54 protein-coding genes (1 of these 54 cut by a window edge) are annotated in these 56,509 nt (G+C 60.2%); 14 read left to right on the forward strand and 40 right to left on the reverse strand.

Translation table 11 applies throughout. The annotated features are described in order from the left end of the window. Positions 1-682 carry the 5' portion of a methionine--tRNA ligase gene (metG, locus tag BUA15_RS01740; protein ID WP_072714229.1) on the reverse strand. It extends 1,418 nt beyond the left edge of the window, so 682 of the gene's 2,100 nt are visible here — the first part of the coding sequence; its start codon is at positions 680-682; its stop codon lies off the left edge, out of view. Between the two features lie 144 nt (positions 683-826). On the opposite strand from metG, the gene hisB reads away from it, so the two are divergent. The 6 genes from hisB to BUA15_RS01770 are packed head-to-tail and all read left to right on the forward strand — an operon-like array spanning position 827 to position 4,867. Further along, positions 827-1,435, forward strand: coding sequence for an imidazoleglycerol-phosphate dehydratase HisB (hisB, locus tag BUA15_RS01745; protein WP_072714230.1), 609 nt, complete (start codon positions 827-829; stop codon positions 1,433-1,435). Continuing rightward, positions 1,432-2,277, forward strand: coding sequence for a pyrroline-5-carboxylate reductase (gene proC, locus BUA15_RS01750; RefSeq protein WP_072714231.1), 846 nt, complete (start codon positions 1,432-1,434; stop codon positions 2,275-2,277). The genes hisB and proC overlap by 4 nt, the downstream gene beginning before the upstream one ends. A 9-nt stretch (positions 2,278-2,286) precedes the next feature. After that, positions 2,287-2,913: an imidazole glycerol phosphate synthase subunit HisH gene (hisH, locus tag BUA15_RS01755; protein ID WP_072714232.1), complete on the forward strand. Its 627-nt coding sequence runs from the start codon at positions 2,287-2,289 to the stop codon at positions 2,911-2,913. Positions 2,914-2,954: 41 nt separating this feature from the next. Next, positions 2,955-3,755 carry a 1-(5-phosphoribosyl)-5-[(5-phosphoribosylamino)methylideneamino]imidazole-4-carboxamide isomerase gene (gene hisA / locus BUA15_RS01760; protein WP_072714233.1) on the forward strand — a complete coding sequence of 267 codons (801 nt, stop codon included), beginning with the start codon at positions 2,955-2,957 and terminating at the stop codon, positions 3,753-3,755. Positions 3,756-3,762: 7 nt separating this feature from the next. Then, positions 3,763-4,554, forward strand: coding sequence for an imidazole glycerol phosphate synthase subunit HisF (gene hisF / locus BUA15_RS01765; protein ID WP_072714234.1), 792 nt, complete (start codon positions 3,763-3,765; stop codon positions 4,552-4,554). After that, positions 4,541-4,867 carry a hypothetical protein gene (locus tag BUA15_RS01770; RefSeq protein ID WP_072714235.1) on the forward strand — a complete coding sequence of 109 codons (327 nt, stop codon included), beginning with the start codon at positions 4,541-4,543 and terminating at the stop codon, positions 4,865-4,867. The genes hisF and BUA15_RS01770 overlap by 14 nt, the downstream gene beginning before the upstream one ends. On the opposite strand, the gene BUA15_RS01775 is transcribed toward BUA15_RS01770, so the two are convergent. Continuing rightward, complete coding sequence (locus BUA15_RS01775; protein ID WP_072714236.1) at positions 4,813-5,307, reverse strand: putative molybdenum carrier protein; 495 nt, start codon at positions 5,305-5,307, stop codon at positions 4,813-4,815. The two genes, BUA15_RS01770 and BUA15_RS01775, sit on opposite strands and share 55 nt — an antisense overlap. Between BUA15_RS01775 and thpR the strand changes: the two genes are divergently transcribed. The 4 genes from thpR (at position 5,306) to BUA15_RS01795 (ending at position 7,959) form a co-directional block, all read left to right on the forward strand. Continuing rightward, positions 5,306-5,845, forward strand: coding sequence for an RNA 2',3'-cyclic phosphodiesterase (gene thpR, locus BUA15_RS01780; protein WP_072714237.1), 540 nt, complete (start codon positions 5,306-5,308; stop codon positions 5,843-5,845). The two genes, BUA15_RS01775 and thpR, sit on opposite strands and share 2 nt — an antisense overlap. Before the next feature lie 76 nt (positions 5,846-5,921). Continuing rightward, on the forward strand, positions 5,922-6,476 hold the full coding sequence (locus BUA15_RS01785; protein WP_245771879.1) for a LolA family protein: 555 nt from the start codon (positions 5,922-5,924) through the stop codon (positions 6,474-6,476). Between the two features lie 3 nt (positions 6,477-6,479). Then, complete coding sequence (locus tag BUA15_RS01790; protein WP_072714239.1) at positions 6,480-7,550, forward strand: lysylphosphatidylglycerol synthase transmembrane domain-containing protein; 1,071 nt, start codon at positions 6,480-6,482, stop codon at positions 7,548-7,550. Between the two features lie 154 nt (positions 7,551-7,704). After that, positions 7,705-7,959 (forward strand): hypothetical protein, encoded by a 255-nt coding sequence (locus BUA15_RS01795; protein WP_072714240.1) that lies wholly within the window; start codon positions 7,705-7,707, stop codon positions 7,957-7,959. Here the strand turns inward: BUA15_RS01795 and rlmB are convergent. The 6 genes from rlmB to BUA15_RS01825 form a co-directional block, all read right to left on the reverse strand. Continuing rightward, the gene (rlmB, locus tag BUA15_RS01800) at positions 7,953-8,711 is read right to left on the reverse strand and encodes a 23S rRNA (guanosine(2251)-2'-O)-methyltransferase RlmB (protein ID WP_072714241.1); all 759 of its coding nucleotides are present in this window, start codon (positions 8,709-8,711) and stop codon (positions 7,953-7,955) included. The genes BUA15_RS01795 and rlmB overlap by 7 nt on opposite strands. 2 nt (positions 8,712-8,713) lie before the next feature. Next, positions 8,714-10,105 (reverse strand): pyridoxal phosphate-dependent decarboxylase family protein, encoded by a 1,392-nt coding sequence (locus BUA15_RS01805; RefSeq protein WP_072714242.1) that lies wholly within the window; start codon positions 10,103-10,105, stop codon positions 8,714-8,716. Between the two features lie 18 nt (positions 10,106-10,123). Beyond that, a complete protein-coding gene (locus BUA15_RS01810; RefSeq protein WP_072714243.1) occupies positions 10,124-10,609 on the reverse strand; it encodes a DUF3592 domain-containing protein in 486 nt (161 codons plus the stop codon). 96 nt (positions 10,610-10,705) lie between these two features. Then, positions 10,706-11,206, reverse strand: a complete 501-nt coding sequence (locus tag BUA15_RS01815; protein WP_072714244.1) for an HNH endonuclease — start codon at positions 11,204-11,206, stop codon at positions 10,706-10,708. A gap of 265 nt (positions 11,207-11,471) precedes the next feature. Next, positions 11,472-11,744 (reverse strand): PqqD family protein, encoded by a 273-nt coding sequence (locus BUA15_RS01820; protein WP_072714245.1) that lies wholly within the window; start codon positions 11,742-11,744, stop codon positions 11,472-11,474. A 572-nt stretch (positions 11,745-12,316) separates the two neighbouring features. Next, complete coding sequence (locus BUA15_RS01825; protein ID WP_072714246.1) at positions 12,317-12,850, reverse strand: lasso peptide biosynthesis B2 protein; 534 nt, start codon at positions 12,848-12,850, stop codon at positions 12,317-12,319. Positions 12,851-13,923: 1,073 nt separating this feature from the next. Here BUA15_RS01825 and BUA15_RS01830 point away from each other — a divergent pair. Beyond that, on the forward strand, positions 13,924-14,877 hold the full coding sequence (locus BUA15_RS01830; RefSeq protein WP_072714247.1) for an L-threonylcarbamoyladenylate synthase: 954 nt from the start codon (positions 13,924-13,926) through the stop codon (positions 14,875-14,877). On the opposite strand, the gene tpiA is transcribed toward BUA15_RS01830, so the two are convergent. From tpiA to BUA15_RS01910, 16 genes are all read right to left on the reverse strand, one after another. Beyond that, positions 14,874-15,629, reverse strand: a complete 756-nt coding sequence (tpiA, locus tag BUA15_RS01835; protein WP_072714248.1) for a triose-phosphate isomerase — start codon at positions 15,627-15,629, stop codon at positions 14,874-14,876. The two genes, BUA15_RS01830 and tpiA, sit on opposite strands and share 4 nt — an antisense overlap. Before the next feature lie 18 nt (positions 15,630-15,647). After that, positions 15,648-17,018 (reverse strand): TlpA family protein disulfide reductase, encoded by a 1,371-nt coding sequence (locus tag BUA15_RS01840; RefSeq protein WP_072714249.1) that lies wholly within the window; start codon positions 17,016-17,018, stop codon positions 15,648-15,650. Between the two features lie 13 nt (positions 17,019-17,031). Continuing rightward, positions 17,032-18,546, reverse strand: coding sequence for an Asp-tRNA(Asn)/Glu-tRNA(Gln) amidotransferase subunit GatB (gene gatB, locus BUA15_RS01845; RefSeq protein WP_072714250.1), 1,515 nt, complete (start codon positions 18,544-18,546; stop codon positions 17,032-17,034). 130 nt (positions 18,547-18,676) lie between these two features. Then, complete coding sequence (gene bcp / locus BUA15_RS01850) at positions 18,677-19,156, reverse strand: thioredoxin-dependent thiol peroxidase (RefSeq protein ID WP_245771881.1); 480 nt, start codon at positions 19,154-19,156, stop codon at positions 18,677-18,679. 14 nt (positions 19,157-19,170) lie between these two features. Next, positions 19,171-21,147 (reverse strand): alpha-ketoacid dehydrogenase subunit alpha/beta, encoded by a 1,977-nt coding sequence (locus BUA15_RS01855; protein WP_072714252.1) that lies wholly within the window; start codon positions 21,145-21,147, stop codon positions 19,171-19,173. A 99-nt stretch (positions 21,148-21,246) separates the two neighbouring features. Beyond that, a complete protein-coding gene (locus tag BUA15_RS01860) occupies positions 21,247-22,608 on the reverse strand; it encodes a methyl-accepting chemotaxis protein (protein WP_072714253.1) in 1,362 nt (453 codons plus the stop codon). Between the two features lie 6 nt (positions 22,609-22,614). Continuing rightward, positions 22,615-22,989 carry a response regulator gene (locus BUA15_RS01865; protein WP_072714254.1) on the reverse strand — a complete coding sequence of 125 codons (375 nt, stop codon included), beginning with the start codon at positions 22,987-22,989 and terminating at the stop codon, positions 22,615-22,617. Between the two features lie 18 nt (positions 22,990-23,007). Continuing rightward, positions 23,008-23,244: a hypothetical protein gene (locus BUA15_RS01870; protein WP_072714255.1), complete on the reverse strand. Its 237-nt coding sequence runs from the start codon at positions 23,242-23,244 to the stop codon at positions 23,008-23,010. Continuing rightward, positions 23,196-25,586, reverse strand: coding sequence for a chemotaxis protein CheA (locus tag BUA15_RS01875; RefSeq protein ID WP_072714256.1), 2,391 nt, complete (start codon positions 25,584-25,586; stop codon positions 23,196-23,198). Before BUA15_RS01875 ends, BUA15_RS01870 begins: the two co-directional genes overlap by 49 nt. After that, positions 25,583-25,957 (reverse strand): response regulator, encoded by a 375-nt coding sequence (locus tag BUA15_RS01880; RefSeq protein ID WP_072714257.1) that lies wholly within the window; start codon positions 25,955-25,957, stop codon positions 25,583-25,585. The genes BUA15_RS01875 and BUA15_RS01880 overlap by 4 nt, the downstream gene beginning before the upstream one ends. Beyond that, positions 25,932-26,801, reverse strand: a complete 870-nt coding sequence (locus BUA15_RS01885; RefSeq protein WP_072714258.1) for a CheR family methyltransferase — start codon at positions 26,799-26,801, stop codon at positions 25,932-25,934. The genes BUA15_RS01880 and BUA15_RS01885 overlap by 26 nt, the downstream gene beginning before the upstream one ends. A 3-nt stretch (positions 26,802-26,804) precedes the next feature. Continuing rightward, positions 26,805-27,425: a HEAT repeat domain-containing protein gene (locus BUA15_RS01890; protein WP_072714259.1), complete on the reverse strand. Its 621-nt coding sequence runs from the start codon at positions 27,423-27,425 to the stop codon at positions 26,805-26,807. Then, a complete protein-coding gene (gene cheB, locus BUA15_RS01895) occupies positions 27,373-28,509 on the reverse strand; it encodes a chemotaxis-specific protein-glutamate methyltransferase CheB (RefSeq protein ID WP_072714260.1) in 1,137 nt (378 codons plus the stop codon). Before cheB ends, BUA15_RS01890 begins: the two co-directional genes overlap by 53 nt. After that, a complete protein-coding gene (locus BUA15_RS01900; RefSeq protein WP_084660493.1) occupies positions 28,506-29,624 on the reverse strand; it encodes a chemotaxis protein CheW in 1,119 nt (372 codons plus the stop codon). The genes cheB and BUA15_RS01900 overlap by 4 nt, the downstream gene beginning before the upstream one ends. Further along, positions 29,542-31,449: a methyl-accepting chemotaxis protein gene (locus BUA15_RS01905; protein WP_072714262.1), complete on the reverse strand. Its 1,908-nt coding sequence runs from the start codon at positions 31,447-31,449 to the stop codon at positions 29,542-29,544. The genes BUA15_RS01900 and BUA15_RS01905 overlap by 83 nt, the downstream gene beginning before the upstream one ends. A gap of 169 nt (positions 31,450-31,618) precedes the next feature. Then, a complete protein-coding gene (locus tag BUA15_RS01910; RefSeq protein WP_072714263.1) occupies positions 31,619-33,052 on the reverse strand; it encodes a sugar transferase in 1,434 nt (477 codons plus the stop codon). Positions 33,053-33,200: 148 nt separating this feature from the next. On the opposite strand from BUA15_RS01910, the gene BUA15_RS01915 reads away from it, so the two are divergent. Next, on the forward strand, positions 33,201-34,172 hold the full coding sequence (locus BUA15_RS01915) for a radical SAM protein (RefSeq protein ID WP_072714264.1): 972 nt from the start codon (positions 33,201-33,203) through the stop codon (positions 34,170-34,172). Positions 34,173-34,233: 61 nt separating this feature from the next. Here the strand turns inward: BUA15_RS01915 and BUA15_RS01920 are convergent, their stop codons facing one another. From BUA15_RS01920 to BUA15_RS01940, 5 genes are all read right to left on the reverse strand, one after another. Beyond that, entirely contained in the window at positions 34,234-35,565 is a 1,332-nt protein-coding gene (locus BUA15_RS01920; protein WP_072714265.1) for an acetamidase/formamidase family protein, read from the reverse strand. Positions 35,566-35,596: 31 nt separating this feature from the next. Next, on the reverse strand, positions 35,597-35,863 hold the full coding sequence (locus tag BUA15_RS01925; RefSeq protein ID WP_072714266.1) for a MoaD/ThiS family protein: 267 nt from the start codon (positions 35,861-35,863) through the stop codon (positions 35,597-35,599). A gap of 142 nt (positions 35,864-36,005) precedes the next feature. Further along, a complete protein-coding gene (locus tag BUA15_RS01930) occupies positions 36,006-36,755 on the reverse strand; it encodes a TonB family protein (RefSeq protein WP_072714267.1) in 750 nt (249 codons plus the stop codon). Between the two features lie 6 nt (positions 36,756-36,761). After that, the gene (mtnA, locus tag BUA15_RS01935) at positions 36,762-37,823 is read right to left on the reverse strand and encodes an S-methyl-5-thioribose-1-phosphate isomerase (RefSeq protein WP_072714268.1); all 1,062 of its coding nucleotides are present in this window, start codon (positions 37,821-37,823) and stop codon (positions 36,762-36,764) included. A gap of 39 nt (positions 37,824-37,862) precedes the next feature. Then, on the reverse strand, positions 37,863-39,152 hold the full coding sequence (locus BUA15_RS01940) for a PorV/PorQ family protein (RefSeq protein ID WP_245771882.1): 1,290 nt from the start codon (positions 39,150-39,152) through the stop codon (positions 37,863-37,865). On the opposite strand from BUA15_RS01940, the gene BUA15_RS01945 reads away from it, so the two are divergent. Together BUA15_RS01945 and BUA15_RS01950 are read left to right on the forward strand one after the other, a co-directional pair. After that, complete coding sequence (locus BUA15_RS01945) at positions 39,130-40,338, forward strand: class I SAM-dependent rRNA methyltransferase (protein WP_072714269.1); 1,209 nt, start codon at positions 39,130-39,132, stop codon at positions 40,336-40,338. The two genes, BUA15_RS01940 and BUA15_RS01945, sit on opposite strands and share 23 nt — an antisense overlap. A gap of 455 nt (positions 40,339-40,793) precedes the next feature. After that, positions 40,794-42,080 carry an HAF repeat-containing protein gene (locus tag BUA15_RS01950; RefSeq protein ID WP_072714270.1) on the forward strand — a complete coding sequence of 429 codons (1,287 nt, stop codon included), beginning with the start codon at positions 40,794-40,796 and terminating at the stop codon, positions 42,078-42,080. A gap of 221 nt (positions 42,081-42,301) precedes the next feature. Here BUA15_RS01950 and BUA15_RS01955 read toward each other — a convergent pair whose 3' ends face one another. The 11 genes from BUA15_RS01955 to BUA15_RS02005 all read right to left on the reverse strand — a co-directional run bounded on the left by BUA15_RS01955 (position 42,302) and on the right by BUA15_RS02005 (position 56,499). Beyond that, positions 42,302-43,807, reverse strand: coding sequence for an NADH-quinone oxidoreductase subunit N (locus tag BUA15_RS01955; protein WP_072714271.1), 1,506 nt, complete (start codon positions 43,805-43,807; stop codon positions 42,302-42,304). Between the two features lie 21 nt (positions 43,808-43,828). Then, positions 43,829-44,128, reverse strand: coding sequence for a 4a-hydroxytetrahydrobiopterin dehydratase (locus BUA15_RS01960; protein WP_072714272.1), 300 nt, complete (start codon positions 44,126-44,128; stop codon positions 43,829-43,831). 9 nt (positions 44,129-44,137) lie between these two features. After that, a complete protein-coding gene (locus tag BUA15_RS01965) occupies positions 44,138-45,712 on the reverse strand; it encodes a sodium:proton antiporter (RefSeq protein WP_072714273.1) in 1,575 nt (524 codons plus the stop codon). Positions 45,713-45,723: 11 nt separating this feature from the next. Continuing rightward, entirely contained in the window at positions 45,724-47,340 is a 1,617-nt protein-coding gene (locus BUA15_RS01970) for a complex I subunit 4 family protein (RefSeq protein WP_072714274.1), read from the reverse strand. A gap of 32 nt (positions 47,341-47,372) precedes the next feature. Beyond that, the gene (gene nuoL / locus BUA15_RS01975) at positions 47,373-49,361 is read right to left on the reverse strand and encodes an NADH-quinone oxidoreductase subunit L (protein ID WP_072714275.1); all 1,989 of its coding nucleotides are present in this window, start codon (positions 49,359-49,361) and stop codon (positions 47,373-47,375) included. A 37-nt stretch (positions 49,362-49,398) separates the two neighbouring features. Next, on the reverse strand, positions 49,399-49,704 hold the full coding sequence (nuoK, locus tag BUA15_RS01980) for an NADH-quinone oxidoreductase subunit NuoK (RefSeq protein WP_072714276.1): 306 nt from the start codon (positions 49,702-49,704) through the stop codon (positions 49,399-49,401). Positions 49,705-49,728: 24 nt separating this feature from the next. Continuing rightward, a complete protein-coding gene (locus BUA15_RS01985; RefSeq protein WP_072714277.1) occupies positions 49,729-50,241 on the reverse strand; it encodes an NADH-quinone oxidoreductase subunit J family protein in 513 nt (170 codons plus the stop codon). A gap of 103 nt (positions 50,242-50,344) precedes the next feature. Beyond that, entirely contained in the window at positions 50,345-51,982 is a 1,638-nt protein-coding gene (locus tag BUA15_RS01990; protein ID WP_072714278.1) for a Ppx/GppA phosphatase family protein, read from the reverse strand. 288 nt (positions 51,983-52,270) lie between these two features. Continuing rightward, on the reverse strand, positions 52,271-53,359 hold the full coding sequence (locus BUA15_RS01995; protein WP_072714279.1) for a hypothetical protein: 1,089 nt from the start codon (positions 53,357-53,359) through the stop codon (positions 52,271-52,273). Between the two features lie 70 nt (positions 53,360-53,429). After that, positions 53,430-55,124 (reverse strand): DEDD exonuclease domain-containing protein, encoded by a 1,695-nt coding sequence (locus BUA15_RS02000; protein ID WP_084660495.1) that lies wholly within the window; start codon positions 55,122-55,124, stop codon positions 53,430-53,432. Between the two features lie 4 nt (positions 55,125-55,128). Then, positions 55,129-56,499, reverse strand: a complete 1,371-nt coding sequence (locus BUA15_RS02005; RefSeq protein WP_072714280.1) for an alkaline phosphatase — start codon at positions 56,497-56,499, stop codon at positions 55,129-55,131. Positions 56,500-56,509: the final 10 nt, after the last annotated feature.

Here is a 56,509-nt window from a genome sequence, read left to right on the forward strand (position 1 = left end):
GCTGGAGCCAGCTCCGCACCTGGCCCAGCACGTTAGGTTTCCACTCCGGATGCGTGGCAATCCAGGCTTCCAGCTTAGGTTGAAAATCACCCAGGGGAAGATACCAGTGCGTCGTCTCTCGAAGCTCCGGCGTTGCGCTGGAAAGCACGCTGCGTGGCTGGATGAGATCGGTTGGACTGAGCGACGAGCCGCAGCGTTCGCACTGGTCGCCATACGCATCTTCATAGCCGCAGACGGGGCAGGTGCCGCGTACAAACCGGTCGGCCAGGAAGAGCCCGGCTTCAGGATCGTAGAGATGCTTTTCTGTTTTCAACTTGAACACGCCCTTTTCGTCCAGGCGTCGGAAAAAGTCCTGGCTGGTCTCAAAGTGCACCGATGAGGTGGTCCGCCCGTAATAGTCAAAGCTCATTCCGAAGCGCTCAAAACTATCGCGAATCATGGGGTGGTAGCGATCCACGATAGCTTGCGGCGTAGTTCCTTCTTCGAGCGCGCGCATCAGGATCGCCACGCCCAGTTCATCGGACCCGCAGATGAACAGTACATCACGGCCTTTGAGGCGCTGATAGCGGCAGTAGAGGTCGGCTGGCAGATAGGCCCCTGCCAGATGCCCGATATGGATAGGGCCGTTTGCGTACGGTAGCGCCGCGGTTACCAGAATGCGGTCAAATCGCGTGTCGTCCATACGAAGTTTCGTTTTTTAAGAAAAACGCTGAATTCTGGAATATACAGTAGCGTATCGCTTCAAACTTTAAGAAATTTGCGGAGCGCGCACGCGTAGGCGTGCAAGCAGCGCGTAGCGAAACGCCCCAATTAGCCTTTCGGTTCGATGGCTTCCACGCCCGCTTTTACGCCCCGCACGGCCTCCCGTCGCCGCCTTACAGGCGAAACCCAGGTTGAAGTCTCCCTCACACTCGACGGTACGGGCCGCGCCGACTGCCAGACTGGCGTTGGTTTTCTGGATCACATGCTAACGTTGTGGGCGCACCACGGTGGCTTTGACCTGACCGTCCGCTGCCAGGGAGATCTGCACGTAGATGAACATCACTCTGTTGAAGACGTGGCCATCACGCTGGGCCAGACGTTTGCAGAAGCGCTGGAAGATAAAGCGTACATCGCCCGTTACGGGTACGCCTATGTTCCAATGGATGACGCGTTGGCCCGGGCCGTCGTGGACCTTTCCGGCCGCTTTTATTTTGTGTTTATCGCCGACTTCGATCGGCCCACGGTCGGTGATCTGGCAACGGAGTTGGTCTCCCATTTCTGGTATGCATTTGCTGAGCAGGTGCGGTGTAACCTCCACATTCAGGTGTTCTACGGTCAGAACACGCATCATAAGATTGAAGCCATCTTCAAAGCGGTTGCCCGCGCGTTGCGCGAAGCCGTGCAGCGCGACAGACGGTTTGGTCCCGTACGTTCAACCAAAGGCGTCCTATGAGTACGGTTCCTCCGTTGGCCCATCAGACCATCGCCATCATTGGCGCCGGCAACATTGGACGTGCCCTGATAGGCGGACTGCTGCGCGGCCACGAACTGGCCCCTGAGCAAATTCGGGCTACGCGACGCAATCCCGCTGCCCTGGAAGCCCTGCAGGAAGAGTTTCCAGGCATTCAGACCACGACCAACAACCTGCTGGCCGTGCGCGACGCTTCGCTGGTGGTGCTCGCCGTCAAACCCCAGAACATCCGGGAAGTAGTCGATGAGATTCGGGCTCAGGTGCAGCCTGACGTGCTGATTCTCTCTGTACTGGCCGGGGTAACAACGGCTACGCTGGAACGGCTGTTTGGAAGGCCGTTGCCGATGGTGCGGGCTATGCCTAACACGCCAGCCCTGGTCGATGAAGGGGCTACTGCGCTGGCTGCCGGCACCCATGCCCGCCCGGAACACCTGGCGTTGTGCCGCCAGATCTTCGAAGCAGTCGGCGCCGTTGAGGTCGTGCCCGAATACCTGATGGATGCCGTTACGGGGTTGTCGGGAAGTGGTCCGGCCTATGTATTCATGTTTATTGAGGCGCTGACCGATGCCGGCGTTAAACAGGGACTGCCCCGACCGGTGGCTTTCCGACTGGCCGCCCAGACCGTCTACGGCGCCGCCAAACTTGTGCTGGAAACGGGGCGCCATCCTGCTATCCTACGCGACGAGGTCACAACGCCGGGTGGGACGGCCATTGCAGCCGTGGCGGAACTTGAAGCGCATGGCCTGCGCACCATGTTGATTAACGCGGTCGCTACCGCGACCCGCCGTTCTCAGGAGCTCAGCCAGCTTAACGACCACGGCTAAACCAAAGGCATGGTTACGCTCATTGACTACGGAATCGGGAACCTACGCTCGCTGGAAAAAGCCTTTCAGGCCGTGGGCGCTGAGGTGCAACGCACCGATCAGCCCGACGCCCTGCAGCGAGCCAGACGCCTAGTGCTGCCTGGCGTAGGCGCCTTTGGAGCCTGCATGGCTGAGCTGCATCGCCGCCGGCTGATCGCCCCCATCCGCGAAGCTGTCCGCCGGGGCATTCCGCTTCTGGGCGTGTGCGCCGGCCTGCAACTACTTTTCGAGGAAAGCGAGGAGCACGGCCGGCACGAAGGATTGGGTCTGCTGCCGGGACGCGTTGTTCGCTTTCCGGAGGCCACCTCAGACGGCCAGCGTCTGAAGGTTCCCCACATGGGGTGGAATACCATCACTCCCCACCGTCCCTCCCCCCTCCTCAACGGCATTCCGGCAGGGACGTACTTTTACTTCGTGCACTCTTACTACGCCGTAGCCGCCGACCCTAACGATGTGCTGGCTACCTCCTGCTACGGAGGCGTGTCGTTTCCAGCCATTGTCGGACGCGGCCGGGTCTTTGGCGTGCAGTTTCACCCGGAAAAAAGTCAACAACGTGGGCTGCGAATCCTGAAAAATTTTCTGGATCTATCTGCTTGAACAGGCTTTAGAAGCTATAGAACCGTCGGCGTGCGAAAACAATGCTCCTGGTCATTCCGGCCATCGACATCCGCGGCGGGCGTTGCGTGCGGCTCTATCAAGGCGCGTACGAGCGGGAGACGGTCTACTTTGACGATCCGGTCAAAATGGCCTGTCTGTGGCGGGTGCAGAACGCCCGGGTGCTTCACGTCGTAGACCTGGATGCAGCGAGGGGCCAGGGTCATAACCGGGAAGTCATTGGCGCCATCTGTCGCACCCTCGACATTCCAATCCAGGTCGGCGGCGGCATCCGAACGTTAGAAGACATCGAAAGTCTGCTCCAGCAGGGCGTCTATCGGGTGGTGCTGGGCACCGTAGCCGTCCGCGAACCGGACCTGGTCTCTGAAGCGATTGCGCGCTACGGTTGCAGCCGCGTAGTAGTAGGTATAGACGCCCGAGATGGAGAGGTGCGGGTGCAGGGCTGGACAGAAGGCACAGGCGTGGATGCTGTCGCGCTGGCGCTTGACATGGAGCAACGGGGCGTGCGGCGCTTCGTCTACACCGACATCAGCCGCGACGGCACCCTGGAAGGCCCCAACGTCGATATGTACCGCACGCTGGGCATGCACCTGAAAAAGGCGCGCATCACGGCTTCGGGTGGCGTAGGCGGCTATCGCGACCTGATGCGGCTGCAGGAACTGGCGCCGTACCGGGTCGATTCGGTAATCATTGGACGAGCCCTCTACGAAAATCGATTCCCCTGCCAGCAGTTCTGGTGCTGGCATGATAAGGAAAACGTAGACCTGACGCGCTTTTCGACAGCTCCCTTGAGACGTAAAATCAAATTACCAACGGCGAAGTAGTCTCCCCATGCCGCTGGCCCGCCGCATTATTCCCTGCTTGGACGTTGACCGCGGTCGCGTGGTCAAAGGGGTAAACTTTGTGGATCTGGTCGATGCCGGCGATCCGGTCGAGCAGGCGCGCTTCTATGACCAGGCCGGTGCCGATGAACTGGTATTTCTGGACATTACGGCCACCCACGAAGGCCGCGCTATTATGCATGAGGTGGTGCGCCGCACGGCCGATCAGGTATTCATTCCATTGACAGTGGGTGGCGGGCTCCGCACGCTCGAAGACATGCGGGCCATGCTCCAGGCCGGAGCTGACAAGGTGTCGATTAACTCTGCCGCTATTCGCTCACCTGAACTGATCACCGCCGGTGCGGAGGCCTTTGGAAGCCAATGCATTGTAGTTGCCATCGACGCCCGACGCGTTTCGGACGATCCACCCCGCTGGGAAGTGTACACCCATGGCGGCCGGCGTCCCACGGGTATTGATGCCGTGGCATGGGCCCAGGAGGCCGAAGCGCGCGGTGCGGGGGAGCTGTTGGTTACCTCCATGGATCGGGATGGGACTCGGGACGGCTACGATCTGGAATTGCTGCGCGCCATCAGCACGCACGTCTCTATTCCGGTGATTGCCTCTGGCGGAGCTGGCACGCTGGAACACCTGCGTCAGGCTTTCGTCGAAGGCCAGGCTGATGCGGTGCTGGCCGCTTCGATCTTTCATTTTCGCCTGTACACGATTCAAGAAGCCAAAGTGTACCTGCATCGCGCAGGCATCCCCGTACGTCTGACTGAACCAGTTGATGCGGTCACCTGAAATTCGCCAGACCGTTCGCTTGCTGCGAGGGGCAGCCCTGCTTTTTGGCCTTCTGGGCCTGAGCATTGCGCTCTGGCTGGCCGACAAGGCCATACGCTATCCTCATATCCTGGCCCGTCAGGGCAGCGCCGCGGCTCCCCTCTGGATTCCCATGCTGCTGTTCGTGTTGGTCTGTATAGGGGCCAGCATTTTCCTGTTTTTACGGGCAGCCCGCCGGGTAGCGCAAGGGGAAGATCTCTACGCCCGGCGCCACCGTCGTCATCCATCCGAACGCGCTGCCAGCACGCGAAACAGTGCGGTTAGCACGTCATAGGCCCGGTGATAAATGCCTGGCGCCTGGCTTTCTCGCGGACCGGCCACGTTAAGCACGCGAATGTTCTGAGCCTTAAGCCACTGGGCGATTTCCTGAGCCAGCGCATCGGCCGGTCGATCCAGGGCCAGCACCAGACAGGGTTTGCGCAGGCGCCGCGCTGCCTTTTCCGTTTGCGCCGTACCGCCACGCAGCGGGCCGCCCAAATGCAGAATGAGCGTGCCGTCACTGTCGCGCACGTTCCAGGTCGTGCGAACCAGAGGATCGGCTGAGGGTGTCTCCTGCAGGGGATAGCTTTCAGGAATCGTGCCGTCCTCAGCCCAGCGGCCTTTAGGACACCAGCCGCCGATGGGAACCCCGGCCGCCCGCGCAGCGTCGAGCGCCGCACGATCCACACCGGTCTGCCCACCGGAAACAACACGTTTAAGCTTTCCGCCTTCCATGTTGCGATTGTTTATTGCACTGGATTTGCCGGCAGCGCATAAACATCAACTCTATGACCTACGCGAACCTTCCTGGAAGGCGCGCTGGGTCACGCCAGAACAGTTTCATCTGACGCTGCGTTTTCTGGGTTCCGTTGAAGCTTCTCTCCTGCCGGAGCTGACCCATTCGCTGGCTACAATTAAAGCCCCTGCTTTTGAGCTGGCGCCTCGCGGACTGATTGCGCTGCCCTCGCCCGCGCGTCCCCGTGTGCTGGCTGCTGCCGTTGAGTTACATCCAGCGCTGCAGGCGCTGCAGGCCGAAATCGAACGCCGCGTGGTTGCACTGGGCTTTGCACCTGAGGCGCGGCCGTTTCGCCCGCACATCACGCTGGCTCGCCTGAAGCAGGTCCCGGCCACCGCAGTGCGCGCCTTTTTGCAGCAACACCGTGATTTTTCACTGCCGCCGTTTTCCGTTCAGGCTTTCCATCTGTACCAGAGCCATTTACATCCCGATGGAGCTCGCTATGAAATGCTCTACCATTTTCCGCTGCAAGGCTAACATACTTGGAGTGCTCGGAATCTGGAGTTGCCTTCAGACAACCGCGGTTCTGGCGCAAGATGCTGCCCGGCAGCTCATGGAGCAGCTACGCGCGCGGTATCAGCAGGTTGAGACGCTTCAGGCCTCGTTTGTGCAGATTATGCAGACGCCCTATGCCGACGCTCCCGACACGCTTCGCGGCATGTTATGGTTGCAGGGCAACCGGTACCGCGTTGAAACCCCTTATCAGACGGTGGTTACGGACGGTCGCACCACCTGGGTCTACCTGCATGACACGCGCCAGGTCTTAATCAACGACTATATACCTGACGAAACCGGCTTTTCCCTCAACGAATTTTTGCTCACTTACCCTGACCGCTACGAAGTAAGCGCCGGAGAGACCATACGCCAGGCAGGGGAAACCTATCATCGACTGCGTCTGCGTCCCCGACAGCCCGATGCTCTGTTTCAAGAAGTGGTGCTCTGGATACGCGACCGCGACTTTCTGGTCACGCGTGTGGACGTACGCGACGTGAACGATACGCACATGACGTTTGTGCTGTCCGATCTGGTGTTGAATCCTTCCCTTTCAACGGACATGTTCACGTTTCGCCTGCCGGAAGGTGTCGAAGTGGTGGACTTACGTCAGTAATTCATGGCCCGATCCAGAACGCTTCGGACGCTGTTGTTTCGCCTGGGCAGCCTAGCCCTGGGCCTTGCCTTGCTGTACCTGGCGCTGCGCGGCGTCGAACTACGGGAGGTCTGGCAAGATCTGCAGCGCGCTGATTATCGATGGCTGGCTCCCCTTGTTGTGCTGACGCTGCTGAGCCATATTCTTCGCGCCTGGCGCTGGCGACTGCTCCTGGACGTCCTTCCAGACTCTCCTCGACGGCAACGACTCACGGTAGGCCGCGCCTTCCAGGCGCTTATGATCGGCTACATGGTCAACTACGCCGCGCCACGCCTGGGCGAACTGGCCCGCGCAGCCAGCTTAAGCCGTACCAGTGGACTTCGTTTGAGCAGCGTCTTGGGAACCGTCGTAGCAGAGCGTCTGCTGGACTTGCTTGTGCTGGCTCTTGCGCTGCTTAGCGTGCTGGCGCTGTTGCTGGATCGGTGGATTGAGCTTCACCAGCTACTGGTAGTACCCTTGCTGCAGGGGGACTGGCTGCAGGGAATTGGACTGAGCGTATTGCTTGTCTTGTTGCTAGCTGGAGCGGTCGTTTACGTGGGACGCCGCAGTCGCCTGCTTCAGCGTCTTGCCCGCCCTCTGCGTTCACCGCTTCAAGCATTCAAGCATGGACTTTTCACCATACATCGAACGCACCATCCGGTCGCTCTCTTCAGCAGCACGTTGCTCATGTGGATCTGCTACTGGGGGATGGCCTACTTGCCGCTGGTTATGTTGCACCTGGAGACTGCCTATGGTCTGGGGTGGACGGAAGCCTGGATTTTGCTGGTTCTGGGCGCTGTCGGCGTAGCCCTTCCCGCCCCTGGCGGATTAGGGTCCTATCACTACATCACGGTACTGGTCATGACGCGCCTTTTTGCAGTCCCTCAGGAGGCAGCAGCTACCTACGCAGTGCTCACCCATGCGGCCCAGATGGTGCTTTACACTGCGACCGGCTTTGTCTGCCTGATGCTGCAAGGCGGGCACTGGCATTCTCCGGATGATCCTGATTTAGAAGCGCTTCCAGGCTCGCTGCGTCCCCCTGCCGCGTCTCCCTGAACAACAGCTCAGGGACGCTTCTTTTCCACTTGTTCAGGAAAATCAACCATTCAGCCAGTTGCTTCTGCAAAACCAGCTTCCTTCATGTACACTTTTTACGGTTGCACAGCCATACGTGCCCGGGTTCTTTTGTAACCATTCAGCAGCCGGACCTATGGAAGCCCTGGTGAAGCAACACAATCCGCTCTCTGATCTGATCAGCGACGAGGTGTATCAGGTGCTGGTCGAGCACAACCTGTTGGACGCAAAAAGCGTCCGCAACTATCAAATTCGCAAACGATTCCGTCAACTGCGGGCTCAAAACGTACCTGCTTACGACGCCATCGAGCGCATCCAGGAAGAGTATCCCCAGTTGCAATTCGATACGATTCGGAAGATCGTCTATCGGAGCAACGGCTCGCGTCACTGACGGGAACGGGTGGCTGCAAACAAAAGAATGCCGGCAGCCACCGAAACGTTGAGTGACGCCACGGGGCCGCGTAGCGGTATCGAAACAAGCAAATCGCACGCCTGCACAACGCGCGGACGCAATCCACGTCCTTCGTTGCCCAGCACAAGTACAAGTGGCCGGTGCCAGTCCATTTCCCATACCGACACGCTGCCGGTCGGACTGGCACCGGCCACCCAGAATCCGTGCGTTTTGAGCGTCTCCAGGGCCCGCGCCAGATTGGTGACGCGGGCAATGGGCACGCGCAGTGCAGCTCCGGCGCTGGCCTTCAAGGCCACTGTGTTGAGCGGAGCCATGTGGTGGCGAGGCACCAGCACGCCGGCTACGCCAGCGGCCACCGCTGTCCGCAGGATCGCTCCATAGTTGTGCGGATCTTCAATCTGATCCAGCGCCACTAAAAGCGGCTGTCGCTCCTGCACAGCAGCAGGAGAAGGGGCCACTTCGCGCAATAGATCCTCCAACGTCCGGTAAGCTACCGGCGCCACAAAAGCCACAACGCCCTGGTGGGTTGCGCCCGAGGCAAGGCGATCTAAGCGCGCTTTAGGAACTATCTGGACCGGAATCCCCTGTGCCCGGGCTGCCCGACGAATGGCTTCAATTGCCGATCCCCCTGCGCCCTCCTGAACGAAGACCTTCTCTACCCGCGTATCATTCTGTTCCAGGGCTTCCCGCACAGGGTTACGTCCTACCAGGCGATCCACCAGAGCGCTCATGGTCAGGCAGGCATTTGGATGCGACGCGCCAGCCGTAGCAACCGCTCATGCAAACGAGAGACGTACGTTTCGTGCTCAGGCTTCATCAGTACGCTTCGAAGCACCCGTACTTCCGGACGGTCCGGTTGCAGCGCCGGCCATTGGCAGCGTAGCACGTCCGTGCGCAGGCGTAACACGCTGAGAAACACGGGATCCTCAGGGTCTTCCATCGCCTCCTGAAACAGGCGCTGGCTGGCGGCATCTACGGCTGAAGCTTTTGGCGACTCGGGCACCGGATAGAACGTCAGGATATCCAGCTCAGGTGGCTGCACGGGTCGCAACATCTCAGAGTCGCGCATGAGCTGCGCCCATTGTCGCGCTGCCCGCAGACAGGCTGTAAGAACAGGTCCCAGCCCTCGATCCGCCTCAAGAGGCAGCACCTGAAGCGTGAGCCAGAGCGCTCCCGCGGCAGCACCAGCCCGAGAACACTCCAAACTGATTTCACCCAGATGCAATGCGTCGGACGTGAAATACGTGTAGGGAGAGTCGTGTTGATAAAAGCGGCCTACCGACGGATCTCGGAAGAGAATAGCCCCACACCCGTACGGTTGCAAGCCATGTTTGTGGGGATCTATGGCCACGGAGTCGCAGTGCGCAATCGCTTTTAGATGGCGTCGGGTTTCTGGAGCCAGTTCCGGCGCTTCAGCATGCGCCAGCAACGTAAAGAAGCCTCCATACGCAGCGTCTACATGCACCCGGCAACCGTACTGTCGGCAGAGAGGAAGCACATCGGCAATCGGATCGACTACGCCGCGTCCGGTTGTGCCCGCCGTCACCACGACGGTTCCGATACGTCCTGTGCGAAGCGCTTCCTCCAGGGCCTGCACCTCCAGGCGCCCTTCTGGATCCGTGGGCACCTCAACAGCCTCCAACTGCAGAACGCTGCTCATCCGGCTGTGCGTGTAGTGGGCCTCCCGCGAGAACGCCACCCCACGATCGGGATGCAGGCAACGCGCCACCCACAGGGCTTCCAGGTTGGCCATGGTGCCTCCACCGGTCAGATGCCCGAGCGTAGTCTCCGGCAGACGCAGCATAGCCGCCAGCGTCCGCACCACCTCCTTTTCCATTTCACCTGTAGGCGGCCCGCCATCCAGCGCATGATTATTGGGATTGATTAGCTGAGCGGCCAGGTAGCCAATCACTGCCACCGGGTGAGGCGGTTTAAGCATTTGCCCGGCATAGCGTGGGTGGAAGAAGGGATAATTACCCCGCAGGCGTTCCAGGTAACGGTTCAGGGCTACTTCCAGAGCATGCGGTGCTACCTGACCCGCTGGATGCGCCTCAAACGGTCCCCACGAGGCCTCCCATTCTCGGATGGCCGCAACGACCCGTTCAAGCCAGGGTGTCAGTTCCATGGTTTTCGTGGTGCGAGTTTAAGCTTCCGGCGCCCGAAATGCCGGATCGCCCTGCCGCCGAAGCAACCGGTTCCACCACGCCACTCCAATAGCCAACAACACGCCCCCTACCAGACTCATGCCCGCCTGAATTAGGGCCATACGCCACTGCGCCCGGACCAGCTCTACAATAACGACCTCCTGCGGACTCTCCGGCCGAACCCGCACCGCTACCGAATCACGCCCGCGCAGCAGGGGAGCCAGTGTATGCGGCAGGCTCAACTGCTTTCGCTCCAGCACCTGTCCATCCGGCAGCCGAATACGAAGATCTACGTAGTCGTAGGTAACGTCCACCCGCTGCGAGATCTCCAATGCCGTAATCTCAGCAACGGCTGGAATGCCTTCCTGCCAGGTGCGGTGCAACCAGTAAGCCGCCCAGCCCAGATATAGTGCCAGTGCAAACAGCAGCCCCGGAGCTAGCCAGAGCAGCCGGGCAATCCACAGGGAAAGCGACGTTCTCTTCAAGACCGTTCGGTTTTGTTTGCATGACCGGGTGTGCTTCCCCAAACGTCCCAATCGCCCGCTGGTTTTAGGGCTTACGGATTCTTCGAAGGCCTGCCATCAAGCCATGAACAGATACGGCTTCCAGGCTTCGTCAATGGTACCCACAAATTCCCGTATAAACATGATATGGCTGGGCCGAAACGGCCGGCCCCGCAGCTTCATGCCTGCCTCTTCGGGCGTGCGATTCCCCTTACGGTTATTGCATCGGGTGCAGGCGGTTACCAGGTTCTCCCACGTGTCGCGTCCGCCCCGCGAGCGCGGAATGATGTGGTCAACCGTCAGGTTCTCTCGACTGCCACAGTACTGGCAACGATAGCGATCCCGGCGCAGAATATTCTTTCGGTTCAGCATGATGTGCTTATAAGGCACCCGCACGTACCATTTAAGACGCACGACACTCGGCCAGGGTAGCTGAAGGCTAGGAGAGCGCACAAACCGACCCGGCCGTGCCGCTACTACCTCGGCCTTACGCATCAGTACCAGTATAACAGCACGCTCTACACTGCAAACGGTCAGCGCGCTGTAATCCTGGTTTAAGACCAGTACCTGCCCTTTCATGACACCCACCAGCGGGCTGAAGTGCACCGAACTACCTGCACGGTGTGCCCGCAGGCGCGTGCCGGGAGCCGTCCTGCTATGTGCGTGTGGCGGTACGGGAAGGCTGCTGGGAAGTTACAATAACGGTACACACACCCCGGGCACCCCGGGATTTAGCTAAAATTTACAACAAAAACGCTTCTTTACAAAGCGCAATAACACGCTCCTGGGCACAATAAAAGCGATGTGCTCTAACACGTTTTCCCGTGCGTTTCGTTCCCTCTGCTCACTCCCGGCAGTGCACCAGGCCTTCCTGTTGCAATGCGTCCAGAAATGCCCGAACCTGCCGCTCTGCTTCTTCCCGCGTTACCTCGTAATGGGCCAGCAACGCTTCTACCAACTCGTCAATGGTCTGTCGCCCCTGATCTAATTGCTCCCAGATAAAAACACCGGTGGCGTTAAGTGTGTAGTACGACTTCGTTTCCAGGTGCAGTAGCACCCCTTCGCCTTCATCGAACCGCGTAAAGTTCACGCGTGGATCTGGCTCGTAGCGTGCCATTTTTACGGTCCGTTCTGGTGAACCGATTCCTGCTAATTCAAGCGCGTGGTTACGGCCAAACAACTGATCCGAACCGCAGAACTGACTAAGCAGGGTGCCTCACCCTCACCTACAGGATAGGTCGACACCTGCCAAGCCAACCGCCATCCTGCGTGCAGCAAATGCCGTTCCGCTGGCATTGCTCATACCGGACTCGCGTCCAATCCGGTTCCTGCATCATCCAGACTCTTAGCGCGCCTATCTTGTGAAAGCCTGCCAGCGAAGTGCCGCATCCCAACAGCGCAACACAACCAGTCCCGCCCCCCATCACACGCCATGGTTACCTGAGGCTGACGGTAATCTGACCAGGCAATTACTACACGCCCTTTCGAACCTGGACGTTTTCACCGCGCTTCATTTTAAAATCAGATGCGCGCTTCACCCGGCGCATACCTGAAACGCCCTCCACACACCGGGTTGCAAGCCATCTCGCGATTCTGGACCGCTCCAGGCCCTTTGCACAAACGCATCAGTTTCCAGCAACAGGCTTATTGCTGTCCCTTCCTGGGATCGGATGAAGTGCACCGACGGGTTCATTTACCAGATGGATGCGTATAGGTAATGGCAAATTGCTGTCTTGGATTAACTGCTTCGGCTATAGGCTGATTGTTCCATTCCACCCAGGCATGTCCCCGTAACTGGCCATTTTCCCGGGCAACGCCAAAGCGAATGCAAACCGGTACCCCGGCCCTTCGATAGAAGTGGTACAGTAGCAGCGCCTGCTTCATGCAAAAGTCGCGTCCATAGAGTCGTCGCAAAACGGCCAGCGTGAGCCGCTCCGCGCGCTTGAGTTCCTTTTCCTGAAGCGGCGCGTCACCCGGTTTCGGTTCAAACCGCTCCAGCAGAGCCGGCAACGGCAGTCGCCGCTGATTCCACTCGACCCGGACGATCAGTCGAAAGATCTGCCAGAGCCATTTCAGATCTCCCCGTTGCCATCTGCGCCAGACGCGATGCCGCCAGCTCAGTCGAAGCAGCCGTCGAAGCGAAGGTGGCTGCACCATGTCAGGCGTGGCGGGTGCCTGGCGAACACGTCCCTGATCCTGCAATTTGCACCAATGGGTCAGCATACTTTGCTCAGGCTTGAATGCTTCGCAGCAAACGCGTTGTGTAAAAAACGGAGTAAACAGCAGGTAGCCCAGATGCGCAACCGGATGCTTTCGGCGCTGCCTGTGAAACGCAACGCGATGCCGGAAAGCTTGCCGAACGACCGGTCGGTCCCCCTCTTTCCAGGCGCCCTGGTCTATTTACCGCCCGGTTTCGTGCTACCGGGCGCAGCATTGCAGATGCAAGCGGAATGCCCGGTCCTTTCCACCCGTCTGCATGCATGGCCAGCGATGAGCCCGTGTCCCCCCACATCCCCAGTTCATCTGCTGGAAAGCATGTAGCAGTCCGGCCACGTCTCCTACCCACTTCAGGCGTTGCCATTGGGAGCTGGCACGATGCCCACACACGCCAGGCGCCAAGGCTGCAGGCGAAGGCGCCTGTCCCCTGACCTGTCAACAATCCTTCTGGTCCTAACGGCCGAGCCAGACGCCAGGGTGTTATCTCGGTGGGCAAGTTACCCATCGGTAAGCGGTCTCTGTGCACGTTAATGCTGCATGCCGGCTTCCTCCTTAATACGACGCACCTTCCCCGAGATCCTGGCGGCCCGTCCAAAATCAGCCGCTGCTCCCAGTCGATCCGTAGCACAGGTCAAACGCAATGCAGGATTTCCACAGCCTGACTTCTTTTGTAAAAAGGCATGTCGCCTTTTCAAACGTCGGTTGCCGTTGCTGCGCGGCCTGCACTTGAATCTCAGCGTGGAGAGCAGCCGCCAGCTCACAGGACCGCAGCATCTCGCGCAGCCGTTCGGGAACCTTTACGAAGGATGCTGCGCTTCAGCGCCCGTGCCACAACGGTCCTTCCCAACCGCCTGGGAGGCTACCTGAATCGGGCCTGTCAGACCGGTGGGAGTGGGCACTGGGCCATCCTACCTGTAAACGCGTAGCCAGGCCTGCAGGTAACCCGGCAAGCCTCATGGGCTACGGATCTGCCCCGCTAACCGGGATCGTATCCGGACCATACGTATGTCATAAAGAAACGATCACAAATTTTCCTGCTATCTGCTTTTGGCGCAAGCCAACCCCGACGATTGACGCGTATGTCTTTCCACAATACCGTGCTTACGCAAGATGTCCGTCAGGCAGCCGCATGGATTCGGCAGGGGGAACTGGTAGCTTTTCCCACCGAGACGGTTTATGGACTGGGAGCCGACGCTTTTAATCCGACCGCTGTCCGCAAAATCTTCGCGGCCAAAGAGCGACCGCGCGACAATCCGCTTATCGTACACATTGCGCATATACACCAGCTCGACCGGCTGGTCATTGACGTGCCCGAAACAGCCCAACGGTTTATGGAGCGCTTTTTCCCCGGACCGTTAACGCTTGTTCTCCCCCGTCATCCAGCGGTGCCTGATGAGGTAACGGCAGGTCTGCCTACCGTGGGGGTCCGCATGCCCCGGCATCCGGTCGCCCGGGCTTTTCTGGAGGCCTGCGGCACGCCGGTGGCGGCTCCTTCTGCGAACCGATCCGGACGCCCCAGTCCAACCCGATGGGAAGCAGTCTATGCCGATTTGAACGGCCGCATTGCCTGCATTCTTCAAGGCGACCGCAGTGATATGGGCCTCGAATCGACTGTCGTGGACTGCACTGGCCCAGAACCGGTCGTACTCCGCGCCGGCGCGGTATCCCTGGAAGCGCTCCGTGACGTTGTGCCAGAAACGCGCCTGGTAGCCCGCAATGAGTCTCTTAAAGCACGCAGCCCGGGCACGCGCTATCGCCACTATGCCCCCCAGGCTCGCGTGGTGCTGGTTGATCATCCAGACGAAGCATTGCCTGATCCCCGCCATGCCTACATTGGCCTGAGCCCCCCTGCCCACCCCGAAGCTTTCGGGGCCTGCTGCATCTGTCCAGATGTCCCTACCTATGCGTACGAGCTGTTTGACTTTTTCCGACGCTGCGACGCGCAGGGCTGCACGCACATCTATGCGCAACGCGTTCCCCGCACCGGACTGGGACTGGCGCTCATGGATCGACTCGAACGTGCGGCTGCCTAACCTTTTCGACAGGCAGCCTGCACAATGGCGGCGAAATCAGCTGCCTTCAGGCTGGCCCCTCCGATGAGGCCTCCATCGACATCCGGCTGCGCGAACAGATCGGCTGCATTGCTCGGCTTGACGCTCCCGCCATACAGAATATGCAATGCGCGGCCTACCTCCTCACCGTACTGCTTCACCAGCAGATGCCGAATCAGGGCGTGCATCTCCTGCGCCTGCGCGGGCGTAGCAGTGTGGCCCGTCCCGATCGCCCAGACGGGCTCGTAAGCGATCACCAGGGCCTCTGCTGAAGGGAGCGCTACCCCATCAAGTGCTGCGCTTACCTGACGCTCCACAACCGTCGCCGCTTTTCCGGCCTGTCGTTCTTCGAGCGTTTCTCCCACACAGACGATAGGGATCAAGCCGTACTGGAGCGCTCGTTTGATTTTGCGGTTTACCGCTGCATCCGTCTCGCCGAAATACTGCCGCCGCTCTGAATGTCCCAGAATCACGTAGCGACAGCCCACGGCCTTAAGCATTGGCGCCGACACTTCGCCGGTATAGGCGCCTGCAACCTCCTCATGCATATGCTGCGCGCCCAGATGGATTGGCGTATGTTCAACGATCTGTCGGACCACTTCTAAATTCACAAATGGCGGGCACACAGCTACCTGTACCGGACCGGGATCCCCTACTTCCGCGACAACTGCTTGCGCCAGTTGAATCGCTTCCTCCCGGTTGGTGTGCATCTTCCAGTTGCCAGCTACCAGCATCGTCTTCTGTGGAGTTTTTCAGGAAGGAGAAGATTCGCGTGCTCTGGCTGCCAGGCGAACCAGCATCTGCTGCAAGCGCGCCAGCGCGCCGGCCCCCTCGAAACGTCCCAGAATCCGTCCATCTGGATCAATCAGCCAGCGCACCGGAAGCGCGCTGACGTTGTAGCGCACGGCAAGCGGGTTTTGCAACCCACCTGGTAAAATGACCGCCTGGCCAGCCTGCACAAAACGTTCGAAGAAGGCTTCGTTAACCGTCGTATCAGGCTGCACCGAGAGTGCCAGCACGTTCAGCGGTAATGTGCGATAGGTTTCTGCCAGGGCGTTGCGATACGCCAGCTCGTTCAGATAGGTTGGATCCTCCGGCCAGAAAAATTCCAGCAGGACATAGCTACCTCGCAGGTCATCCAGCGTGAGGGTGCGCCCTGCTGTGGTCGTAACCACGAAAAAGGGCGCTTCCATGCCGGGCCGCAGATGGTCGAGTTCGTAGCGCATGCGCTTGGCCCAGCGCAGCCAGGTGCTATCGGTGGTCATACGTGCCAGCTCATCAAGCGCTGCCCGGGCTGCTTCGTCCTGCAAGCTATCCATGTAGGCCTGGATCAACTCGGCCTGCACGGCTACCTGCAGCGCCGGATCTTGCAAGCGCTGCCGGACTGCCCGCAGCCAGTCAGCCGCAGCCTGCTGGCCCTTCCAACGGGCTATAGCCTGCCGGACAGCTCGCACCGCTTCCAGGTAGCGCGGATTGTCCGGTGACAGGCGGTCGAAGCGAGCCAGCGCCAGCGAGTCGTTCCAGCCCGTCAGCAGTCGAACAGCCTCGGCGGCGGCCCACTGCGCCCCCAGCGTGTTGGGATAGGTCTGCTCTACGCTCTGCAGAAGTACAAGGGTGCGTTCAACGATACGCGCCAGCGCCGCCGAGTCAGGGGCCGTTTGCAACTGACGCAGCAGATCCTGGTTGTGTTGCGTAATGGCATTTTGATAGGCGAGCCAGGCAGCGTTTTCGCGCGAGCGCACCAGCAGACGCCGCCCTTCCAGAGGAAACGTGGCGCGGAGCGTAGCGGAATCACCATCGGCTACCACCAGCACCGTACTGGCCAGCGCTACGCCGCGCCGACTGATGCGCAGGGGGTAGAGTCCGGCCGCCGGCGCCCGGATGGTCATCGTGAAATAGCCTGTGCTGTCCGTAATGGCCAGCCCCAAGGTGTCAGGCGCGCCGGCCACCTGTCGATAGACCAGTACCTCGAAGTCGCGATAGTCCGGGATGGAATCTATCTCGGGCCGCACCGTTAGCCGTCCCTGGAGTACGCTCTGCACAGCCGGTTCTGGCGTGCGCGTGCGACAACCCACCAGCAGCGCCAGGCCAAAGGCTGTCAGGAAGGCTAGGCGGTACTTCATTGCGTGGTCCTGCTTACTTCGTCTCCTGTCCGGCTGCGCGCGCCGCTTCTAACCGTTCCTCCAGCAACCGCCGCACCAGCTTGGGGTCCGGGGCTCCTTCAAAGCGACGCATGACCTGCCCGATAAAAAAGCCCAGCAGCCCGGTTTTACCATTTAGATAGGTCTGCACTTTGTCCGGATGTTCGGCCAGCACGGCCTCTACCACCGGAATCAGCGCATTTTCGTCAGATACCTGCAGCAGGTTGTGGGCTTCCGCAATAGCTTCGGGGGAACGCTGGTCTGTTAGCATCGCATTAAAGATTTCCTGGGCGCCGGTTGAGCTAACCCGATCCTCCAGGCGAAGGCGTACCAGTTTGGCCAGACGTTCCGGCTCAATAGGAAATGCCTGCATGTCAATGGAGCGCTCATTAAGCACCCGGAGCACTTCGGTCATCACAAAGTTGGAGACAGCCTTAGCCTGCACTTTCCGATCCCCGTCTGGCATCAGACGCGCCAGAGCTTGCAGCGTGGCCTCATAGTAATCGGCTACACCGCGCTCTTCGGTCAGCACCCCTGCGTCGTAGGCCGGCAATCCCAGCTCCTCTATGAAACGCCGCCGGCGCACCTCGGGCATTTCCGGCATCTGGCTCCGAATGCGCTCCAGCATGTCGGCCGTCACCACGACGGGTACCAGGTCAGGATCCGGAAAATAGCGGTAGTCGTGCGCTTCTTCTTTGGAGCGCATGGGCCGCGTTTCCTGTCGCACGGCATCCCAGAGGCGCGTTTCCTGCACCACTTCGCCTCCCTGCTCCAGAATGGCGATCTGGCGCCGGATTTCGTATTCAAGCGCCCGCTCGACGTTGCGGAATGAGTTCAGGTTTTTGATTTCCGTCTTGGTTCCCAGCCGAGCTTCCCCGCGGCGACGCACCGACACGTTCGCATCGCAGCGCAGAGACCCCTCCTCCATGTTGCCATCAGAGATGCCGAGGTAGCGCACGATCTGACGAATCTTTTGCATGTAAAGCGCGGCTTCACGCGGCGAGCGAATATCGGGCGCCGACACAATCTCAATGAGCGGCACGCCACAGCGGTTGAAGTCCAGCAGGGTGTGGTAGGGATCCTGATCGTGCAACGACTTGCCCGCGTCCTCCTCCATGTGAATGCGAATAATGCCGATGCGTTTGCGCACAGGCTCCTGCCCATCTCCTTCGGGCTCCAGTTCAATTTCTATCCATCCATCGTAGCAGATGGGAGTCTCGTACTGCGAGATCTGATAGCCCTTGGGCAGGTCTGGATAGAAATAGTGCTTGCGGGCGAAGATAGAGCGCTCGGCAATCTTGCAGTGCGTCGCCAGCCCCATGCGAATGGTGTATTCAACGACCTGCTGATTTAGCACAGGCAACGTGCCCGGATGGCCCAGGCTAATGGGATCGACGTTGGTGTTGGGGGGATCGCCGAACTGGGTAGACTCCGGGCTAAATGCCTTGGAGGCCGTCAGGAGCTGGCAGTGCACTTCCAGACCAATAACCGCTTCGTAATCGTGCCGCATGGTTTTCAAGGGCTCCGGTCTGAATCGGTGTCGAAACGATCAAGCCGTTGCGCAAGATCCTCGTAAGTTACGTTACAAAGGAGCGGATGTGCTCCCTTCATGGATCTTTTGGGTCGCGGGATATAAGCTCCTACGCCAGGCCAAATTCTTTCAACACCTCGTCAGCGTGCTGGTCAACTCTGGGGCGGCGAATGACCCGACGGATCATACCATTTTCATCAATCAGAAACGTAGTGCGCCGTATTCCCAGAAATTTGCGTCCGTAGAGCGTTCGCTCGCCCCAGACGCCGTAGGCCTGGCAGATTCTGGCTTCCGGATCGGCAATTAGCGGAAACGGCAGGCTATATTTTTCGGCAAAGCGTCGATGACTTTCCACATCATCAGCCGATACGCCCAGTACAGCAATGCCCGCTTGCTGCAGTTGGACATACCCATCGCGCAGGCTACAGGCCTGCTTCGTACAGCCTGGCGTGTCGTCTTTTGGGTAGAAATACAGGGCAACCTTTTTGCCCCGAAAGTCGCGCAGTCGAATGGTACGTCCGTGTTGATCGACTCCCTCAAAATCCGGGGCTTCCTGGCCCACCTCGGGCATCGCCGACGTTGCGCTCATGGTGGTTCGTATTTTTAAAAGTGCAGTAACCGTTCCAGAGCCGGCCGCAGGCGCGGCCGGGCCGAAAAGATACGTTCTTCAAGTGGACGGGCGAAAGGTACCGGCAAATCCTCAGCCGCCACCCGCACTGGAGGCGCATCGAGCAGCTTGAACCCCAGCTCGGCAATCTCCGCGGCAATTTCGGCACCGAATCCAGCGGTTCGGGTGGCTTCGTGCAGCACGAGCAGCCGATTGGTTTTCTGCACGGAGGCCAGTACCGTTTCCCGGTCCCACGGAATAAGCGTTCGCAGGTCGATCACTTCCAGCGACACGCCCTGCTCGGCCCACCAGGCTGCCTCTTCCAGAGCCCAGTGCACGCCTACGCCGTAGGTAACGATCGTAGCATCTGTCCCGACCCGCGCAACGCGCGCTTTGCCCAGGGGCACGTGGTAAACGCCCTCCGGTACCGGTCCACGCACCGAACGATAGAGCAGCTTGTGTTCAAAAAACAGGACGGGATTGGGCTCTTCAATGGCCGTCAGCAACAGTCCCTTAGCGTCTTCTGGCGTGGCCGGAACGACTACCTTCAGGCCGGGCACGTGGCAGAACCAGGCCTCTTTGGATTGCGAATGGAACGGTCCGGCTCCCAGTCCCCCGCCAAAGGGGGCCCGGATCGTCACGTTCACCGGCTGCCCCCACCGGTAGTGCGTCGTAGCCAGGTTGTTTACGATCTGGTTAAAGGCGCAGGAGATGAAGTCCGCGTACTGTATTTCTACGACCGGCTTGAAGCCTTCGATCGCCAGTCCCAGTGCTGCGCCGACCGCTCCACTTTCGATGATAGGCGTGTTGCGCACCCGTTCTTTGCCGAAACGCTCCACGAATCCCTGGGTTACCTTGAAGACGCCCCCGTACTCAGCAATGTCCTGGCCCATGAGCAGCACCCGTTCATCCCGTTCCATGGCCAGGCGAAGGGCTTCGGAGATGGCATCCACAAAGCGCAGCTCTCGTTGCGTAGCAGGCACCGGTGCATCAGCAGCCACAAATGCAGGGGCAAACAGGTCGGCCCGTTCTGCTTCCGGCGTGCTTTCAACTTCTGGCTGGGCCAGTGCGTACTCAGTAGCAGCCTGCACTTCGCTTTCCAGCTCAGAGCGAATAGCTGCCCGTTCTGCCTCCGACAGGATACCTTCTCGTTCCAGATACGCTTCGAAGCGGTCGATGGGATCTTTTTTCCGCCAGTGCTCAAACAGCTTCTTCGGTACATACTTTGTCCCGGAGGCCTCCTCGTGGCCCCGCATGCGGAAGGTTTTCATTTCCAGTAGCGTAGGCCCTTCTCCGGCACGAGCCCGCTCGGCGGCCCGACGCACCGCCTCGACTACCGCCAGCACGTCGTTGCCGTCCACCACTTCGCCCGGCATTCCATAGCCGACGGCAGCGTCGGCCACATCCTCTACCGGGATTGCTTCATGGGCAGGCGTTGACAGTCCATAGCCATTGTTTTCTACCACAAAGATGACTGGCAGCTTCCAGACTGCTGCCAGATTCAGCGCCTCATGGAAGTCCCCTTCCCGCGTGCCCCCTTCGCCCGAAAAAGCCAGCACGACGAAATCTTCGCGTTTCAGGCGGGCTGCGAGTCCAAGCCCACAGGCTACGGGCAACATGGCCGCCATATGCGAAATCATACCAATGATGCGGCGCTCCGGCAGTCCGAAGTGGAAGGTGCGGTCCCGGCCTTTCGTAAAGCCGCCAGCGCGCCCCATGAGCTGGCAGAAAAGCGGTCGCAGCGGCACGCCCCGGGTGGTCCACACTCCCAGATTGCGATGCATCGGCAGGATGTAATCCTGCTTTTCCAGCGCCCAGGTACATCCTACGGCAATAGCCTCCTGGCCGTAGCCGCTGAACCACTTGGAAAGACGCCCCTGGCGAATCAGCCGGAGCATGCGTTCTTCAATGACGCGGGGTAGCAAGAGGGCGCGGTAAAGCGCTTTGAGCTCCAGCGCCGTAGTCGTTTCCATCGGTTCCGTTGGTTCTCCTTCCACGCGATAAAGATACAGCGCCGCCCGTGGTTCTGGAAGCGCTTGTATCGGCTTTCACCTGGAGCTCAAAAGATGAGCTTAGAGGAACAGCTCAATGCGGGTCGTGCCTTCGCCATCTTCTTTCTGGCGCCCCATCGTGGCCTGATGAACCGCCCGCTGGCCGGCCGAAACGTAGCGCTGATAGAGTTCTTCCGGGTCAAGAATCTCCGGCGGCGGCTGGTCGGGGTGTTGTTGATAGTGCACGGCTGCTTCCAGAAAATCGGCCAGCTTCTCCAGGGCTTCTTTGACCAGATCAATTTTCTGCCGCAGCACATCTTGAAATTGAATGCGTCCCAGCAGATCGGCCAGCGAGCGGCTCAGCATTTCGTCGTTGAGCTGACTCACCTGGGACACCGTGTCGGAGGTCACTTCTACAATTTGCTCCAGGCATCCATTTAGCGCGGTGTTCAACGACCGCATCTGGCTGAGTTGATCGTGCTCCCGTTGCAGTTGGGCTTCGATCTGTTCGATTTCCTCCTGGATGCGCTCGCTAACCACCTGAATCTGACGCCCCATGCGCTCAGCCAGTGCGGTCGCCTGCGCGGCCAGTTGCCGCACGGCGTCGGCTACGACCGCGAATCCTTTGCCTTCTTCGCCCAGACGGGCAGCTTCAATGGCAGCATTCAGAGCCAGCAGGTTGGTTCGCCGCGCAATATCGGCCATTTCATCGACCAGCGGATCTAACTGCTCCACTTCAGAAGCCATGCTATGAATGCGCTGCAGGCTTTGCTCAATCCGCATCTGGTGCTGATCCACGAAGTCGTTCATCTGCTGGCCAGCCGCCCGGATCGAGTCGGCCTGGTGCGTGTTGTTCTGGACCATGCGCTCCATCGAGTCAGCCAGCTTCTGGACCTGGGCAATCTGGAGCTGCGCCGCCTCATGCAGGCGCTGCAACTCGGAAACGATCTCCAGAGCGGCCTGCTCGGTCTCCTGCTGCACATGGCCCAACTGGTCTTCCAGCAACTGCAAATAGGGCTGCAGACGCTTCCAGCTCTGCATCCAGAATTGCTGAAGTGCCACCTGTGGGTCGTTGTCTGAGGTTCTGGAGGCTTCGCATTGCTCTGGAGCAGCCTCCTCCAGATGTCTGGCAGCAGCTTCCAGCGTCTGGAGGCGTTGCCGAAGCGCTTCCCGCTCCGCGAGCAGCGCTGCCCGTTCTGCTTCCCATTGCTGTTGCCGGGCCTGCCACTGGCTTTTCTGATGCGCGGCCCATGCTCGCAATGCGCGGAGAAGCTGCCATCGAACCAGCAGGCTCCCTACGCTGGCCGCCAGAGCCGCCACCAGGAGATCAGAAAGCACCCCGGCTATGCCGTTAAGCCCCAGGCCAACGGCTGCTCCGATTAATCCCCCGGTTGCGCTGCTGACCAGCAGCGCTCGTCCGTTAGCGCCTGCCAGTTCCTCCATATGAGCTCAGGTGCCCGGTAGCACTTTGCGGATCGTGTTCACCAGATCGACTCCTGAGACCGGCTTGACCAGCCAGCCGGTCGCCCCCAGTCGTCGGGCTTCTTCGCGTTTGGCCTGCTGGCTTTCTGTGGTGAGCACCAGAATGGGCACAAAGCGAAAGCCTGGCAACTTCCGGATTTCCCGGATCAGTGTCAGGCCATCCATTTTGGGCATATGAATATCGGTTAGAATCAGGTCAGGTTTGAGGCCATTTTTGAGTTGTTCCAGGGCCTCAGCCCCGTCTGCGGCCATCTTCACCTGAAACCCCTGCATTTCCAGATTAGCTTTTAGACTGGAGCGCATCACGGCAGAGTCGTCCACCACGAAGATAGTTCGTCCCATGATCCCTCCTCAGATGGTTCACGGAATCCACAGCATGCCCAGCCAGCGCCGCAAGTCCGGGTCTGAGGGCACGGCTCGAACGCGAGGCTGCGCAGCCAGCAACACCTGCAAGCAGGCCGTGTGCAGATGTCGACAGGATTTCAGGTTGACCTGTCCCCGAGGATGCTCCTGGAGCCAGCTTAGCAGCGGCTCGGCCTCCTCTACGGTTACATGGTCACGTAAGACGACGCTTCGCTTCCGGAATTCGACCGGCATGATGCCAACAGCGTTTTGGGGTTTAGAATCATCAGAACGGTTCCATCGCCCAGCAGCGCTGACCCGGCATAGAGGGAAAGACCGGCCAGCACGCCGGGCAGCGGCTTCAGCACCACATCCAGGGTTTCGCGGAAGTCATCCACCAGAAGTCCCACGCGGGTGGTCTCCAACTGCAGGACCACGACAGCTAAGGTATCGGCGGCTTCGACCGAAGGTTTACATCCGTTCAGTCGATATTGCAGAGATTCCACAGGAATTACTTGATTTCGGAGCACCAGGGCCTCCTGATGATGGATGCGCTGAATGGCTTCGGGCGCTACCCGAACCGTCTCCACGACCGCCTCAACGGGTAATCCATAGAGCTGTCCCTGCACTTCCACAATCAGCACCTGCGTGACCATCATGGACAGCGGCAGCGACAGGATGAAGCGCGTTCCCTTTCCGGGCTCACTTTCCAGGCGCACGCTGCCGCCCAGTTGCTCTACGGTGCGCTTGACGACATCCAGTCCTACTCCCCGCCCGGAAATGTCGCTGACGCTGCTGGCCGTCGAAAACCCCGGACGAAACAGGAACTGCAACGCTTCAGCAGCGCTGATGCGCTCCAGGGCTGCTTCGTCGAGCAGGCCTTTTTCGTAAGCTTTTCGTTTGATGACCTCTGGATCGATTCCGCGCCCGTCATCGCTTACCTCAATCCAGATGCGATCGCCTTCCTGGCGCGTGCGGATGCGCAGCAATCCTGTTTCGGGCTTTCCTCTTGCTTTTCGCTCTTCTGGCGGTTCAATTCCGTGATCCAGACTGTTGCGAATCAGGTGAATCAGTGGATCGGCCAGGCTCTCAATAATCCGTTTATCCGCTTCGGTATCTTCTCCTATGATTTCCAGACGCACCTCTTTGCCCAGCCGACGCGCCAGATCGCGCACCAGCCGAGGAAAGCGTTGAAACACGTGTGCAAAGGGGAGCATCCGCACCTGCATGACGGCGTCCTGCAACTCCTCGGCAATGCGATGGATGGCCGCAAAATGCAGTTTGATCTCGCGGCTCAGTTCCGGCAAGTCATAGTCGCGCTGCACGCGGCTGGCCAGATACGCCAGTCCATTTTTGGCCACGACCAGCTCTCCGACCAGACTCATCAGCGCATCAATGCGTTCTTGCGAAACGCGCAGCGTCGAAGCGGTTCGCGGGCGAGCCTCGGCCGGTCGTTCATGAGAGGGAGTAGCAGGCTCCTGGGAAACAGGCGGTGCCGCAGAGCCGGTCTGGCTGGCAGGCGAACCCGCATCCGCTCGGGGAGCAACGCCAAAGACCTGATCGATCCAGCGACGCAGCGGCTCTGGATTCCGTTTCCGACGGGCTTCGTCCAGCGCTGCTTCCAGTGTGCTTTGATCGCTTTCGCGCCCCAGCACCCGCAACAGACCCTCCAGCGCTGCTTTCACGGCCTGCATCCGCCCCTCAAATCCGTCATCAATGGGGCTTTCCAGGACGGCCCGCTGGGCTTCCAGAATCTGACCAATGGCCTCCTCTGAGACGATGGGCGGCTTCGATTCGGTCGGGGCTACGCCCGCATCTGCCGCATCCAACTGCGCTGCTACCGGCTGCAAACGTATCTGGTCGGCCACGTAGCGGAAATGCTCCTCCAGCTCTGAAAGCGGCGCTTCCGATAGCAGCTCAAAGCGAAGCACGCAGCGGTACGGATCCATCTGGTCAAGAGGAGGCCAGGGAGCCCGTGGGACAATGCGCCCCCAGCACACCCCGGGTGTCTGACGCACCAGCAGGAAGGGGTCATCCCCTTTGAAAAAGCAATCCTCTTCCGGCTCGTACACAACCCAGTAGAGCGGTCGGTCTTCCTGAAGCCGTTGCGCGGCGATTTCCTGAGCCTCCGGCGGAAGGCTTTCTATGGAGACAGCAGCCCTGCTGTGATCCGAGGCTGCCCTGAAAGCTTCCGACTCTTCTGCTGTCTTTTCTTTTCCGTCCAGCTTCTGCAGGGCCTGAATATGGCGGGTGGCTTCGTGCTCGTGGGCGGCCTGAATGCTTCCTTCTTGCTCCAGTTCGTCCACCAGAAGGGCTACGAAGTCGAACGCTTCCAACAGGGCATCGGCCAGGTCCCTGGAGAACGTTTGCCGCCCTTCGCGCACAGCACCGATTACGTCTTCCGCCACATGCAACACCCGGGTCATAGCCGGGGCTTCTACCAGCCCGCTATTGCCCTTCAGCGTATGCACGAGCCGGAAAAGCTCATGCATAGCTTCTGCATGGTCTGGCTGGGCTTCCAGCGTCAGAATCTGCTCACTGATGCCCTGCAGCAGTTCGCGGGCCTCGATGACAAATTGTTCTACCAGGTTGCTCATGACGGCTTCTCTCCCAGTAACAGTTGGACGTACTGGCTCAAAACGTCCGGTTTGACCGGTTTGACCAGATAAAGGTTAGCGCCGGCCTGAAAGGCCTGGCGACGGTCGATGTCGGCGGCTTCCGTGGACACCATGATCGCCGGCGTCTGGGGTAGCTCCGGCTGTTGCCGGAGCGCTCGCAGGAATCGATACCCATCCATCTCCGGCATATTGATGTCCACGACGTACAGGTCGTAGGGATGGGTGAGGGCCTTTTCGAGCGCTTCGACGCCGTTGTAGGCCTCATCAACAGTCAGGCCAATGGATTCCAGAATCTCTCGGTGGTACATGCGCACCGTAGGCGCATCATCCACAACCAGCACACGTTTCATAGATCTCCTCTGGTTTCTGGTACACGATGGCCTCTGGGAAACGGCGTACCTGAAACAGGGACGAAATACGGCTCATCGACTCGGAGTGCCCCAGGCACAGGTATCCGCCGGGTTCCAGCGCTTCGTACAGGTGATGCGCCGCCGTTTTGCGAGAGGCCTCATCGAAGTAAATGAGCAGATTACGACAGAAGATTACCGCGAAGTCTCGGTAGGGGCGCATTTCCTGGGCATCGCATAGATTCACGCGCGTAAAGGTCACCACTTCGCGCAGCATTTCACAGATCTGATAGTCGTTGCCTACACGCGTGAAATACTTGCGGCGCAGGTGATGGGGCACGTGCTGCACAGAACGAGCACTGTACCGTCCCTGGCGGGCCCGTTCCAGGGCTCTGGTGTCGATGTCCGAAGCGACCAGTTCGACATCCCAGTGCTCCAGATCGGGCCAGTATTCCAGCAGATAAATGGCAATAGAATAGGGCTCTTCCCCTGTCGAAGCCGGAATGGACCAGATGCGAATAGGCCGCCGGTCAGTGCGCCGACGGGTCAACTCTGGCAGAAGGTGCTGCACCAGGCACCGCAGCTGGTGCTCTTCGCGGAAGAAGTAGGTTTCATTAACGGTCATCAAATTGATCAGGGTCTGGAGCTCCTCTCCTGATGCCTCAAAGCGCAGGCGGGTAAAGTAGGTGCGAAAGTCCGGGGCGCCGGTTGCCTTCATGCGTTCAATCAGACGGCGATCAACGAAGTAGCGTTTTCCTTCGTCAAAGTAGATGCCTGTCTTCCGGTAAAAGAAATCACGGAATCGTAGGAAGTCTTCGTCGCGTATGTGCAACTTTGAAGTTTGCATGGTTCACGCTTCGCCCCCAATACGTCGCAGCGCCTGTTTCACCGCAAACTGCACGTACGGCTCATTGGCAAAGCGGCGTCTGGCTGCTTCCAGCGCCGGCCGAGCTGCTTCGGTACCGACCTCACAGAGCAGATCGATTGCTGCTGCGCAGACATTTACATGCGGGTCGTGCTCCAGCACCTGAATGAGCCAGGTTTCGGTTTGCGGCAGCGCCAGCGTTCCCAGCAGACTCAGCGTCAGGATCCGCACATCTGGATCGGGATCCTGCAGCAGTTGCTCAACCAGCGAAGCGGCTTGATCGGGATGCTGCCGCAGCGCGTCTAAGGTGGCGTTCCGCAGGGTAGCCTGGTCGCTGCGCAATCCCTGGACCAGCGCAGCCCGAGCCTCTGGCGTAGCCGCGCGGACCAGTTCCTGGAGCAGGACCTCCAGTACCGAGACGTCCGTTTCTTTTTCCAGATGGGCCATCAGATAGGAAAGCCCTTCTGGAACATCTGCTAAGCGACGCACGGCCTGGCGTCGGCGGGCAGGGTTGGGGTCCTGCAACGCCTCCTGTAGCGCAATCAGATCGTCCTCAACGGTTTCTGGAGGAAAGGACGACGTCTGGCTGAACTTCTTCAACCCCATGGCGTCCGGCTGGTTGAATCCACCGGATGAGTTGATCGGCAATCTTTTCGGCCGGTAGGATCTTGGTTGCACCTCCGCGCTTGATCACCTCGGCCGGCATGCCAAAAACCACTGCCGACCGTTCGGATTCGGCAATGACCCGCCCGCCCTGCCGGCGAATCTCGGTGAAGGCGTCTGCGCCATCGTAGCCCATACCGGTCAGCATGACGGCAACGATCTGGCGAGGCTCAACGTAGCGCAACGCCGAACGTCCCAGCAGCTCAACCGAGGGATGCCACAGATAATCAGGATGCGCCGGGCGGGCCAGCGCAATCAACTGCGTGCCGCGGCGGCTGATCACCAGATCCGCTTCCCCCTTGCCGATGTAAACGGTTCCGGCTTCCAACGGCATAGGCCGCGCCACTTCTACCACGTGCACCGCGCAAAGCCGATCCAGCCGCTGGGCAAATGGCCCGGTAAAAGCGGCCGGCATATGCTGCGCTACCAGCACCGGCCAGGGAAAATCGGCGGGCAACTTGGGCAGAATCTCCTCCAGTGTTGCCGGACCTCCGGTTGAGACGCCAATGAGGACCACGCCTTGCTCTTTTGCCGGCCGCGTGCGCGTGCGAGCAGGTCGAACCGGAGTGGTAACGGAGGGGCTCGCCTTCTGCACGCCCGTTCCGACCGTAGCTTGAGGCTTTCGCCGGCGCAAACGCGCTGTCGCTGCCGCCCGCACTTTAGCAATCAATTCTTCACGCACGGCCTCCAGCGACAGCGTAATCGTACCGCCTGGTTTGGCTACATAGTCGACGGCCCCCAGGTTCAGCGCCTCGAAGGTAGCCAGAGCCCCCTCCTGGGTCAGCGACGAAAACATGACCACGGGCACGGGCCGCTCCGCCATGATATGCGCCAGGGCGGTCAGCCCGTCCATACGCGGCATATGAATATCAAGCGTAATGACGTCGGGCTCGAAAGACCGATTGAGTTCAATCGCTTCGGTTCCATCACGCGCTGTTCGAATCTCAAATCCGCCGGCTTCTTCGAACAGACGCGTCAACTGCCGCCGCATCAGGGCGGAATCATCAACGATCAACAATCGAATCATACGGCTGTCGCTAATGAGTGAGCAGGGATGCGCACCTGCGCCAGCAGTTGCTCGGGTTGCAGTAGCTGCACAATCTGTCCCCGGTCGGCCAGATGGATCACCTGGTCCCTTAATGGGCTGGCGGCTTCTGCTGGACGAGCGGCTGGTTGCAACGCGCTTTCCGGCACCTCACAGACCTCAATAACTGCATCAACGATGAATCCGGTAGGCTGCTCGTCGGCAAGCAGCACCACAATGCGCTGCTGAGGCGTCCGCTCTGTCACGGGAAAGCCAAGTTGCTGGCGCAAGTCTACCACGGGCAGCACGCCGCCCCGCAGGTTGACCACTCCCACAATCGCTGGAGGTGCCTGGGGAACGACTGTGTATGTCTCGGGAGGCTCCACGATTTCCTGCACATAGTCAATGGAAACGCCAAATACTTCGGTGCCCAGTCGGAAAAAGAGAAAGCTCTGCCCTTCTGTTTCGGCCTCTTCCGGCGAAGCGGCTTTTTCCTCTTCAGAAACGGCATCGTACCCCCAGGCAGCCGCTTCATCCAGCGCAATGCGTCGCAGCAGGCGTCGAAGATCCAGCAGGCTCAGCAGCCGTTCTCCTTCCACCCGACAGACGGCGACAATTTCCTCATAGGTAGACTCCTGCTGCAGCGAGGCGGGTGGCTGCTCCAGCGCGTCAGGCGGCAGGCTCCGCACTTCATGTACCTGGTCAACTCCCAGGCCGAGACGACGTCCACCTGCCTGCAGCACCAGGACACAGGCTGGCTGATCCGCGCACTCCAGTTCAAACAGACGAGCCAGCAACACTACCGGAATCGTCTCGCGTCGCAGCGTCATCAAGCCAGCCAGCCAGGTAGGAGCTTGCGGAATAGGCGTAATGTGCTCTGGCCAGGCGACCACTTCCTGCACCCAGTGCACCGGCAGGGCATACCGCTGGCCTCCAACGACAAACTGCACCACCTGCGGTTCTTCCTCTTCTGCCTGGGCAAGCGCCTCCCCAAAGAGTTCCTTTAACGTGTCCGGACCCATAGGCGGTATCGGTTCAATGGCTTTGAAGTTCGTCGGCCAGCACCGCGATTTCTTCCACTGCCGCAGCCAGCGATTCCATTCCCTGGGCCTGCTCATGGGCTGCACTGGCTGCTTCACTGGTTGCCTGTTCGGCTTCCTGAGCAGCAGCGGCGATCTGATCAACACCTGTGCGCACCTGTGCAATCGCGGTGGCAATGCGCTCGGCTTCGCGCAGGATAGCTTCAGCTCCTGCGTGCACCTGTGCCATTTCCTGATCCAGCCGTTGCAGGCTGCGCGTAACGGCCTGCGCCTTTTCGGCCTCGGCAACCGTTCGCGCCATCAACTCCTCGACATCGCGGGCTACTGTCTGGATATGATCCTGAATGGTGCGCAGGGTGTCTTTGATGCGGTCTGCATTGTCGGCTGAATCGTGCGCCAGGTTGCGAATATCGGCAGCCACGACGGCAAAGCCTTTGCCAAACTCGCCGGCTCGTGCTGCTTCAATCGCACCGCTAACGGCCAGCATGCTGGTCTGAATGGCCACCATCGTAATGGCATCCACGATCTTGTCGATGCGGCGCGAACGCAGCTCTAGCTGTTTGATGCGTTCCAGGCTTTGCTCAACGCGTCCAACCGCCTGCTCAATGCTGGCTATCAGGGCTTCGACGGCCTTACGGTTCTGCGTCAGGCGCCGCTGTTGCGCCTCCAACCGTTCTTGCCCCTCCTGCGCCTGCTGCCGGGCTACCTCCAGGCCCTTTTCGATCTCGGCGATGGCGGCGGCCGACTCTTCGGTAGCGGCCGCCTGCGTCTGCGCTCCCTTGCGAATTTGCTCGATAGCTGCTGAGATCTGGGCAGCCGCCCGGGTCATCTCATCCAGCGCAGCCGACAGTTCCTCGGCCGCCGTCGCCACATCACTCGCACTTTTGCTCAGATCTGTCGAAAGCTTGAGATCCTCGGCCAGTTCGGAGAGGTTTTCGGCCGACTGTTCGCACTCGGCCAGCACCTGCACCTGTTCGCTGACGGTGCGGCTCCACTCTTCAACCGCCGCTGACTGCTCTTCGGCGGCTGCGGCAATCTCGTCAAATCCGCGCAACGCCTCTCGCACAGCCTCTTCGGAACGCGCCGCGCCTTCGGCAACCTCTTGCGCCCCCTGCACAATGCGCAGAAATCCTTCTCCAATTGTCGCCAGTTCTTCTCCGATTTGTTGCCCTTTTTGCGCTTCTTCCTGAATGGCTTCGGCCGCAGCCGTGATGCTTTGCACCACTTGCTGCACGTCGGCCTGAATCTGTGTAATCAGCTCCTGAATCTGACGAGCACTCTTTTCGGACGTCTCGGCCAACGTGCGCACCTCGCCGGCCACTACGGCAAACCCTTTCCCATGCTTGCCGGCCCGCGCGGCCTCAATAGCGGCGTTCAGCGCCAGCAGATTGGTCTGATTCGCAATGCGACTTACGGCCTGGATCACCTCACCAATCTGGGCAGCCTGCTGCTCCAGCTCAGCTACCCGGGCCACCGAACGTTGCTGGCGCTCGGCGGCCATCACCACATTCTGGATCAGATGTTCAACCTGCTCCCGAACCTGCTCAGCCAGTGCCTGCAACGCCTCGCTTTTCTCTTGCGCCTGCTGAGCAGCCATCCGCTGACGTTCCACGGCTTTCCCCACTTCCCGAAACGCCGCCAGCGACTCCTGCGTAGCCCCCGAAGCCTCTGTGGCTCCAGCAGCAATCTGATCGGCCGCACTCTTTAATTCCTGGGCGGCGGAGGCCGCCTCGCTGATACCAGAAGCTAACTGAACTGCTGCCGCGGCAATGCGCTCGGCCAGTTGCTGCCGCCGAGCCATCGTACGCGCCCGGCGACGTTGCTGCGCTGCTTCCCGCGCCGTTGCACGCGGTGCCACCTCGGTGCCATCAGACTCCGAATGCGTCTTGCGTACAAAGGGCATAGGAATCTTCCTGCGGGTTTTTACTTACAGATTTTTCCCGCAGGAAGGAAAAATCCAAAAGCATACCAGCCTGAAGTGTTGAGGCCAGACTCCGCTTTTTCTATACTGTTTGATTGAATGGCCTGGGTATCTGCCCGCGTTGTTGCTTCGATTTTCAGGCAAACTTTTCCTACTGCCCCTTACCGGCCAGCATAGTGTAGATGGTTCGAAAGAGAATTTTCAGATCCATGCGAAGGCTCATATTTTCGATATAGAACAGGTCAAATTTGACTTTCTGCCGCACGTCGTCCAGACTATTATCATACTTCCAGCGGACCTGCGCCCAACCGGTAATGCCTGGCTTTACGCGATGGCGGCGATTGTAAAGGGGAATTTCCTGCGACAGCTTTTCGACAAAGTAGGGACGCTCGGGCCGCGGCCCCACCAGACTCATCTCGCCTTTGAGTACGTTCCAGAACTGAGGCACTTCGTCCAACCGCCAGCGACGCAGCCAGCGTCCAATGGGCGTTACGCGCGGATCATCTTTAGCGGCCCAGACCGGGCCAGTGCGCGCCTCGGCATCCACATACATCGTGCGAAACTTATATAGCGTAAAGATGCGTCCATGCTGCCCTACGCGCTGCTGCCGGTAAATGGCCGGACCAGGTGACGTCAGCCGGATCAGCAAACCGATTACAATCCAGAGCGGGAGTCCCAGTCCCAGCACTGCCAGTGAAACAGTCACATCCATTACCCGCTTCATGCTCTGCTCCCAGGCCGGCATGGGCTCAGGAAGCACCTCAATAAGCGGCAGACCGTACATGTGCTCGGTGCGGGCCATGCCGCCAATGAGGGTATAGAAGTCGGGTACCAGCTTGAGTTTGACCGGCTTGCCATCACACAGCCGAAGCACTTCGAGCAGCGCGTCATGGTCTCGCCCGTCCAGAGCAATCAGCACGTCCTGCACGCCGAGCTCGTCGATCAGCCGCGGTAATGCCTCGATGGTGCACGCTGACGTGCCGACCTGGACGGCCGCAACCGCTGCTCCATCGCCCGTGGTCTCCTGGCTTTCGGCCGGTTCTCCCGGCCGCGCCAGCCGAATCGCTCCTACAATTTTCAAACCGGCTTCGGGATAGCGCCTGACCTCCTCATAAAGCTGCGCTACCTTGTCGCTCCAGCCTACCACCAGCGCCTTATGCACGCCGTAGCCGCGCAGCAACAGGGCTTTCTGCACGGTGCGCACGCCCAGACGCCCTGCCGACACCAGTCCATAGACCGAGGCCCAGTAGAAGAAGATGGCTTCTCGGCTCGTGCTGGGCTCCAGGGTATCGATAAAGATGGCAAAAACCAGGATTAAAACACCTACCGTGACCACCTTGAACAGCGAAACCAGCTCGTCAAAACGACTCGCTGCGTACCGCTCCCGATACATACCTGAAAAAGCAAACAGCAGCACCCAGTAGGCGGTCATCAGCAGCATCGGCAGCCAGAATACCATCGGATACAGCTTGGGCTGCCCAAACCACTGCCACTTGAACCGGGCCAGATACAGCAGGGCATACGCCAGGCTAAACATCAAGGCATCAATCACCAGTAAGGCGATCAGCTCCACGCGGCGCGACACGGGAACGCTCTGAAGTTTTAGCTATTGGATTGTATTATCGAAGGATGCGGTAACAAACAACGCGCCGTCGATAGGCTCCCGTCTGGTTGCGGTGTTGACTCGTTCCCGGATGCAATATACGAAAAACGGCCAGCAAAAACCCAGCGACATGCCGCGTCCCTGGCCTGCCTACCGGTCTCTAAGCCGCGCTGAATGGCAGCGCCGCGTCGAACAGGCACGAGCAATGTTGGCCGACTGCCGGGCCTGCCCTCGCGACTGTGGCGTCAACCGGCTGGAAGACCGGTACGCGGCCTGTAAAACGGGTCGCTATGCGCTTGTGAGCAGCTACTTCCCGCATTTCGGGGAAGAAGACTGCCTGCGTGGCTGGAACGGCTCGGGCACCATCTTTTTCGCCCATTGCAACCTGCGCTGCCAGTTCTGCCAGAACTACGACATCAGCCAGGCCATCAAACCGCACAAGGCGCCTCCGGGACATCCGCCCGAAGCCATCGCCGCCATGATGCTGGAGCTGCAGGAGTTGGGTTGTCACAACATCAACCTCGTAACGCCCGAGCACGTCGTTCCGCAGATCATTGAAGCCCTGGCCATTGCCGTCGAACACGGCCTGCGTCTCCCCATCGTTTACAACACCAGCGCCTACGACAGTCTCGAAAGCCTGCGCCTGCTCGACGGCATTGTGGACATTTACATGCCGGACTTCAAATTCTGGAGCACTGAACGCAGCCGGCGCTACATGAAGGCTGCCGACTATCCCGAACACGCGCGAGCAGCCATCAAGGAAATGCACCGGCAGGTAGGAGACCTGGAGCTGGACGACGAAGGACTGGCCCGACGCGGTCTGCTGATTCGCCATCTGGTCATGCCTGGCTGTCTGGACGAAACGCGGGCTATTCTGGAATGGATTGCGCGCGAACTGGGCCCTCACACGTACGTCAACCTCATGGATCAGTACTATCCAGCCGGCCGTGTTAACGAGACTACCTTTCCAGAACTGAACCGACGCCTAAGCGCCGAAGAATTTGCCGAAGCGCTGCAAATCGCCGCTGAACTGGGCCTGCACCGGCTGGATCGCCGCCGCCCCCATCCCCGCCTGCTGATGAAGGGTCCCTGGTTTTATTGAAAAACGGAAAAGGCCGGCCCCGGGAAAAGGCCGGCCTCTCTGCCAGCACGCAGGGAGCGGCTCAGCCGATTCCGTACTGCTCCCGCACAAAGGGAAGCAATCCGGCGGCCTCTAGCTTCGACAGGGGCGCCAGGAACGTTACCTGGATCACCCCGGGATGCCGTCCAATCTCAATAGCCCCGGTAATGGTCGCGCGATTGCGCACTTCGGCCACGCTCATGTCCAGCAAGCGCGCCGCTCGCTGCAACCCGACTTCAGTGGCCGTGTTCAGATCCGGACCGGTACCGATTACCGAAATGGGCGCGCTCTCTTCCAGGTCCGACAGTCCCCACCGGCGCGCCAGTGCACGCGCGCGCGCTTTCTCCTCCTCGGTGAGCGGCCGCGCCAGCGGTGGCAGGTCCTCTGGCAGCGGGAAGAGCACCGGACCTTCTAGCGTGCGGCCTTTCAGCACCTCAACCTGCAACGTGACCGTACCTGACACGTCCATGGTATGCCCCGCAATCTCTCCATCTCCCTGCAACGCGTGCATATCGCCCAGATAAACGCCCGCTCCCGGCACCTTGACCGGCGCCAGCAGAATGGCTCCGGCGCGCACGGCGTCGATGTCCATGTGCCCGTCGGTCCGCTTTTCCAGCTCCTCAGCCGTCAGGGCATACTCATGGGGAGCGCCGATCAGAGCGGCCCCGAAATCTCCCGCGTTATGCGAGTCGGGCATGCGTACGGCCGGCGTGGTACCTAACTGCCCCAGGAAAGGCCGCAGGCGCACAGCCACGCCCACCAGATCATGGGGGGCGTACAGCACGATGGGATGCTGCACCGACCGATCCGGCAACGCCATGACCTGCGCAGCCTGCCGGGCCAATTGCTCGGCTGTTTCCTGCGCAACGGTTACCCCCACCTGACGCGTCTCATCAAACACCACGGTATAGCCGTGCACGAACTGAAACGGTGTAACCGGTGTGCCGCAGCGAGCACACCGCACCGCCTCGGGCCCAATCCCCTCGACGACCGTTTCCGGATACAGCTCTCCGCACTGCGGGCACCGCGCCGCCACATAGGGATCCCCCAGGTAGTGCCCTTCTACCCATCGATCATGCCCGGAGGCAGTGGCCATAGAGGTAACCGTAATGTCCCGAATGCGAATGACCAGCGCATCGCCCGGCTCCGCACCCTCGACGTAAACCGGACGCGTTACCTCGTGGGCCCCCCGCAGGCGTGGCGTGATCATAGGGCCCCAGCAGCCCGGCGCTGTGTTGGCGATAATAGTCCCCCCGTTGACGACCGGCCCCAGCATCGGGGCTTCCGGATCCAGGATCCCGTCGGTAAACTCGTTGACAACCACCGTGCGGCGCGCTTCCGTAACTGCCGCTTTTGGCGTTTCTGTAACCTGCATGGCCCCCTCCTACCGTTTTGGTGAACAAGGATCAACCACCGGCCTGCGGCGGCAACAAAGCTACCGACCGCCCGACCGGAACCGCTTCCGAACTATCCAGGATGCGCCCTTCGGCGACGACCAGCACATGCTCCATCCAGGACTGCAACCGGGGATACTGCTCAGCTACCAACCGCCGCAACTGCGCCACCGTAACGGTTTGCTCTGGAAGGGCTACAACAATAAACGGCTGCCCCACCTGCTCGGCCAGCAGCCGCCCCAGACGAATAGACAGGCCCGATGCAGCCCCCATCGCCATCGCCTCCGTCCTTTTTCTGCAAGATAGGACGTTCTCCTCAAGAGGACAAGCTGCTTTGGGCCGGTCGTTTCAGAAATGTTAAACCGCTGAATTTGCACGCGTTATCTCCCTGCTTGCAGCGGCGACATCCACCGGTGACATGCTATTCCAGGCGAAACCGGAAGGTAATCACGCCGGTCTGATTTTCCGGAGGCACGCCTGGCGGCAGAGGATTGAAGCGCCAGCGACGCAGCGCTTCCAGCACGGCCCGCTCCAGCGCCGGATTGCCTTTGAGCAACGGAATAGCCTGCACCACCCGCCCCTGGGGATCGACCACAATGCGCACGCGAATAATGGCATTGACCTTTTCGGCATAGACCGGCAGTGGCGCCTGCACGAGCGTGCGGTCAAGCCCTTCGATCAGATAGGGCGCACTACGCTGATCCTCCTGGCCTTCGCCTTCCCTGCCGGTGGCCGCTCCCGCCGAACCGTCAGCCTGGCCTCCGTCCCGGGGCTGGACCGGCTGCGCCGCTTCGTCGGGCTCCGGCTTTTCAACCTCAGCCGGATTGTTCTGTGGGGTCGGCGCAATGCGTGTTTCTTCCGGTTCGTCGATCTGCTGCTCGTCTTCGACGGGCTGCGCAGGCTCGGGCAGCGCTACCGGACGCGTCTTTTCGGGAAGCGCGGCAGCTTCTTCCGGAGGCGTCTCAGGCGGCGACTCCGGCGCCGCTTCGTTGGGCCGGGGTTGCTCGGATTGCTGGACGGGCCGCCCCTCGGCCCAGGGTCCCAGCTCCACTTCAATGAAGCCCAGAGGTGGTGCCTGGGTCAGTTCCACCTGCGTAAAGGCTAGCAGAAGCAGCACCAGCGCGTGCACGGCCAGGCTGGTCAGCAGCCCGATCCAGTCGTCCCGTTTCATAGTGGGTCAGGTTGTGCTCGGCGTGGAAATTTCCGCCTCTAACTGCGCGCGCAATGCAGCCAGCGCTTCGGGATACGGCGGCCGCAGAATCCCTCGATCCGTGATAATCGCCGTGATCAACGCGGCCGGCGTCACGTCGAAAGCCGGGTTATAGACCCGGATGCCGTCGGGGGCCGTCTGCCGGCCGAAACCATGCGTGATTTCGCGCGGATCTCGTTCTTCAATAACAATCGCCTGCCCAGACGGCGTTTCAAAGTCGATGGTAGAAACCGGCGCCGACACATAAAACGGGATGTTGTGCGCCCGGGCCAGCACGGCCAGGCCATACGTGCCAATCTTGTTGGCCACGTCACCGTTGGCCGCGATGCGGTCGGCACCAACGATCACGGCATCGACCCATCCCTGTTGCATCACATGCGCGGCCATAGAATCAGTGATCAACGTGGCCGGTACCCCTGCTTTCAGCAACTCCCAGGCAGTGATGCGACTGCCCTGCAAAAGCGGTCGCGTCTCGTCCACCCAGGCTTCGAGCCGCACGCCTCGCTCTTTGCCCAGAATAAACGGGGCCAGGGCCGTTCCGTAGCCCGACGTGGCAACGCCGCCCGTGTGGCAGTGCGTGAGCACGCGCATGCCGTCCTTGAGCAGTTCCAGTCCATAGGCCCCCAGCCGACGTCCGGCTTCCCGATCCTCCGCTTCGATGGCCCGGGCTTCGGCCAGGAGCTGTGCTTTGAGCGTCTCCCGATCTGCCTGCCAGTAGGCCTTCAGCACCGCTTCCATGCGCTGAAGTGCGCCGAACAGGTTCACGGCCGTGGGACGCGTCTGCCGGAGTTGTTCAAGGGCCTGCTGCACCGCGTCGGGACCTGCTCCGGGATCGCGCAGCGCGAGCACCACCCCGTAGGCTGCCGCAATACCAATGGCAGGCGCTCCGCGCACGCGAAGCTTTCGGATGGCCTCGGCCATTTGCTCGGGCGTTTCGATCGGAATCCAGCGCTCTTCTACAGGCAGCCGCGTCTGATCCAGCAGGTCCACGCGAAATGCTTCGTCATTCCACTGCAGCGGCGGAATCATGATGGGTCGTAGCTCTCCGTTTTGTTCGTTACCGTTCTGCTAAACATCCGGGCGGTGCCAGCGTTCGCGAGCCAGCACAAAGCGGACGGCCAGCCGATGCGCAAAGCCCAGTTCGGAAGCCAGTCCGGCAAAGTCGCCAAAGCTGTAGTCAATGGTCAGGTGCCGGAGTCGCACGCCAGCGCCTACGGTGGGCGTCAGTTCCAGTCCAAAGCGTTCGGAGTACGCCAGGCGGTTGATGCCTGCCCGCAACGCCACGACGTCCCGGTACCAGAACTCGGCGCCCAGCCGGGGATGCAGCGACACGTCGCCCACATTCACGGCATAGGCTCGTTGCCCGTCGAACGCCACGTCCACATCGGCGGCCACCACCAGCCGGTGCAGCCCCAGTGGCTGCTCGTAAGCCGTGCCCAGTCGGAGCACAGGCAGCACCAGATAGGTGCCCCCTTTCGGCAGCTCCTGCCCGAAAGCTTCCTCAAACGTATAGGGCTGGCCTGTCTCCGGATTGATCGTCTCCAGCGCAAACGCTTCGGGATTGATGCTCCAGCTCTGCAGCATCGTCGAGAGGTCCTGCACCGTCACGCCCAGCCAGAAGCGGCCCAGCCGATAGCGCGCGCCCGCGTCCACGCTGTAGCCCCAGGCTTCGGCAAAGTCGCCGATCGTCCGGCGCACCACTTTGGCCGACACGCCCAGCGCCAGATCTTCGCCCAGCAGCCGGGCATAGCTGAAGTAAAAGGCATAGTCGGCTGCCGAGAACGTTTCGATGAACGACTCGGCCTGCGGCCTGGGCCGGTTGCGCACCGGGTCCCAGGCGTTCAGCGTGTTTTTGATGTCATTGACGCCGCTGCGGAAAACGGCCATGCCCAGCGTCGATGTGGCGCTGAGGGGCCAGGCCAGGGCTGCGTAATCGAACGACACGATCCCGGCAAAGCGCTCGGCATGCATGTAGGCCACTTCGGGATAGGCTAACGCGCTCAGCCCGGCCGGATTCCAGTAGGTGGCGTCCACATCGGTGGCCAGCGCAACATAGGCCCCCCCCATCCCGAGTGCCCGCCCCCCTACCCCGCCGGCCAGAAAGTCGGCGCCGTACTTGGCCACCCGCTGCCCCGTTGCCGGCAGTCCCAGCCCGCACCATCCCATCAGCAGCCAGAGAGCCGCCTGTCTTCTGAGATTGAACATGCGCTGCAGCTTCGCGTTGATGTTGGCTCGCAGTAGCAAAGGATCGCGGCGCCGGACGGTCCGGTGTACCCGGGACGAGACTCCAACCGGCAGGCGCCCGCCCCGTTCCCTGATCCATCCGGTAGATCCCATGCGCGCCCGCGTTGTACTCAAACCCGGCAAAGATAAGCTGCTGCGCCGCGGCTATCCGTGGGTGTTTGCCAACCAGCTTCACCGCATCGAGGGGGAGCCTCGCAGCGGCGACGTGGTCGAGATCACGGCAGCCGATGGCACGACGTACGGCCTGGGCTTCTATCATGAACACTCGCAGATCGCCGTGCGCTTTCTGACGCCGGACCCCAACGCGCAGATCGACGCCGGTTTCTTTCGGCGGCGGCTGGAGCGGGCCCTTGCGCTGCGGCAGGCGGCCTTTGGCGACAGCACACACTACCGGCTCGTCTTCAGCGAAAGTGACGGCCTGCCCGGTACCATCATCGACCGCTACGGGGACGTGCTCACCTGGACCTGCCTCTGCTACGGCATGGAGCAACGCCGGGAGTTGTTGCTTGACCTGCTGGAGGAACTGCTGCGTCCGCGGGCGATCATTGAACGCAACGACCATGCGCTGCGCGAAAAAGATGGCCTGCCGCAGCGGCGCGGCGTGCTGCGCGGTCAGTATGGGGGTCCCGTGGAAATTGTCGAAGAGGGCGTGCGCTTTCGGGTGGATGTGCTGGAAGGCCTGAAGACGGGCTTTTTTCTGGACCAGCGGCTGCATCGCCCGGTAGTAGCCCGACTGGCCCGAGGACGCCGCGTGCTGGATGTGTTTTCGGCCGACGGCGGATTCGGGCTGATGGCTGCAGCGCACGGGGCAGCGCATGTGCACCTGCTCGACATTTCCGAAACGGCCATGGAGCGGGCCCGCACCAATGCCCGCCTGAACGGTCTCGACACGAACCGTCTGACCTTTGATGTGGCCAATGCCCTGGACCGGCTGGGCGAGCTGGTCGCCCAAGGCGCTACCTATGAGCTGATCGTGCTCGATCCTCCCGCCTTTGCCCGAAGCAAACGCCATCTGGACGACGCCCGTCGGGCCTACCAACGCATCAACATCAGCGCCCTACGCCTGCTTCCGCCTGGTGGCCTCCTGGCCACGGCCTCCTGCTCGCAGGCCGTCGACGAAGCCACTTTTCTGAAAATCATCCACTACAGCGCCCGACGCGCCGGTTGCGCGCTGCGGCTGCTCTACCGCGGAACCCAGCCCCCCGACCATCCCGTGCTTGAAGCCATGCCGGAAACGGCCTACCTCAAGTTCTTTCTCTTTCAGAAACTCACCGACGAAACCCCGCCGGTGCGGCAGTAACGCAGTCCTGCAGCGTCTTTCCGGACGGCAACCTGCCCCCCCTCTTGCTTCCCCTCCCTGACCACACAGTTCGCCGAAGTACTAATTGCCGCATATAGGCGAAACCATCGAAATATGAACTTTTCTAAAAGATGTTATCCACGCTCCCTGACGGCATCAGAAAAAAAAGAAGCTTCTCAACCGTAAAACCTTTTCCTGTGTCAGGGCTTATGAAGTGCTTTCAAACTGCTCGCATCACCCGGTGGCTCAAAACAGGTCTCTTGCTGGGTCTCTGCCTCAAGCTGGCAGAAAACACGTCAGCACAGTCACTGACCTGGTTGGGCAAATTACAGGGCGCTGCTGGTCCTTTTTGTCTTCCAGCTCCATCTGATTCAGCCGACGGCAGCGCTCCTTTCCGGACCCCCTGGGAGCCTGAGGCTCAATGGCCCTCGTCTAACAGCACGCCAGACCTCAGTATGCTCGACAACGCCGCAAGCTACGCTTCTGTTATCTCTGCTGACGGTCAGGTTGTTGCCGGTTGGGCCCAGGACGCCAGCAGTCGTCGCCGTGCTTTTCGCTGGACAGCTGAGTCCGGTCTCCAGGACCTCGGAACCCTCGGTGGCGACCAGAGCGAAGCGCTTGCTATTTCAGCCGATGGTCGCGTTGTGGTGGGATGGGCTCAGGCCTCCGACGGCAACCGTCGTGCTTTTCGCTGGACGGCCGAGACCGGCCTCCAGGACCTCGGTTCGCTCGGCGGAAACTGGAGCTACGCTACCGCCGTCTCGGCCGATGGTCAGGTCGTTGTCGGATGGGCCCAGGACACCAGCGGCAACCGTCGTGCTTTTCGATGGACGGCTGCGTCCGGCCTCCAGGACCTCGGAACCCTCGGCGGCCGATGGAGCGTGGCCACCGCCGTCTCGGCCGACGGCAACGTCGTTGTCGGATGGATCCAGGACACCAGCGGCAACCGTCGTGCTTTTCGATGGACGGCCGAGACCGGTCTCCAGGACCTCGGTTCGCTCGGCGGAAACTGGAGCTACGCTACCGCCGTCTCGGCCGATGGCCGCGTCGTCGTCGGATATGTCAGAGACTTTAACGGTAACTGGCATGCTTTCCGGTGGACCTCCGAGACTGGCATGCAAGATCTTGGAGCACCGGGAAAATTAGCAAGCTCTGCCGCTGTCGTTTCGGCCGATGGGAGCATTATTATCGGGTGGATTGAAGACGCTAACCGCAACAGAAGTGCTTTTCAATGGACACTTCAAACGGGCTTCCAGGATCTGAACACGCGCTACGCCAGACTCCTTGCGGACGGTTCCCGACTCTTTGAAGCCGTAGCCCTCTCGCTCGATGGACGCTACATCACAGGCTACGGCTACAACGCCCAGACGCAGTGCATCGAAGCCTTTCTGCTTGACACCCAACCCCAACTCACCAACACCCACCCGCTATCTACATCGCCTGCTTTTGTCAAGCTACAAGTAGGCTACCCCAATCCCTTCCACGCACAGTTTACTATCCCCTTTATGCTTTTCGAAGCGGCCTATGTTACCCTGCACATCTACGATGTCCTGGGGCGACGCCTGGCCACGCTGCTCGACGGACCACAGCCGCCGGGCTGGCACCAGGTGCACTGGGATGGCACTGATCTAGCCGGCCAACCGCTCCGTAACGGCCTGTACCTCTACCAGTTAGAAGCCCGATCCCTGACCAACGGCAGGCTCCGCTTCAAGCAAACACGCTCAGTCCTTCTCCTGCGATAGAACCTGACTGGGCAGAAGCGGCGGCCGGGTGGCTCGAAAAAAGGTTGCTCGGCCGCCGCTTTGCTTTATCCCAAGCTTTCTCCACGCACAGGCTTTCCGGTGCGCAGCCCAATCTGGCGTATAAGCACGGTACGCCTTCAAATAATCCGCATGCGCCTGAACGAAAAAGCCGGCTCCTTATGGAGCCGGCCCTGCTTGTCTGCCTATGGTTGACGCCTTACTCAAGGTCCCCCAACTGTCATGGCTGCTGCTGGCGGTGCTGCTGGCATCGGGAAAAACGAGGTCGTTACCTCCAGCAATCCTGGCAGCACGCCCAGCAGCACAATGAGCACTACGCACACCACCAGCACAGCCTGGGGCACCCACGGTACCGGGAAGGCCTGCTGCCGCACCGTTTCAGGTGCTTCTTCCGGTGATTTCATCCAGAAGACGTACACCACGCGCAGGTAATAATAGGCCGACAGCACACTGGCCAACACGCCCACAATCACCAGCCAGGTCAGCCCCGCATCCACTGCCGGTGCAAAGACAGCGTACTTTGCAATGAATCCGGCCAGCGGAGGAAAGCCCGTCAGGCTGAACATAAAGAACGCCATGGCTACTCCTAGCAGTGGCCGTCGGTAGCCGATGCCCGCCAGCGAATCGACCGTCTGTTCATACCCTTCCTTGCCGTCCCACTCCAGGAAGGCCATCACGCCGAAAGCGCCGATGTTCATCAGTGCATAGACCAGCAGGTAGAACAGCGCGCCGGCATAGCCTTCTGGAGTGCCGGCAGCCAGACCGGTCAGGATATACCCGGCATGGGCGATCGACGAGTAGGCCAGCATGCGTTTTACGTTTCGCTGCACCAGGGCCAGCACGTTGCCCGCTACCATCGTCACCAGAGCGACCAGCGCCAGCAGCAATTGCCACCGCTCGGCTGGCAAAGCGGCATCCAGCACGAGAACCAGCGCGGCAAAAGCGGCTGCTTTCGACGCGGCCGCCATATAACCAGTCAGCGTCGTCGGCGCCCCCTGGTAGACGTCGGGCGTCCACATATGAAATGGCACCGCCCCTACCTTAAACAGAAAGCCGATCAGCAAGAGCGCCACGCCAGCCCAGAACAGAACCGGACGTACGCCTTCGGTGAGCTGCGCCGCCATCTGCGGCAGATACATCGTGCCCGTGGCCCCGTAGAGCAGCGCAATGCCGTACAGAAAAAAGCCTGTTGAGAACGCGCCCAGCAGGAAATATTTCAGGGCGGCCTCGCCTGCTCCTACGTCTTCGCGGACCAGACCGGTCATAATGTACAGGCAAATCGACATGGTCTCCAGCCCCACAAAGATCGCGATCAGGCTATTGGCCGAGGCCAGCACAATCATCCCCACCGTCGCAAACAGAATCAATGCATAGACTTCACCATGCAGATGGCGAATGCGCTTCAGGTAGGGAACCGAGAGCGCAATGGTTAAGAGTCCACTTAGCAGGATAATGGCATTCACAAACGACGCCATACCGCCCACACGGATCAACCCGTAAAAGGCGGTCTCCGGCGCACGCTCCAGTCCCCCCAGCTCCCAGAACAGAGCCAGCGCCAGCGTGCCAGCGGCTACCCAGGGAATAGGGGGGGCATCATTCTGAAACGCATCCCAGACGACCAGGGCCAGTCCCACGACCGCTGTCAGCACCAGCGGAAAGGCTGCCCAGAGGTCGGCCGGAAGCATTCGGTAAGCTTCCAGTAAGTCCATAGTGGATGAGGCCTTTTTTCGTTACTTCACCCAGGCAATGCGCTCAATGGCACGGGCCAGCTCCACATCTCGGGCCGTTACCCGGTTGCCGGCCGCATGCGTGGTCAGCGCCAGCGTTACGCGGTTGTATACGTTATGCAGTTCGGGATGATGGTTCAATTGTTCTGCCTCGAATGCTATGCGGACGATAAAACTGACCGCCTCCCGAAAGCTGCCAAACGTGTAAGTTTTTTGCAGCCGATTGTCGGCATAGGTCCATCCTGGCAGCTCAGCCAGCGCTTCTTCTATGGCTTCCTGGCGCAGCGGTTCTACCTGGCTCATAACCCCTCCTTAGCGAATCAGCAACTGTTCAAAGAAAGTATCCAGCGTAGGAAACAGCCCGCTGTAAAACAGCAGGTAAATCACAAAGTAAATCGGAATGAGGATCGGCAGCGAGTACTTTGTAACATAGCCCATGAAGGAGGGCATTTCTACCTTGTTTTCCTCCGCAATAGCCTTCACCATGAAGTTAGGAGCATTGCCAATATACGTCATTGCGCCGAAGAATACGGCTGCAATGGAAATCGCCTGCAGATAGAACCAGGTCCCGGGTTGGACGGTCGCTTCGGCGAAGGCCCTGACCTGTTCGGGCAAGTTTACGTCGAGCCCGAACTTACCCATGGCAGCTGCCAGGAAGTTCAGGTAGGTTGGCGCGTTGTCCAGTACGCTGGAGAGCACCCCGGTCCCCCAGTAGAACATTCCCACCGTAAGCTGCTCGGCATGCTCCTGCGCAAAGATGCTGATGAGTTGCAATGCCGGTTGCATTGTGGCAAAAATGCCCAGAAATAGCCACCCCACCTCACGAATGGGCTCAAACGTAAACTCGTTCTTTCGGAGCGCCTCTTTGTCGGCAAACTTGTAGGCCAGAACGGCCACTGTAAACATGATAATCTCCCGAATGCCGAACGGTATATGATAGTGTTCCCGCAGATCGGGTACCCAGTCAAAAACGTTGGGGTCGATAAAAACCGACAGCACGATCACCAGCACCCAGAGAAAATTCTTGGCGCCCCGAATCTGCAAGAGCGGCTGCGATGGATCGGGATCCGGGCTCTCGGCCTTATTCCGGGCATCAATCACATAAAAGACCGCCAGAATCAGCAGGACGGTTGGTAGCCAGACAAACCATACATGGGTCAGCGTCCAGAAAAAGGGAACGCCCCGCAAAAAGCCCAGGAACAGCGGCGGATCTCCAATAGGCGTCAGTCCTCCGCCTACGTTCGCTACCAGAAAGATGAAAAAGATCAGATGGTAGGGCTTAAGCCTTCCTTTGTTCAGGCGCATATAGCTACGCACAAAGAGCATAGCAGCGCCTGTGGTGGCAATCAGGTTGGCGATGAGGGACCCGGCAAACAGCAGAATGACGTTGTTACGCGGCGTCCCTTTTGCATTGATATTGATATAGATACCGCTGGCTGCAATGAACAGCGAGGCCACCAGGGCAATAAACGACAGGTACTCTTCAATGGCGTGCACCACCGGCGTGGTCGATCCCAGCCCGAAGATGTAGTAAAGCGAAACGATCAGCCCGAGCGCGACGGCATACTTGGGATAGTGATGGTGCCAGTGGTGCGGATAGAAAAGGGGCCCGGTGGCGATCATGATCAGCAGGATTGCAAACGGTAACACAAGCCAGACGGGTGGCCGCGGGCCATGCTCGTCAGCTGCGGTGTGCGCTTCCTCGGCAGCCACTGCGGACGTGTCAGAAGCGTGCGGCAACGTTTCGACCGCTGCAACCACCGACGTGGCAACAGTCGGTGCTTCCTGAGCCCAGCTTTTCCCTACAGGGAGCAGCAGCCATATGACAAGCGGGCCCAGCACGCGCGCCAGCCCGCCTCCAGGAACCTGCAAATGCTGTGCGTTCATGGGACGTCGGGTTAGTGGTGGACCTTAAGGTTGGCGGTCTGCACGGTCTCTCCGTCCTCCGGCCCGTTCAGGTACTGTTCAGCAGTGGTTGATCCCTGTGCCGCTTCCCACGCAGCCAACCGCTTCTGCTCAATCGTCTCCAGCAGGAAGCGTGCGGTGGGCTCCGTCCGATCCAGAAACGGCTTCGGTGCCACCCCAATCCACAGCATCAAGACCACCAGCGGCACCAGCAACAGCACCTCGCGGGCATTCAGGTCGGGGAGCGTGCGATTGACCTCCTTTTGAATCGGCCCGAAAAGCGTTCGGTAAAGTAGCCAGAGCAAATACACCGCTGCCAGAATCACCCCCGACGTAGCCAGTGCTATCAGCAGCGGATTCCCTACCAGTTCGCTTTTGAACGACCCTACCAGGATCATAAACTCGCCCACAAAACCATTCAATCCTGGCAACCCAGCCGAGGCCAGCGCTGTAAAGACCAGGAAGAACGCAAACACCGGCATCACGCGAGCAATCCCACCAAACTCTTCCATGAGCCGGGTATGACGCCGCTCATAGAGCATGCCTACCAGCAAAAAGAGCGCGCCGGTAGAAAGCCCGTGATTGATCATCTGAATGATGGCGCCCTGCATCGCCTCGACCGTAAAGGCGAAGATGCCCAGCACGACAAAGCCCAGATGGCTCACCGACGAGTAGGCTACCAGCTTCTTTGCATCGGCCTGCACGCGCGACACAAGAGCTCCGTAGACAATGCCCACAACGGCCAGCACAGCCAGCCAGAGCGCATAATCCGTGGCTGCATTGGGAAAGAAAGGCAAGCAGAAACGCACCAGCCCGTAAGTTCCCATCTTCAGGAGCACGCCCGCCAGAATGACCGACCCGCCGGTAGGCGCTTGCACGTGCGCATCGGGCAGCCATGTGTGCAGCGGAAAGAGCGGTACCTTGATCGCAAAGGCCAGTGCAAACACGAAAAACAGCCATCCCTGCGCGGCCAGCGGCACATGATAGGCCAGCAACTTGAAGTAGTCGGTCGTGAATACGCCCTCGTTAACCGCGTCGCCGGCTGCAAACCCCAGATACAGAATGCCGACAAGCATCAGCAGCGAGCCGACCAGCGTGTAGAGCACAAACTTGACGGCTGCGTAGATGCGTGCTTCACCGCCCCAGATCCCGATGATGAAGTACATAGGAATGAGCGTCAACTCAAAGAAAATGTAGAACAGAATCAGGTCATAGGCGGCGAAGACCCCGGTCATGCCGGTCTGAAGCACCAGCAACAGCGCATAATAGCCTTTCTGGTGCCGGTCGATATAGTTCCAGGACGAGAGAACAACGATAGGTCCTAGCAATGTAGTCAGCAGGATCAGCAGCAGGCCCAGCCCATCAATGCCCACATAGTACTGGATGTCCAGTCCGGGGAACCATCCAGTGATGCGATCTACTAACTGTGGCTGGGCCGGACTGCCGGTCGGGTCGTACTGCGCGTATAGCAGGAGCGACAACAGGAATGTAACGGTAGTGGTCACCAGCGCCGTCCACCGAATGGTGGCCACGCGACGCATGGGCAGCACGAGCAGGGCGCCCAGCAAAGGCAGAAAAATGACGATAGAAGTCAAATACGGCAGATTCATCGCAGCTTGCCTTCAGGCTAACTTTTTGTGATTTACCCGAACAGCATCAGCGCCAGCACCAGGGCCACGCCCAGCACAATTGCCATGGCGTAGGCCTGCACAACACCCGTTTGCACGCGGCGCACGCGCTGCCCCAGCTCGGCCATCAGGCGGGCGATTCCGTTAACCGCTCCGTCCACCACTTTCTGGTCAAAAACCGCCAGTCCGTAGCGAGCAAAACGGAGCAGCGGCTGCACAACAACCCGATCATAGAATTCATCCCAGTAGTACCTGGCGGCCCAGATCCGATAAAAGACACCGAAACGCGCCCGAAGCCGTTCATCGTACGCCAGCCCATGCCGGCGGTAAGCCGACCAGCTCCAGTACAAACCTGCCAGTGCAACCGCAATTCCCAGCCCGATCAGGGTCCATTCGAGAGCCAGCGGCACGTGCGCGTGCAGCTCGGGCTCGGCTACCGGTCCGCCCCCCGACGTTCCCAGGTAATGATGAATCAAGTTCCATTCGCCGTGGGCGATCACGCCGGGCAGCCCGATGAACCCTCCTACCAGCGACAGGGCGGCCAGCACCCACAGCGGCACCGTCATCGTTGCTGGAGACTCATGGGGATGCACCTGGTCGGCCATGGGCCAGCGCGGCGTGCCTTCGAAGGTAAGCACGTACGAACGCATCATATAGAAAGCTGTCAGCAGCGCCGTCACCACGCCCAGCCCCCAGGCAATCCAGGCGTAACCGTGGCCATTGTAGCCGTACTCAAAAGCCTTGAACAGAATCTCATCCTTTGAGAAGAAACCGGCCGTCAGCGGGAAACCCGCGATGGCCAGCGTGGCGATCAGGTACGTGGTGCGCGTAGCCGGCATGAAGCGTCCCAGCCCGCCCATGTTGCGCATGTCCTGCGGATCAAGGTGGCCGTGATGCCCCCGCTTATGCAACGTATGCTCTACGTGATGCATGGCGTGGATCACGCTCCCTGATCCCAGAAAGAGGCAGGCCTTGAAAAACGCGTGCGTCAGCACGTGGAAAATCGACACAAAGAACGCCCCGACACCGGCTGCCATGAACATGTAGCCAAGCTGCGAGACCGTTGAATAGGCCAGTACCTTCTTGATGTCGTACTGCGTGATGGCGATGGTCGCCGCCATGAAGGCCGTCAGAGCTCCCACGAGCGCCACTACCACCAGCACGCTCGGTGCAGCCAGGGCCAGCGGCGAGATGCGGGCAAACAGGTACAGGCCGCTTGTCACCATGGTGGCGGCATGGATCAAGGCCGAGACAGGCGTCGGGCCGGCCATGGCGTCTGGCAGCCACACAAACAGCGGAATCTGTGCGCTTTTGCCTGTAGCCCCGATAAACAGCAACAGCACGGCTGCTGCTACCACGCCTGATGGCAACGCGGCCGGATCAGCCAGCAACGCGCCAAAATCCAGGCTTCCTACCTCCCGGAATAGCAGAAACATCGCCAGCAGGAAAGCCGCGTCGCCTACGCGGTTGACAATAAAGGCCTTGTTAGCGGCCTCACTGTTTTTGAAGTCCTCATACCAGAAGCCAATCAACAGGTAAGAACACAGACCAACCCCCTCCCAGCCCAGAAACAGCAGCGTCAGGTTGTCGGCGAGGACCAGGTTGAGCATCATGAAAATGAAAAGATTGAGGTAGCTGAAGTACTTCCAGTAGCCCCGGTCCTCATACATGTAGCCGATCGAGTACAGATGGATGAGTGCGCCGACGCCCGTGACGATGAGTGTCATCACGAGCGAGAGCTCATCAATCCGATACTGGAACGCCAGCTCCAGCTCGCCCGCGGCGATCCACGTGAAAAAGCGAACCAGCAGCGGTTCGCCTTCATAGGTAAAAAACAGGTAAAGCGTCAGTGCGAATGGGACAGCCACTGCCAGCGTCGCCAGCGCTCCGATCAGCCCTTTCTGGCGTCGAAGCCCGGGGAAGGCCAGACCGCCCAGTCCATTAAAAATCGCCCCTACCAGTGGCAGGAGCAGCACCAGCCCAACCAGGATCGTGTGGTTCATATCCGAGCAGGTCGGTTAGCTTCGGAAAGCTCGGCAATCAATACTTGAACAGGTTAAAGGCGCCTACGTCCACCGTTACCTTTTTACGGAACAGGGCAATCACGATGGCCAGCCCCACAGCCGCTTCCGCAGCGGCCACCGAAATCACGAAAAACACGAGCACCTGTCCCGACACATCCCCCATTGCCTGACTGAGCGCTACCAGCGTCAGGTTCACGGCATTGAGCATCAACTCCACGGACATCAGAATCACGATGGCATTGCGCCGGAACAAAACCCCCAGCACGCCCAGCGTAAAAAGCACCACGCCCAGCGCCAGATACCAGTTCAGCGTAATTTCCATAGTCGCCTTTCTCGGTCGCGCCGTTTACACGAAACGCCGCTTGGCCAGCATGACGGCCCCAATGGTAGCAGCCAGCAGCAGAATCCCGATCACCTGCAGGGGCATGATGTACCGCGTCAGCAACTCCTGTCCCAGCGCCTGCGCGCTTCCGGTCGCAGCGGCCTGCTCTGGCGTAGCAACAAAGGTGGGCAGCACGTCCAGCCCCAGTGCCACGACGTAGACCAACTGGGCCAGCACGATCATTGCAACCACAAAGGCCAGCACCTTGCCCCAGTCGATCCGGCGCGGATGCGGGAGCGCCTCCAGGTTCAGCAGCATAATCACAAACAGAAACAGCACCATGATGGCGCCTGCGTAAATCAGCACCTGGATTACGCCCAGAAACGCGGCCTGGAGCGTCAGGTAAAGGCCGGCAATGCAGAACAGGTTGAGCACCAGCCAGAGCGCGCTTGACACAGGGTTACGCGCGATCAACATGCCAAGCGCGGCCGCCACGGCCGTCACGGCCAGCAGAAAAAACAGGAGTTGCGTGATCATGCGGGGCGTTTCGGGTTTAGCCAGCGGCTTTTTGCGGGCTTAACAGTCGGCCAAATTAGAGCACGCCCATCACAACGGCAAGCGTTTCCTGTCAAAAATCCCGTTAAGGGCCAGCCGTTTCTTCCAGCAGAGATGGCTTGGCCGTAGCGGTAACTACTACGGCGCGCCCAAAGATCTGGGTAAACAGATCCGCACTGCGCCGAACGCCCCAGACTTCCAGTTCTGGATCACCGCGCGTTTCCAGATGAAGTACCAGCCGGTCGGGCTCCACCCGCACATGCAGGGCCCGGACGTTCTGGTTGTGGCTCCGGTCCAGCCCTTCTGCCAGTCGGAGCAGGGCTGCCAGCTTACAGACCCGCGCCTGATCTTCTTCGGACAGTGCCACAAAATCGGCGTGCGTGGGCTTCGGAAGACTTCCCCGGTGGTAGCGCACCACGTTGGCCAGCACAGCGATCTCTTCCGAGGTGAATCCCCGGAGATCGGCATGCTTGATCAGATAGAGTCCATGCTTGTGATGGCTATGGTGACTGATATGGTATCCAATGTCGTGCAGCAACGCTGCATACTCCAGCAGTTCACGGTCGGTGGCTCCCAGGCCATGCAGCGTTTGCGTGGCATCAAACAGTTGAAGTGCCAGGGCTGCCACTTGCTGGGCGTGACGGTACTCCCAGTCGAACCGCCAGCCCATTTCGTAAATGCTGCGACGCCGCACATCCGAAAACGCCGTAAGACGAGCGAGCAAAGGCGCATTTCGCTCTACAAAATCTACGACCAATCCCTCCCGAAGCGCGTGGGGCGAAACGCGTACGCGTTCAACAGCCAATTCCTTCAGCACTACATCGATCAAGGCAGCTGCCGCTACAATCTGATCTACCCGCTTGGGGTCGATCCCGCGTAAGCGGCGACGCTGCGCACGCGCCAACCGTACGATTTGCCGCGCCACCCGCCGAAAATCTTCGGCTGGGAACGCCTGCTCATAGATCGAACGCATCGCCTGGCCGCGCTTGCGGGCACAGACCGAAGCCAGATTCTCCATGGCGCCGGAAGACCCGACCACTTCCCGCACGCCATAAGCACGGGCTGCCTCAAAAACCGGCTGCAACTGCTTCCGATAAAAAGCCCGCAACGCGCGAAGCTCTTCCCGCGTGGCCGGATCGTGGTGAATAAAACGGCGCGTCATGCGCGCCGCACCCAGTTTCAAGCTGAACAGATGGAGCGGCTGTTGACTGGTTCCTACGATGAACTCGACCGAGCCCCCACCTACATCCATGATCAACGTCGGTGTCGGCATAGACACCGCTCGCCGAACTCCCTTGTAGATGAGTCGGGCCTCCTGCAGGCCATCAATCACGCGCACGTGCAACCCCACCTCGTTCCGGATGCGCTGCAACAGCTCACCCCCATTCTCTGCTTCCCGAATTGCGCTGGTTGCACAGGCCAGAAACTCCGTAGCCCCCCATCCCTCCGCAAGCAACCGAATGCGCCGAAGCGCCCGAACGGCCCGCTGCATGGCTTCTTCTGAGAGGCACTGGCCCTGCAACCCCTCCTCTCCCAACCGCACCATTTCCTTGAAGCGATCCACGACCCGGAAGGTACCGGGCAACGCATCAACAATAACCGCATGAAAGGAGTTGGTCCCCAGATCAATCACGCACATGCGTACCGGAGACCGCGTGGCCTGCTCCAGCTCTTCCACCACCAGAGGCACCGGACAGGCCCCCACTTCGTCCGCGTCGGACATATAGCCTGGCGGTTTACTGAGGTCCGCAGCCTCCAACCCCTGCGCACGCCCAGCCGTTCCCTATGGCCTGCGGGCAGGCAGCAAAGTCCCCAGAACGCCCGCATATGTCCACACAACGCGCCTATCCTCCTTCACTAACCGACCACTCCTTGACGCTTCAATCGGCTGACCTTCAAATTTGACAAAAATTTTTCTTAAGGCACGCCCTCCCTCCGAAAATCAGAGAGCAGCGCACGCCCGCAACAATCCAATCCGTGGGTGCTCTGCCGCCGGGGACGTTGGTCGCCTCTACTTAAGGCGACGCAGATCAATCTGGTCCAGCGCTGCCCACAGCACGTCCATGGACACGTTCGTTCCCTCTACTTCAATCAGGTACCGATCCCGCACCACCACCTGAAGCTGGGCATGCATCTGGTTTCCGTCCAGACGCTCAAATTTCTCGTAGGCTGGATAGCCCTGGTAACGGGTAGTGCGCTCATAGCCCCGCTCATTTTCCCGGTCGATCTCCTGACGTAACCAGGCCGCGGCAACGCCCATAAAATGCTGCATCGATCCCATATCTCGGATCGTCAGGCGCACCTCGCGTTGACCGTCCCGGTAGGTGGCGGTGGCCTGACTGACGCGCATGCCCATGGCCGCTGTACGCTCGCCGGACGCTTCCACCCGCGTTAACCCATCGATAGCTTCCGGCAGCATGTCCTTAAGCACCCGAAAATCGGTCAGCTCTGCAGCCGCCGCCCCTTGCAGTTCCTGGGCCAGTTGCTCCAGCGCCTCCAGATCCATGCGCCGAAGCACTTCCCGCAGACGCTCGACCGGTACATTTTCGCCCTCCAGGCTGACAATGAAGCGATCGGCTACAATGGTGGAAAGCTCCGCCCGGCTTCCTCCTTCGTATTGCGTGAATCGCTCATAGGCCCGGCGCCCGTCGAGGGTCAGGGTTCGCTCGTAGCCGTCTTCGTCTTCCCGATCAATCTCGGTCTGAAGCCAGCTATACCCCATTGTAGCCAACCCTTGCAGCGTACCAGGATCGGTAATCTGGATGCGAATGCGCCGGTCTCCTGCTTCATACACCCCTTCGGCTCGTGCTGTCTTGATACCAAACGCTCCTTCTCTGGCACCTTCAGCGCGCACCCGAGGCAGCCCGGCCGCTTGCTCGGGAAGCAGCGCTTTAAGTTTCCGAAAGTCCGCTACCGCGTCCGCATCGCCGGTCATCGCCTCCTCCGCTTCCTCTGCCGCCTGCTCCTGGGCTTTCTGACGGGCTGCCTCTTCGATCTTTTTCTGAAGCCGCTTCCAGACCTGGGCCTGTGATGCGATAGGCCAGCCCAATCCACACATTATGACTCCCAGACTCCCCAGTAGTAACAAGAACCGCTTCATGGCTTCCTCTCCAGAAAGTTACCGGGTTCCAGATGGAGAATTTAACACGGGCTCTTGTGCTTCCCCAAGCTTATGCTCCAGAGGGCGATGCGCCCTGATTATCTGAATTTTGTGGATTCCGGGCAAGTCGGTGTAAGCCGCGGCAGACGCGCCGGTAGAACGCATCGGTTGATTCATCCGGCGCGCGGCGCATTATCCAGAGCCGATGGCGATGGCGGTGCATCCAGTGCATCAGCAACTGCATCGCTTCTGCTTCCGCATGATGATAGACAACAGGCCGCCTCTCGGGTAAATGCTGACGAATCCAGACGGCTGCGTCCTCGATTACCTTATGGTCTGCCGGGAAGGGAAGGGCCTGTACGGCTATGGGATGGCCGGCCTGCACAATGCAGCAGGCCAGGCGTTCCGGCGCTTCGCGCACAAGCAGCACTGCGTCGCATTCCAGCACCGAAGTATCGGCCAGCAGCGGTTTTTCTAGCAGACGTGTTACCATCTGGATCTGATCTCGGTAGCGGGCAGCCGTCTCAAATGCCAGTCGCCGGGCCGCAGCTTCCATCCGAGCCTCAAGCTGCATAAGCGGCTGCCTGGACTGTCCCCGAAGCAACCGGCGCACGCAGGCAGCGACGTGCGTCTCCTGAGAGGCACAGGCGTCTCCGCAGGCGCTGCTCTCGGCCAGTGGACAGGGGCCGGCCAGGGTTAAATGCGCATTGTGGCGGGGCACGTTGAACATTTCCTGCAGGGCTTCGAGCATCTGACGTCCCTGCCGACGTCCTGCCAGCGGGCCATAATATTCGGCACCATCGTCGAGCAGCACCGACGTGAGCGAGAGCACGGGTGGATCCTCCTGCAATGCCAGTCGCAAAAACGGACGGGCGCGATAGCGACGCTGCAGTCGATTATATCGGGGCTGATACCTCTTGATAAGCCGGGACTCCTCCAGCAGTGCTTCTAATTCAGTAGCTGTGCAGTGCCATTCGATCTGACGGATTTCCTGCACGAGCTGGCGCAACCGCGGCGGATGGGCTTCCACAGCAGTCAGGTACTGTCGCACACGCGCCTGCAGATTGCGTGCTTTGCCTACGTACAACAGCCGCCCGCGTTCATCTCGAAATAGATAAACGCCGGGCGCTTCCGGGAGACGTGGCAGCAATGTCTCGCGCAGCCGGATCAGCGGACTCGCCTTCTTACAACGGGGATAACGCTGCTGCTGAAAGCGTAGCAACGCCTCCAGTGTTTCGATGCCGTACTGGCGCCGCGCCTCTTCCAGCAGCCGCAGCAGCACCTGAGCTGTCGCCTCGGCATCGGCCAGAGCGCGGTGTCGATGCGTCACGGTGATCTGAAAAAAACGGATCAATCCATCGAGTCCCTTGGCCGGTAGTCCGGGGAGCAGCCGGCGGGCCAGTCGCAGCGTGCACAGCGTCGGATTGCCCGGCCAGGGCAGCCCGAGCCGCCGAAGTTCGGCAGTCAGCATTTTCTTGTCAAAGGCCAGATTATGCGCGACTAACACGCCGTCTCCCAGAAATTCCAGAAAAGCCGGCAGGACCCGGGCCGCGCCTGGCTGTCCGACCAGCATAGCGGTGGTAATGCCCGTCAACCGTGTGATGAAGGATGGAACGGAGCGACCGGGATTGATAAGCTGTGCGAACCGATCCACGATCTGTCCCCCCTGCACCCGCACCGCTCCCACTTCGATAATGCGGTCTTCGTCCCGCGAGCCCGTCGTTTCGGTATCGACGACAACAAACGAGACGGCCTCCAGGCGCATCGTTTCAATAGTTTTCACCCACCCATTCCTGCTGGCGCAGCGTTTCGGTAAGGGCCGGCAGGTCGAATCCCATCAGTTCGGCCAGGCGGCGGCCAAGTTCGTCGTTTTCAAAGCTGCCTACCAGGTGTTCGGCTCCAGGGCCAAATGCATACAGGTTGACATCCACGGCAGTGTGGCCATTTGTGGTCCATCCGACGATAGCTCGTCGGCCGATCAGTTCGGTTACCACGTGAGGCCAGGCGTCCGGATTTGCAAGGGCCTGCTGCACCAGAGCCTGCTCATCGGCCTGCAGGCGCTCGAGCCCCGCCCATGTCTTCAGGAGCGAATCGGGACGATCTGCCTGGCGCAAGGCAGGGATAAGCTGCTCGTAGGAGGCGCGCACGCGCGCCAGTACTTCCGGATGCCAGGCATAAATGCCGCGGCCGTTTACGTTGCGTCCGAGCGACAGACCGCCTGTCTCATGGTCGGCCACGGAAACGACCAGCGTCTGTCCATTGCGACGGGCAAAATCAAGGGCGACAGCGACGGCTTCGTCGTAAGCCAATACCTCACGGACGTGCGCGGCGGCATCGTTGGCATGTCCGGCATGGTCAATCCGGCTCCCCTCCACCATCAGGAAAAAGCCATCCGGGTCTTCCTGAAGCAGCGCGATGGCCGCGCGCGTCATTTCAGCCAGCGAAGGGACGTTCTCTGGATTGCGATCGATTTCGTAGGGCAGGTGATCGGGGCCGAACAGTCCCAGCACCGGGCGCCGCAGCCCCTGGCGAAACGCATGTGCCGTGCGCACGACCTGGTAGCCAGCCTGTTCTGCCTCGCGCAGCAGGTTGCGATGGTCGGTGCGGCGTCCTCCTTCGGCAGGCGGCAGAAAGTAGGCCCACCCGCCGCCCAGCAGCACGTCGATGCGCTGGGCCAGCATCTGCGCTGCAATCTCACTTTCCATGGCCCGCTGGGGCACATGCGCTGCAAAAGCGGCCGGTGTGGCATGCGTGATGCGACTGGTAACGACCAGACCGGTTGCCATGCCCCGCGCTCTGGCCGCTTCGAGTAGCGTAGCGACAGGACGTCCGGCCGTGTCAACGGCAATGGCCCCATTGTAGGTTTTAATGCCGCAGGCATAGGCTGTTGCGCCAGCAGCCGAGTCGGTTACGCGGCTGGAGGTTGATCCAGTGCGCACGGCGCCGGTTTGCATGGCATCCAGGGCCAGTTCGGTACGGCCCAGCACCGCCCGAGCGTAGTCACGGGCCATCGTGATGCTGGCCGGACCGCACCCGTCGGCAATCATCAAGATCAGGTTTTTCGGACGCAACCCAGACTGGGCATACCCTCCCATCCCCCCTCCCCAGAGCATCAACCCTATCAATACAATCCAGCGCATTCCTGCCTTC

Origin of the sequence: Rhodothermus profundi, from assembly GCF_900142415.1 — a bacterium.
Classification (GTDB): Bacteria; Bacteroidota; Rhodothermia; order Rhodothermales; family Rhodothermaceae; genus Rhodothermus; species Rhodothermus profundi.

What these genes read in the sequence shown, in the direction of transcription:
- hisB (WP_072714230.1), top strand. Translation starts at nt 827, where the DNA reads ATGGCTTCCACGCCCGCTTTTACGCCCCGCACGGCCTCCCGTCGCCGC.
- proC (WP_072714231.1), top strand. Translation starts at nt 1,432, where the DNA reads ATGAGTACGGTTCCTCCGTTGGCCCATCAGACCATCGCCATCATTGGC.
- hisH (WP_072714232.1), top strand. Translation starts at nt 2,287, where the DNA reads ATGGTTACGCTCATTGACTACGGAATCGGGAACCTACGCTCGCTGGAA.
- hisA (WP_072714233.1), top strand. Translation starts at nt 2,955, where the DNA reads ATGCTCCTGGTCATTCCGGCCATCGACATCCGCGGCGGGCGTTGCGTG.
- hisF (WP_072714234.1), top strand. Translation starts at nt 3,763, where the DNA reads ATGCCGCTGGCCCGCCGCATTATTCCCTGCTTGGACGTTGACCGCGGT.
- BUA15_RS01770 (WP_072714235.1), top strand. Translation starts at nt 4,541, where the DNA reads ATGCGGTCACCTGAAATTCGCCAGACCGTTCGCTTGCTGCGAGGGGCA.
- thpR (WP_072714237.1), top strand. Translation starts at nt 5,306, where the DNA reads ATGTTGCGATTGTTTATTGCACTGGATTTGCCGGCAGCGCATAAACAT.
- BUA15_RS01775 (WP_072714236.1), bottom strand. Translation starts at nt 5,307, where the DNA reads ATGGAAGGCGGAAAGCTTAAACGTGTTGTTTCCGGTGGGCAGACCGGT.
- BUA15_RS01785 (WP_245771879.1), top strand. Translation starts at nt 5,922, where the DNA reads ATGGAGCAGCTACGCGCGCGGTATCAGCAGGTTGAGACGCTTCAGGCC.
- BUA15_RS01790 (WP_072714239.1), top strand. Translation starts at nt 6,480, where the DNA reads ATGGCCCGATCCAGAACGCTTCGGACGCTGTTGTTTCGCCTGGGCAGC.
- BUA15_RS01795 (WP_072714240.1), top strand. Translation starts at nt 7,705, where the DNA reads ATGGAAGCCCTGGTGAAGCAACACAATCCGCTCTCTGATCTGATCAGC.
- rlmB (WP_072714241.1), bottom strand. Translation starts at nt 8,711, where the DNA reads ATGAGCGCTCTGGTGGATCGCCTGGTAGGACGTAACCCTGTGCGGGAA.
- BUA15_RS01805 (WP_072714242.1), bottom strand. Translation starts at nt 10,105, where the DNA reads ATGGAACTGACACCCTGGCTTGAACGGGTCGTTGCGGCCATCCGAGAA.
- BUA15_RS01815 (WP_072714244.1), bottom strand. Translation starts at nt 11,206, where the DNA reads ATGAAAGGGCAGGTACTGGTCTTAAACCAGGATTACAGCGCGCTGACC.
- BUA15_RS01820 (WP_072714245.1), bottom strand. Translation starts at nt 11,744, where the DNA reads ATGGCACGCTACGAGCCAGATCCACGCGTGAACTTTACGCGGTTCGAT.
- BUA15_RS01825 (WP_072714246.1), bottom strand. Translation starts at nt 12,850, where the DNA reads ATGCTGACCCATTGGTGCAAATTGCAGGATCAGGGACGTGTTCGCCAG.
- BUA15_RS01830 (WP_072714247.1), top strand. Translation starts at nt 13,924, where the DNA reads ATGTCTTTCCACAATACCGTGCTTACGCAAGATGTCCGTCAGGCAGCC.
- tpiA (WP_072714248.1), bottom strand. Translation starts at nt 15,629, where the DNA reads ATGCTGGTAGCTGGCAACTGGAAGATGCACACCAACCGGGAGGAAGCG.
- BUA15_RS01840 (WP_072714249.1), bottom strand. Translation starts at nt 17,018, where the DNA reads ATGAAGTACCGCCTAGCCTTCCTGACAGCCTTTGGCCTGGCGCTGCTG.
- gatB (WP_072714250.1), bottom strand. Translation starts at nt 18,546, where the DNA reads ATGCGGCACGATTACGAAGCGGTTATTGGTCTGGAAGTGCACTGCCAG.
- bcp (WP_245771881.1), bottom strand. Translation starts at nt 19,156, where the DNA reads ATGAGCGCAACGTCGGCGATGCCCGAGGTGGGCCAGGAAGCCCCGGAT.
- BUA15_RS01855 (WP_072714252.1), bottom strand. Translation starts at nt 21,147, where the DNA reads ATGGAAACGACTACGGCGCTGGAGCTCAAAGCGCTTTACCGCGCCCTC.
- BUA15_RS01860 (WP_072714253.1), bottom strand. Translation starts at nt 22,608, where the DNA reads ATGGAGGAACTGGCAGGCGCTAACGGACGAGCGCTGCTGGTCAGCAGC.
- BUA15_RS01865 (WP_072714254.1), bottom strand. Translation starts at nt 22,989, where the DNA reads ATGGGACGAACTATCTTCGTGGTGGACGACTCTGCCGTGATGCGCTCC.
- BUA15_RS01870 (WP_072714255.1), bottom strand. Translation starts at nt 23,244, where the DNA reads ATGCCGGTCGAATTCCGGAAGCGAAGCGTCGTCTTACGTGACCATGTA.
- BUA15_RS01875 (WP_072714256.1), bottom strand. Translation starts at nt 25,586, where the DNA reads ATGAGCAACCTGGTAGAACAATTTGTCATCGAGGCCCGCGAACTGCTG.
- BUA15_RS01880 (WP_072714257.1), bottom strand. Translation starts at nt 25,957, where the DNA reads ATGAAACGTGTGCTGGTTGTGGATGATGCGCCTACGGTGCGCATGTAC.
- BUA15_RS01885 (WP_072714258.1), bottom strand. Translation starts at nt 26,801, where the DNA reads ATGCAAACTTCAAAGTTGCACATACGCGACGAAGACTTCCTACGATTC.
- BUA15_RS01890 (WP_072714259.1), bottom strand. Translation starts at nt 27,425, where the DNA reads ATGGGGTTGAAGAAGTTCAGCCAGACGTCGTCCTTTCCTCCAGAAACC.
- cheB (WP_072714260.1), bottom strand. Translation starts at nt 28,509, where the DNA reads ATGATTCGATTGTTGATCGTTGATGATTCCGCCCTGATGCGGCGGCAG.
- BUA15_RS01900 (WP_084660493.1), bottom strand. Translation starts at nt 29,624, where the DNA reads ATGAGCAGGCCCAGGGAATGGAATCGCTGGCTGCGGCAGTGGAAGAAA.
- BUA15_RS01905 (WP_072714262.1), bottom strand. Translation starts at nt 31,449, where the DNA reads ATGCCCTTTGTACGCAAGACGCATTCGGAGTCTGATGGCACCGAGGTG.
- BUA15_RS01915 (WP_072714264.1), top strand. Translation starts at nt 33,201, where the DNA reads ATGCCGCGTCCCTGGCCTGCCTACCGGTCTCTAAGCCGCGCTGAATGG.
- BUA15_RS01920 (WP_072714265.1), bottom strand. Translation starts at nt 35,565, where the DNA reads ATGCAGGTTACAGAAACGCCAAAAGCGGCAGTTACGGAAGCGCGCCGC.
- BUA15_RS01925 (WP_072714266.1), bottom strand. Translation starts at nt 35,863, where the DNA reads ATGGCGATGGGGGCTGCATCGGGCCTGTCTATTCGTCTGGGGCGGCTG.
- BUA15_RS01930 (WP_072714267.1), bottom strand. Translation starts at nt 36,755, where the DNA reads ATGAAACGGGACGACTGGATCGGGCTGCTGACCAGCCTGGCCGTGCAC.
- mtnA (WP_072714268.1), bottom strand. Translation starts at nt 37,823, where the DNA reads ATGATTCCGCCGCTGCAGTGGAATGACGAAGCATTTCGCGTGGACCTG.
- BUA15_RS01945 (WP_072714269.1), top strand. Translation starts at nt 39,130, where the DNA reads ATGCGCGCCCGCGTTGTACTCAAACCCGGCAAAGATAAGCTGCTGCGC.
- BUA15_RS01950 (WP_072714270.1), top strand. Translation starts at nt 40,794, where the DNA reads ATGCTCGACAACGCCGCAAGCTACGCTTCTGTTATCTCTGCTGACGGT.
- BUA15_RS01955 (WP_072714271.1), bottom strand. Translation starts at nt 43,807, where the DNA reads ATGGACTTACTGGAAGCTTACCGAATGCTTCCGGCCGACCTCTGGGCA.
- BUA15_RS01960 (WP_072714272.1), bottom strand. Translation starts at nt 44,128, where the DNA reads ATGAGCCAGGTAGAACCGCTGCGCCAGGAAGCCATAGAAGAAGCGCTG.
- BUA15_RS01965 (WP_072714273.1), bottom strand. Translation starts at nt 45,712, where the DNA reads ATGAACGCACAGCATTTGCAGGTTCCTGGAGGCGGGCTGGCGCGCGTG.
- BUA15_RS01970 (WP_072714274.1), bottom strand. Translation starts at nt 47,340, where the DNA reads ATGAATCTGCCGTATTTGACTTCTATCGTCATTTTTCTGCCTTTGCTG.
- nuoL (WP_072714275.1), bottom strand. Translation starts at nt 49,361, where the DNA reads ATGAACCACACGATCCTGGTTGGGCTGGTGCTGCTCCTGCCACTGGTA.
- nuoK (WP_072714276.1), bottom strand. Translation starts at nt 49,704, where the DNA reads ATGGAAATTACGCTGAACTGGTATCTGGCGCTGGGCGTGGTGCTTTTT.
- BUA15_RS01985 (WP_072714277.1), bottom strand. Translation starts at nt 50,241, where the DNA reads ATGATCACGCAACTCCTGTTTTTTCTGCTGGCCGTGACGGCCGTGGCG.
- BUA15_RS01990 (WP_072714278.1), bottom strand. Translation starts at nt 51,982, where the DNA reads ATGTCCGACGCGGACGAAGTGGGGGCCTGTCCGGTGCCTCTGGTGGTG.
- BUA15_RS01995 (WP_072714279.1), bottom strand. Translation starts at nt 53,359, where the DNA reads ATGAAGCGGTTCTTGTTACTACTGGGGAGTCTGGGAGTCATAATGTGT.
- BUA15_RS02000 (WP_084660495.1), bottom strand. Translation starts at nt 55,124, where the DNA reads ATGCGCCTGGAGGCCGTCTCGTTTGTTGTCGTCGATACCGAAACGACG.
- BUA15_RS02005 (WP_072714280.1), bottom strand. Translation starts at nt 56,499, where the DNA reads ATGCGCTGGATTGTATTGATAGGGTTGATGCTCTGGGGAGGGGGGATG.